The 56622-nt window shown below is 68.6% G+C and carries 51 protein-coding genes, 1 tRNA gene and 1 pseudogene (1 of these 53 only partly in view); 24 read left to right on the top strand and 29 right to left on the bottom strand.

Features of this window, described 5'->3' with window-relative positions; all coding sequences use genetic code 11:
• The 3 genes from nasA to rio1 all read left to right on the top strand — a co-directional run.
• A protein-coding gene (nasA, locus tag F3H13_RS10980) for an assimilatory nitrate reductase NasA (protein WP_149799070.1) crosses the window boundary here: on the top strand, positions 1-581 show its 3' end. The gene continues 1504 nt to the left of window position 1, outside the view; the window shows 581 of its 2085 coding nt (coding positions 1505-2085); its start codon lies off the left edge, out of view; it ends in the stop codon at positions 579-581.
• A 476-nt stretch (positions 582-1057) separates the two neighbouring features.
• The gene (locus tag F3H13_RS10975; protein ID WP_149799161.1) at positions 1058-2356 is read left to right on the top strand and encodes an MFS transporter; all 1299 of its coding nucleotides are present in this window, start codon (positions 1058-1060) and stop codon (positions 2354-2356) included.
• A 78-nt stretch (positions 2357-2434) separates the two neighbouring features.
• Positions 2435-3436 (top strand): serine/threonine-protein kinase Rio1, encoded by a 1002-nt coding sequence (gene rio1 / locus F3H13_RS10970; RefSeq protein ID WP_149799069.1) that lies wholly within the window; start codon positions 2435-2437, stop codon positions 3434-3436.
• 30 nt (positions 3437-3466) lie between these two features.
• Here rio1 and F3H13_RS10965 read toward each other — a convergent pair whose 3' ends face one another.
• From F3H13_RS10965 to F3H13_RS10945, 5 genes are all read right to left on the bottom strand, one after another.
• The gene (locus tag F3H13_RS10965; RefSeq protein ID WP_149799068.1) at positions 3467-3985 is read right to left on the bottom strand and encodes a GNAT family N-acetyltransferase; all 519 of its coding nucleotides are present in this window, start codon (positions 3983-3985) and stop codon (positions 3467-3469) included.
• A gap of 203 nt (positions 3986-4188) precedes the next feature.
• The gene (locus F3H13_RS10960; RefSeq protein WP_149799067.1) at positions 4189-4728 is read right to left on the bottom strand and encodes a metal-dependent hydrolase; all 540 of its coding nucleotides are present in this window, start codon (positions 4726-4728) and stop codon (positions 4189-4191) included.
• Between the two features lie 109 nt (positions 4729-4837).
• Positions 4838-5425, bottom strand: a complete 588-nt coding sequence (locus F3H13_RS10955) for an Ntn hydrolase family protein (protein ID WP_149799066.1) — start codon at positions 5423-5425, stop codon at positions 4838-4840.
• A gap of 195 nt (positions 5426-5620) precedes the next feature.
• The gene (locus F3H13_RS10950) at positions 5621-6433 is read right to left on the bottom strand and encodes a manganese catalase family protein (protein ID WP_149799065.1); all 813 of its coding nucleotides are present in this window, start codon (positions 6431-6433) and stop codon (positions 5621-5623) included.
• A 129-nt stretch (positions 6434-6562) separates the two neighbouring features.
• The gene (locus F3H13_RS10945) at positions 6563-7891 is read right to left on the bottom strand and encodes an AI-2E family transporter (RefSeq protein WP_149799064.1); all 1329 of its coding nucleotides are present in this window, start codon (positions 7889-7891) and stop codon (positions 6563-6565) included.
• Positions 7892-8378: 487 nt separating this feature from the next.
• Between F3H13_RS10945 and F3H13_RS10940 the strand changes: the two genes are divergently transcribed.
• The gene (locus F3H13_RS10940) at positions 8379-8621 is read left to right on the top strand and encodes a PRC-barrel domain containing protein (RefSeq protein ID WP_149799063.1); all 243 of its coding nucleotides are present in this window, start codon (positions 8379-8381) and stop codon (positions 8619-8621) included.
• Between the two features lie 67 nt (positions 8622-8688).
• Positions 8689-9285, top strand: coding sequence for a hypothetical protein (locus tag F3H13_RS10935; RefSeq protein ID WP_223174412.1), 597 nt, complete (start codon positions 8689-8691; stop codon positions 9283-9285).
• A gap of 47 nt (positions 9286-9332) precedes the next feature.
• Here the strand turns inward: F3H13_RS10935 and F3H13_RS10930 are convergent, their stop codons facing one another.
• From F3H13_RS10930 to F3H13_RS10920, 3 genes are all read right to left on the bottom strand, one after another.
• Entirely contained in the window at positions 9333-10607 is a 1275-nt protein-coding gene (locus F3H13_RS10930) for an RNA-guided endonuclease InsQ/TnpB family protein (protein ID WP_149799159.1), read from the bottom strand.
• 235 nt (positions 10608-10842) lie between these two features.
• Positions 10843-11490 (bottom strand): PHP domain-containing protein, encoded by a 648-nt coding sequence (locus F3H13_RS10925; RefSeq protein ID WP_149799062.1) that lies wholly within the window; start codon positions 11488-11490, stop codon positions 10843-10845.
• Between the two features lie 55 nt (positions 11491-11545).
• Positions 11546-12454, bottom strand: a complete 909-nt coding sequence (locus F3H13_RS10920; protein ID WP_149799061.1) for a diacylglycerol/lipid kinase family protein — start codon at positions 12452-12454, stop codon at positions 11546-11548.
• Positions 12455-12761: 307 nt separating this feature from the next.
• On the opposite strand from F3H13_RS10920, the gene F3H13_RS10915 reads away from it, so the two are divergent.
• The 5 genes from F3H13_RS10915 to F3H13_RS10895 all read left to right on the top strand — a co-directional run bounded on the left by F3H13_RS10915 (position 12762) and on the right by F3H13_RS10895 (position 18046).
• Positions 12762-13106 carry a DUF5789 family protein gene (locus F3H13_RS10915; protein WP_223174411.1) on the top strand — a complete coding sequence of 115 codons (345 nt, stop codon included), beginning with the start codon at positions 12762-12764 and terminating at the stop codon, positions 13104-13106.
• 172 nt (positions 13107-13278) lie between these two features.
• Positions 13279-13821, top strand: a complete 543-nt coding sequence (locus F3H13_RS10910; RefSeq protein WP_017343573.1) for a KH domain-containing protein — start codon at positions 13279-13281, stop codon at positions 13819-13821.
• A gap of 632 nt (positions 13822-14453) precedes the next feature.
• Positions 14454-16103: a thermosome subunit alpha gene (thsA, locus tag F3H13_RS10905; RefSeq protein ID WP_149799157.1), complete on the top strand. Its 1650-nt coding sequence runs from the start codon at positions 14454-14456 to the stop codon at positions 16101-16103.
• Positions 16104-16414: 311 nt separating this feature from the next.
• Complete coding sequence (locus F3H13_RS10900) at positions 16415-17071, top strand: lactate utilization protein (protein ID WP_149799060.1); 657 nt, start codon at positions 16415-16417, stop codon at positions 17069-17071.
• Positions 17072-17224: 153 nt separating this feature from the next.
• A complete protein-coding gene (locus F3H13_RS10895) occupies positions 17225-18046 on the top strand; it encodes an alpha/beta fold hydrolase (RefSeq protein ID WP_149799059.1) in 822 nt (273 codons plus the stop codon).
• Between the two features lie 379 nt (positions 18047-18425).
• On the opposite strand, the gene F3H13_RS10890 is transcribed toward F3H13_RS10895, so the two are convergent.
• A tRNA-Lys gene (locus tag F3H13_RS10890) sits at positions 18426-18499 on the bottom strand.
• A gap of 105 nt (positions 18500-18604) precedes the next feature.
• Here F3H13_RS10890 and F3H13_RS10885 point away from each other — a divergent pair.
• The gene (locus F3H13_RS10885; protein WP_149799058.1) at positions 18605-19987 is read left to right on the top strand and encodes a M20/M25/M40 family metallo-hydrolase; all 1383 of its coding nucleotides are present in this window, start codon (positions 18605-18607) and stop codon (positions 19985-19987) included.
• Between the two features lie 34 nt (positions 19988-20021).
• Here F3H13_RS10885 and F3H13_RS10880 read toward each other — a convergent pair whose 3' ends face one another.
• Positions 20022-20687: a DUF7119 family protein gene (locus F3H13_RS10880; protein ID WP_149799057.1), complete on the bottom strand. Its 666-nt coding sequence runs from the start codon at positions 20685-20687 to the stop codon at positions 20022-20024.
• A 95-nt stretch (positions 20688-20782) separates the two neighbouring features.
• Positions 20783-21496, bottom strand: a complete 714-nt coding sequence (locus F3H13_RS10875; protein WP_149799056.1) for an SdpI family protein — start codon at positions 21494-21496, stop codon at positions 20783-20785.
• A gap of 110 nt (positions 21497-21606) precedes the next feature.
• On the opposite strand from F3H13_RS10875, the gene F3H13_RS10870 reads away from it, so the two are divergent.
• From F3H13_RS10870 to F3H13_RS10860, 3 genes are all read left to right on the top strand, one after another.
• Entirely contained in the window at positions 21607-22563 is a 957-nt protein-coding gene (locus tag F3H13_RS10870) for a tetratricopeptide repeat protein (RefSeq protein ID WP_149799055.1), read from the top strand.
• Positions 22564-22863, top strand: coding sequence for a DUF424 domain-containing protein (locus F3H13_RS10865; RefSeq protein ID WP_149799054.1), 300 nt, complete (start codon positions 22564-22566; stop codon positions 22861-22863).
• 73 nt (positions 22864-22936) lie between these two features.
• Positions 22937-23242, top strand: a complete 306-nt coding sequence (locus F3H13_RS10860; protein ID WP_149799053.1) for a hypothetical protein — start codon at positions 22937-22939, stop codon at positions 23240-23242.
• Between the two features lie 37 nt (positions 23243-23279).
• On the opposite strand, the gene F3H13_RS10855 is transcribed toward F3H13_RS10860, so the two are convergent.
• On the bottom strand, positions 23280-24389 hold the full coding sequence (locus F3H13_RS10855; protein ID WP_149799052.1) for a pyridoxal-phosphate-dependent aminotransferase family protein: 1110 nt from the start codon (positions 24387-24389) through the stop codon (positions 23280-23282).
• A 287-nt stretch (positions 24390-24676) separates the two neighbouring features.
• On the opposite strand from F3H13_RS10855, the gene F3H13_RS10850 reads away from it, so the two are divergent.
• Entirely contained in the window at positions 24677-27052 is a 2376-nt protein-coding gene (locus F3H13_RS10850; protein WP_149799051.1) for an amino acid permease, read from the top strand.
• A gap of 49 nt (positions 27053-27101) precedes the next feature.
• Here F3H13_RS10850 and F3H13_RS10845 read toward each other — a convergent pair whose 3' ends face one another.
• The 4 genes from F3H13_RS10845 to F3H13_RS10830 all read right to left on the bottom strand — a co-directional run bounded on the left by F3H13_RS10845 (position 27102) and on the right by F3H13_RS10830 (position 32013).
• A complete protein-coding gene (locus F3H13_RS10845) occupies positions 27102-27359 on the bottom strand; it encodes a DUF7561 family protein (protein ID WP_149799050.1) in 258 nt (85 codons plus the stop codon).
• 411 nt (positions 27360-27770) lie between these two features.
• The gene (locus F3H13_RS10840; protein WP_149799049.1) at positions 27771-28946 is read right to left on the bottom strand and encodes an ABC transporter ATP-binding protein; all 1176 of its coding nucleotides are present in this window, start codon (positions 28944-28946) and stop codon (positions 27771-27773) included.
• Complete coding sequence (locus F3H13_RS10835; RefSeq protein WP_149799048.1) at positions 28936-30765, bottom strand: ABC transporter permease; 1830 nt, start codon at positions 30763-30765, stop codon at positions 28936-28938. The genes F3H13_RS10840 and F3H13_RS10835 overlap by 11 nt, the downstream gene beginning before the upstream one ends.
• A gap of 27 nt (positions 30766-30792) precedes the next feature.
• Positions 30793-32013: a thiamine ABC transporter substrate-binding protein gene (locus tag F3H13_RS10830; RefSeq protein ID WP_149799047.1), complete on the bottom strand. Its 1221-nt coding sequence runs from the start codon at positions 32011-32013 to the stop codon at positions 30793-30795.
• A gap of 133 nt (positions 32014-32146) precedes the next feature.
• On the opposite strand from F3H13_RS10830, the gene F3H13_RS10825 reads away from it, so the two are divergent.
• From F3H13_RS10825 to F3H13_RS10795, 6 genes are all read left to right on the top strand, one after another.
• On the top strand, positions 32147-32965 hold the full coding sequence (locus F3H13_RS10825; RefSeq protein WP_149799046.1) for a hypothetical protein: 819 nt from the start codon (positions 32147-32149) through the stop codon (positions 32963-32965).
• A 549-nt stretch (positions 32966-33514) separates the two neighbouring features.
• Positions 33515-34255 carry a 1-(5-phosphoribosyl)-5-[(5-phosphoribosylamino)methylideneamino]imidazole-4-carboxamide isomerase gene (gene hisA / locus F3H13_RS10815; protein WP_149799044.1) on the top strand — a complete coding sequence of 247 codons (741 nt, stop codon included), beginning with the start codon at positions 33515-33517 and terminating at the stop codon, positions 34253-34255.
• Between the two features lie 205 nt (positions 34256-34460).
• Entirely contained in the window at positions 34461-35078 is a 618-nt protein-coding gene (locus tag F3H13_RS16655; RefSeq protein ID WP_149799043.1) for an HU family DNA-binding protein, read from the top strand.
• Positions 35079-35199: 121 nt separating this feature from the next.
• Positions 35200-35796 (top strand): imidazoleglycerol-phosphate dehydratase HisB, encoded by a 597-nt coding sequence (gene hisB / locus F3H13_RS10805; RefSeq protein WP_149799042.1) that lies wholly within the window; start codon positions 35200-35202, stop codon positions 35794-35796.
• Between the two features lie 115 nt (positions 35797-35911).
• Positions 35912-36799 carry a YkgJ family cysteine cluster protein gene (locus tag F3H13_RS10800; protein WP_149799041.1) on the top strand — a complete coding sequence of 296 codons (888 nt, stop codon included), beginning with the start codon at positions 35912-35914 and terminating at the stop codon, positions 36797-36799.
• An 89-nt stretch (positions 36800-36888) separates the two neighbouring features.
• The gene (locus F3H13_RS10795; RefSeq protein WP_149799040.1) at positions 36889-38676 is read left to right on the top strand and encodes an L-aspartate oxidase; all 1788 of its coding nucleotides are present in this window, start codon (positions 36889-36891) and stop codon (positions 38674-38676) included.
• 18 nt (positions 38677-38694) lie between these two features.
• Here the strand turns inward: F3H13_RS10795 and F3H13_RS10790 are convergent, their stop codons facing one another.
• The 7 genes from F3H13_RS10790 to larE all read right to left on the bottom strand — a co-directional run bounded on the left by F3H13_RS10790 (position 38695) and on the right by larE (position 43929).
• Complete coding sequence (locus F3H13_RS10790) at positions 38695-38979, bottom strand: DUF7861 family protein (protein ID WP_149799039.1); 285 nt, start codon at positions 38977-38979, stop codon at positions 38695-38697.
• On the bottom strand, positions 38976-39677 hold the full coding sequence (locus F3H13_RS10785; protein WP_149799038.1) for a GNAT family N-acetyltransferase: 702 nt from the start codon (positions 39675-39677) through the stop codon (positions 38976-38978). Before F3H13_RS10785 ends, F3H13_RS10790 begins: the two co-directional genes overlap by 4 nt.
• 67 nt (positions 39678-39744) lie before the next feature.
• Positions 39745-40896 carry a Brp/Blh family beta-carotene 15,15'-dioxygenase gene (locus F3H13_RS10780; RefSeq protein WP_149799037.1) on the bottom strand — a complete coding sequence of 384 codons (1152 nt, stop codon included), beginning with the start codon at positions 40894-40896 and terminating at the stop codon, positions 39745-39747.
• Positions 40889-41719, bottom strand: a complete 831-nt coding sequence (locus tag F3H13_RS10775) for a lycopene cyclase domain-containing protein (protein WP_149799036.1) — start codon at positions 41717-41719, stop codon at positions 40889-40891. Before F3H13_RS10775 ends, F3H13_RS10780 begins: the two co-directional genes overlap by 8 nt.
• 166 nt (positions 41720-41885) lie before the next feature.
• Positions 41886-42536, bottom strand: coding sequence for a phosphoserine phosphatase SerB (gene serB, locus F3H13_RS10770; RefSeq protein WP_149799035.1), 651 nt, complete (start codon positions 42534-42536; stop codon positions 41886-41888).
• Positions 42537-42596: 60 nt separating this feature from the next.
• Positions 42597-42800: a hypothetical protein gene (locus F3H13_RS10765; protein WP_149799034.1), complete on the bottom strand. Its 204-nt coding sequence runs from the start codon at positions 42798-42800 to the stop codon at positions 42597-42599.
• 91 nt (positions 42801-42891) lie between these two features.
• Positions 42892-43929 carry an ATP-dependent sacrificial sulfur transferase LarE gene (gene larE, locus F3H13_RS10760; protein WP_149799033.1) on the bottom strand — a complete coding sequence of 346 codons (1038 nt, stop codon included), beginning with the start codon at positions 43927-43929 and terminating at the stop codon, positions 42892-42894.
• 129 nt (positions 43930-44058) lie between these two features.
• Here larE and F3H13_RS10755 point away from each other — a divergent pair, with 129 nt between their 5' ends.
• Positions 44059-46080: a MutS-related protein gene (locus tag F3H13_RS10755; RefSeq protein WP_149799032.1), complete on the top strand. Its 2022-nt coding sequence runs from the start codon at positions 44059-44061 to the stop codon at positions 46078-46080.
• A gap of 23 nt (positions 46081-46103) precedes the next feature.
• Here F3H13_RS10755 and F3H13_RS10750 read toward each other — a convergent pair whose 3' ends face one another.
• The 4 genes from F3H13_RS10750 to F3H13_RS10735 form a co-directional block, all read right to left on the bottom strand.
• Positions 46104-46427, bottom strand: a complete 324-nt coding sequence (locus F3H13_RS10750) for a PIN domain-containing protein (RefSeq protein WP_149799031.1) — start codon at positions 46425-46427, stop codon at positions 46104-46106.
• 41 nt (positions 46428-46468) lie between these two features.
• A complete protein-coding gene (locus tag F3H13_RS10745; protein ID WP_149799030.1) occupies positions 46469-47698 on the bottom strand; it encodes an RNA-guided endonuclease InsQ/TnpB family protein in 1230 nt (409 codons plus the stop codon).
• Positions 47699-47842, bottom strand: a complete 144-nt coding sequence (locus F3H13_RS10740; RefSeq protein ID WP_149799029.1) for a DUF2080 family transposase-associated protein — start codon at positions 47840-47842, stop codon at positions 47699-47701. It lies immediately after the preceding gene.
• Positions 47843-48082: 240 nt separating this feature from the next.
• Positions 48083-48328, bottom strand: coding sequence for an antitoxin VapB family protein (locus F3H13_RS10735; protein WP_149799028.1), 246 nt, complete (start codon positions 48326-48328; stop codon positions 48083-48085).
• Positions 48329-48527: 199 nt separating this feature from the next.
• Between F3H13_RS10735 and F3H13_RS10730 the strand changes: the two genes are divergently transcribed.
• Entirely contained in the window at positions 48528-49577 is a 1050-nt protein-coding gene (locus F3H13_RS10730) for an RNA-guided endonuclease TnpB family protein (protein ID WP_149799027.1), read from the top strand.
• A gap of 1325 nt (positions 49578-50902) precedes the next feature.
• Here F3H13_RS10730 and uvrA read toward each other — a convergent pair.
• Both uvrA and tatC read right to left on the bottom strand, forming a co-directional pair.
• Positions 50903-53854: an excinuclease ABC subunit UvrA gene (gene uvrA, locus F3H13_RS10725; RefSeq protein ID WP_149799026.1), complete on the bottom strand. Its 2952-nt coding sequence runs from the start codon at positions 53852-53854 to the stop codon at positions 50903-50905.
• Positions 53855-53970: 116 nt separating this feature from the next.
• Complete coding sequence (tatC, locus tag F3H13_RS10720; protein ID WP_149799025.1) at positions 53971-56208, bottom strand: twin-arginine translocase subunit TatC; 2238 nt, start codon at positions 56206-56208, stop codon at positions 53971-53973.
• 176 nt (positions 56209-56384) lie between these two features.
• Between tatC and F3H13_RS10715 the strand changes: the two are divergent.
• Positions 56385-56622: pseudogene (locus F3H13_RS10715) on the top strand (MFS transporter); the annotation flags it as partial.

Genomic DNA, 56622 nt, shown 5'->3' with positions numbered 1-56622 from the left:
TCACCGCCGGCACGACGGCTGACCTGTCCGGGATCTCGTACGAGCGGCTGGCGGACGAACTGGCGGTCCGCTGGCCCGCGCCGACCGCCGACGCGGAGGGCGGCTACCGGTACTACGACGACGGTGAATGGTCGTTCCGGACGCCCTCCGGCCGCGCCCGGTTCTCGACCGGAACGCACTGCGAGGTGCCCGAACCGGTCGACGGGGAGTACCCGCTCACGCTGACGACGGGGCGCGCGGACGGCGTCTACAACACGGGCGTCCGGACGGGAGACGACGGGGGAGCGCTTCCGACGGCGCGGATCCACCCGGAGACGATCGCCCGGCACCTGGCGGCGTTCGACCGGGGAGAGACGGTGATCGGGTCCCGCCGGTCCGAGGTGCGAGTCGCGGTCAGCCCGAACGACGACGTCCCGCCCGGGATGGTGTGGCTGCCGATCCACTACGGGGCGATCAACGAGCTCACGCTGTCCGCGGTCGACCCGGACTCCACCGAACCGAACCTCAAGCAGTGCGCGGTGCGGATCTCGGCGCCGGACCGGCCGGAGCGACGCGACTACGAGCCGGTCGCCTCCGAGTGACTCGCGGGCGACGTTTTCCGGAAATTTTCGGCCTCCTCGACGCGATTCACGGCCGCTCGACCCCATCCTTAGAACATATAATGAACAATGATCTGGTATATTATTTCAATTTATGAATTACGACGTAGATTCATCTCTTAGAAATAAACTTCTTGTCTGGAGAAGGGCAATAAAGTGGGCTCGGAGAATCGATCGCGCTATTACTCATTTCACCGGCTATTAGCAGACATATGTTCATCAGTTATCTTATTAACCCCGCGTTCATGGTCTCGAAACGTGAATAAACACACGTTCGGAAGTATCAGGGCGATCTTGGGTGAAAAAGCAACGTTCGGCGCGGAATACTCGCACGCGTGGGCGGCGATCGCGTCGACGGCCGCGACTCGGTCCACCTCGTCGACTTCACAGACGAGCGGAGCGGATCGCCGCGTTGCGGACGGCGCCGCGGGGTGGTGCGCGTGAACAGTCCGATCCGGATGACGAAGTACCGGACGCTGCTGCTCGCGACGGTCGGGTTCAACTTCTCGTTTCTAATCTGGTTCTCGTTCGCGCCCTTCACCGGGCCGATGGCCGAGGAGTTCGAGCTGTCGCTGGCCGAGATCGGGGTCCTCGCGAGCGCGGCGATCTGGCTGGCGCCGTTCGGGCGCATCCTCACGGGGTGGCTCTCGGACCGGTTCGGGGCGCCGACGATATTCGCCATCGTGTTGGCGTACGTCGGCGTCTTCTCGATCTGGAGCGCGTTCGCCGAGTCGTACGCGACGTTCTTCGCCACGCGGCTGATCGTGGCCACGGCCGGGATCACCTTCGTGATCGGGATCCAGCACGTCTCCGAATGGTTCGAGGCGGGCGAACTCGGGACCGCTGAGGGGATCTACGCCGGGATCGGCAACGCTGGCGCTGCCGGCGGGGCGCTCGTACTCCCGCGGGTGTTCTCCTCGGGGTGGAGCGGACCGATCTTCGACACGAACTGGCGCGCCGCGTTCTTCTACACCGGCGTGGTGTCGATCCTGCTGGCGGGCGTCTACTACGCGTTCGGCGAGGCCGCAAAGAGCAGCGAGAAGCGCGCGGCGACGAAGGAGAAGGCCGGGCTGCGGGAGTGGATCTTCACCGCGACCAGGTACGGCACCGTGGTCCTGGCGCTCGCGTACGTGATGACGTTCGGGCTGGAGCTGTCGATGAACGGCTGGCTGGCCACCTACTACCGCGAGGGGTTCGACACGCAGAACCTCGTGCTGGCGTCGACGTTTGCCGCGACGTTCTCGGTCGCCGCCGGGCTGCTGCGGCCGATCGGCGGCTACGTCAGCGACCGGCTGGCGCGGGCTGAACGGAACATCATTCCGCTGTTCACGGGCCGCTACCGCGAGCAGTGGACGTTCGTCTCGCTGTGTTTCGTCGTCCTCGCGATGTTCGGGATGACGCTCGCGGGGCTCTCCGGCCGGGTGCTCGTCGCCGTGGGCGCCGGGTTCCTCGTCGGCATGGGCTGTGCGTTCTCCGAGGGGGCCATCTTCGCGCAGGTGCCCGCGATGTTCCCGGACAGCTCCGGTGCCGTGGCCGGCGTCGTCGGCGGCGTCGGGACGGTCGGCGGGATCGTCTACCCGCTGGTGTACGCCGCCCCGTTCCTCCCGAACCTCCACACCGGGTACGCGATCGTCGGGGCCTCGATGATCCCGATCGTGTTGCTGGCCGCGTGGGTGTTCCAACCGAGGATCGCCGAACGCGCGACCGACGACGGCTTCGTGGGCGAGAGCGACGGAGCGCCCGTCGCGGACGACTGACTGCGGGATCCCAAGGAGGACTCCGTCGCCGTCGCCGACCCCCTCGCTTATCCCTCGCGGCGCCGAACCCTGCCACGAATGAGCGAGGACTTCGGCCTGCTCGAACCCGCGGACCAGCCCGGCGACGAGTGGGAGCAGCTCGACGTCTCCGACACCGAGGCCGACCGGATCGCCCGGCGGCAGGACCGCGAGTTCGACGAGTTCCGCAAGCGGATCAAAGACACCGAGCAGTTCAAGCTGCAGGAGTCGGTGTTCGACGACGCGACGCTGGCAGCCGTCTACAAGCTGGTCCAAGACGGCTACGTCGACGCGTTCGGCGGGCCGGTGTCGACCGGGAAGGAGGCGAGCGTCTTCGAGGCGCTCGGCGGGCAGGCGGGCGAGCGGCCGGAGCCGGGGTCGGAGGCCGCGGGCGGCGGCCCCGAGGGCGTCACGCCGGAGCGCGAGGTCGCGGTGAAGGTGTACCGGATCAACTCCTCGAACTTCCGGCAGATGCGCGACTACCTGGAGGGCGACCCGCGCTTCGAGGGGATCGCGAGCGACAAGAAGGCGGTCGTGCTGGCGTGGACCCGGAAGGAGTTCGCGAACCTCGAACGCGCGCGGAAGGCCGGCGTTCGGGTGCCCGAACCGATCGCGGTCCAGCGCAACGTCCTCGTGATGGAGCTGGTCGGTCACGCCGAAGAGCGCGCTCGGCGGCTGAGCGAGGTCGACGTGGAGAACCCGGAGACCGCCTACGAGGTCGTCCGCGAGTACATGCGCCGGCTGTACGGCGCCGGGCTGATCCACGGCGACCTCTCGGAGTACAACATGATCATCCACGAGGGCGAGCTGGTGATCATCGACCTCGGGCAGGCGGTGACGGTTCATCACCCCAACGCCGGGGAGTTCTTAGCGCGTGACTGCGAGAACGTGGCGACCTTTTTCACGCGACAGGGGATCGACGTCGACCCCGACGACCTCCGCGCGTACGTGACGGAGCCCGAGCCCGACCCGAGCGGGGAGCCGGAGCCGAGCGAAGAGCCGGAGTCGGGCGGGGAGCCAGGCGCGGGGGCGAACGAGGGGTCGGGAGCGGACGGAGTATAACACGGTCTGCGCTCCGGCCACGCGTTCGGGTCAGACCTCGCGGGCGTAGATCGCGGTCGGATACGTCTCGCCCGCGATCTCGGTCTCGTCCGTCTCCACCCGTTCGAACCCTCGCGCCTCGTAGAAGCCGGCGCCGACGTCGTTGTCGGCGAACGCTTCGAGTCGGACCGCCTCCACGCGGTCCGGGAGCGCGTCGAGGCCGCGGTCGAGCAGCGCCGTCCCGACTCCCTCGCCCCACCAGTCGGGATGGACGTAGATCGCCTTCACGTCGGCCTCGTCAGGGCCGACGAACGACTTCGTGTTCTCCTCACCCCAGCGGACGTCGACGAACCCCCTGACCGTTCCGTCGACGACGGCGACGAAGACGGCGCTGTCGTCGTCACCGAATCCCTCCGCCCATCCCTCGACCTCCTCCGGCGTTGGGTCGACCGTCATCGCGTCGAGCACCGGCTCGGGCAGGATATTGTCGTACGCCTCGCGCCACGACAGGCCGTGCGCCCGGATCAGTTCCCGTATCTCCGGGTCGGTCTCGGGAGGGCGGATCTCCATACCCGGGGATCGGCGAACGATTACAAAAATCCCCCGCGGGTGTGACAGCGTGTGTTGAACCGACGTAATCCCCTAAATCGGCGGCGAAAACCGGTATACCGGCACACGCCGCCCGCGGCGAAACACGCCGTCACCGCGACCGCGGCCGTCACCCCAGGCGCCTCGCCCGAGCCCCTTGCCCGAGCGATACGCCGTCGGTCCGCTCAGTCCGACGCGGGTCGCCGACCGAGATACAGGAACAGCCCGACGTTGACGAGGACGCCGGCGACGAGGAGTCCCCAGTTGACCACGGGGTTGTTGTACCAGACCAGGTCGACGCCGATAGACCCGCCGTAGAGCGGCCAGATCGGTTCGATGGAGTCGGCGATGTCCGGCGCCGAGAGCATGTCCGCGAAGACGTGCGCGAGTCCGGGGACCCAGACCGCCAGGAAGCCGAACCGGAGGCTGCGGGCCGCCGCCTCCGGGGACAGCCACTCCGTGTCACCGGCAACCGCCTCGACCGCCTTCCCGACGAGCGGCCCGAGGACCGCGGCGAAGATCGTCACCGCGAGGACGGTGTGGAACACCCCGTGGTGTTTGACGGTCGGAATAAGCCCCTCGAGGACGAGGTCGACGTCCGGCAGCATTCCGAAGAGGACGCCCGACGCGACGAACGTCGCGGCCGTTTTCCGATGGTCGAGGAGGAACCAAGCCGGCGCGAGCCAGAGCAGCGCCATCCCCAAGTGGCCGCTCACGTCTACCATCCGAGCGACACCCCCGAGGCGACTGACTCGCCCTGCGCGGAGCGTCCTCTCGGTGGCACGTCGAGGCGTGCCGGGGAGACATTCCCCCGGCTCGCGGCACAGCCGTCGGTCACTCCTCCGCCTCCTCCTCGTTCTCGAGGTCGCGGCCGTCTCGCTCGATCCGGGCCGCGCTCCCGAGCGTCCAGACGTCGACGTCGCCACCGGTGTCGACGTCCTTCGCTATCACCGTCTCCAGCACGTCCCGAACCGCCCGCTCGGGGTCGCTCGCCGCCTCCTCCTCGTCGAGCGCCTCCAGCAGTCCGAGCGCGACTCGGCTTCCGGTGCCAAGCGCGACCGCGTCGGCCTCGAGGACGCGCCCGTCGCCCGAGACCCGCCGGAGGCTCGCGGCCCCGTCGGCGTCCAGCGCGCCGACCACGGCGTCGACGCCCGCGTTCTCCGTCTCTCGGGCCGTCATGCGAGCCACGGCGTCGACGCCGGGGGCGTCGCCGCTCTCCAGCCCGCGATCCCGGAGGGCGATCTCGAACGATCGCCAGAACTCCCGAACCGCCGCCGACTCACCGGCGACGCCGACGCCGACGCCGCTGAGATCGAACACCCGTTGGAACTGGTCCGACGACACCGCCCCGCCGTCGATGACTCTGGTGTCCCCGGCGATGGCTACTCCTGTCGGCGTCTCGATCGCGACGACGGTGCTCATGGTTGCGTACGAACGACGACCAGCCGGGTAACGCCGCTGCCTGCGTGTGCGGGGGAAGGTGGAGATCGGTACGCCGGTGAGATCGAAGGTGGAGACCGGTACGCCGGTGAGATCGAAGGTGGAAACCTGTACGCCGCGGGGTCGGCGGGCGAGAAATGGGGTCGCGACGGGATACCGTCTCCGCCCCCGACTCGTTCACTGTACCTCGTTGTACATCTCGTCGATCGTCTCTTTGAGATCGGGAGCTCCCCCACCGGGCTGCTGGGGCGTATAACTGAACTCGCCCTTTCCGTCGGGCGCTTCGCCCTGCGTCCACGGCCGTTTCGGATCCGCCCGTTCCTCGCGGGCGGTCGACATGAACGAGTAGTTGTACTCCTGGTTCTCCTGTTCCTGGTCGAAGCTCGCCGGGACGGGCCGGTGTTCGCCGAGGTCCTCCAGCGCGGCGTGCCACTGGTTCTGGTGCATCGTGTCGCGGGCGATGAGGTACTCCAGCATGTCCTTCATGCCGGGGTCGTCGGTGAACTCGTACAGTCGGGTCGCGAGCACGCGTCCCGTGGACTCGGCCATGACGTTCGCGTACATGTCGGCGGCCAGGTTCCCCGACGCGACCACGTAGTTGCCGGTGAACGGGGCGCCGTTGCTGTCGACGGGCATGGCGTGTAGCCCCGCCGAGAGCGCCTGTCGGGGCTGGCCGGTGCGCATCATCTCGTCGATGATGGGGTCCTCGCGCGCTGACTCGCGGGCCTCTTCGGACGCCCCTTCGAGGTTCTTCGAGACCGCGGTCGCGAGCATCTCGATGTGGCCGAGCTCCTCCGTCGCGGTCTCCATGAGGAACCGCCTGATCTCGTCTTTCTCGGCCGGAACCGCGAAGGCCTGGAACATGTACTGGAGCGCGACGCGCATCTCTCCTTCGGCGCCGCCGATGGCCTGCTGGAGCAGCTTCGCGAAGCGCGGGTCTGGCTCTTCGACTTCGACCTCGAACTGAAGTTCGTCGTCGTGGTAGAACACGGCACCATCCAAGCCGCCAGAGATGACAAAAAGCGTCCTGCCTGCGCCTGCCGGGTGATTTTACCGTCTCTTCGGGTGACAATGGCCCGACGCGACAAACACGCGGGCCGTGAAACCGACCTCGCGGTCTCAGCTCTCGTCTGAATTCGGACCGCGATCGGAGTCAGGACCGCGATCGGATCCGGAATCGGACTCGGAGTCGGCCGCGGAATCGGATTCGGCACTGGGATCGGATTCGGCCGCGGGATCGACTCCGGACTCCGGCTCGGAATCACCGTTCTGGAACTCCTCCTCCTCCGCGTGAGCGTCTTTCGGGTCCGTCCCGACGCCCCCCGCGACGGTCGCCTCGGGGCGGATCGGCTCTCCGCTGAGCAGTTCGGGGAGGACGATCCGGATCGCCTCGAGGACGACCACGAACAGGATCGGCATGAGGAAGATGCCGTACCACCCGAACAGGATCGGTCCGATCAGGTAGGCGAAAAGCAGGAGGATCGGATCGATCCGTCGCCCGGAGAGGTACGGCTGGAGGAACGACTGCGGCAGGATGTCCAAGAGGAGCACGTAAGCAACGAGCACGGCGCCGACGAACACGAGGCTCCCGTCGCCCCCGTCGCCGCTGACGGCCTGAAACCCGAGCGACGCGACGATGGGAATGTAGACGATCTTGCCGACGACGACGGGGATCAGGCTCGCGATCCCGGTCAGGAACCCGGCCACGAGAACCATGGGCACCTGGAGTCCGGGCGGCGCCACGAGGTTCGTCCCCGCGTACGCCGCCGTCGCCAGGATCGACGAGGCGACGACGAACAGCAGGTTGCCGAAGAACACGGACTCCAAGTCGCTGTCGACCGCGCTCGCGTAGGCGTACGCGGTCGAGTCGCGCCCCCCGATCAGCTCGATCAGTCCCGTCGAGATGTCGTCGTCGTTGGCGAGCAGGAAGTACGCCAGCGTCGTGGCGAGCCCCAGCAGGAACAGCCCGCCGACGACGCCCTGTAGCGTGGTCACGACCGTCCCCAGGTTCGACCAGAGCGATCCGCCGGCGTCGAGGACCGAGGTGGGGTTCGACAGCAGCGTGATCAACTGCTCGCGCTGGTCCGGCGTGAGCGCGTCGACGCCGGTGATCCGGGCGATGAGCGTCCCGACGACGTTTCCGTCCCCGAACTGGCTCCGGACGGCCTGGAACAGCCGGAGCCCGACAATGCCGAACAGCAGCAGGATCGGTACGATGACGGACAGCGCCGTCAACGTCGCCGCGAGCGATCGCGAGCCGGTCACCGACCGGAGGCGGACGCAGATCGGCCGGGTGGCGTAGTAGCCGAACAGCCCCAACACGACGAGTCCGATAAAGGAGCCGACGACGTACGCGACTACCGCGCCGAGGAAGAGGACGAACGCCCACCAGGCGGCTCGACTGCGGGTCGGTAGTCGGCCTTCGAGTCCGCTCGTGGATCGGTCCATCTCACTGCCTCTGTGACGGGTGCCGCGCCGGCGAGGCGACCGCCGGTTTCGGCCCGATCGCCGTCTCGGGGGCGGCCGGGAACCCGGATGACGGTTTCGCGCCGCCACCCCGGACTGCCACCCGCGTTGAGGACGGTCCGTTCCTGCGGCGGCTATCCAGCCGGGCGGTCACTCGGCGGCAATCGCCGATCGGATCGATCGAACAGCGAAATGATACATCAAACATATTTAATATTTGGGTACCAATCTTCTTGAATCTTGTGTGAAAGCGGGTTTTGAGGGTCCTATGGGCTAACCTGACATAGAATATTATCGCCTTGCGATAGCAAGCTGGTAGTACTAACATATATCTTATATTTCTTGTGCTGGGTACGTTCGTGACTACAAGCGCTTTCGATGTCGGACCGCTCGGTGGCTACGTTCAGATATACCCCCAGCAAGGGCAGGCAGAACGGTTAGTGGCTGAAACGCCGTGTATCCGCTACCCATGCGAAGCGACGTAACACTGACCGAAGACGACGAGGGCAAGAACGTTGTCAACGCCGACGGCGACACGGTCGGTCGCGTCACCAGCGTGGAACACGGAAAAGCGCACGTCGATCCCGACCCGGGACTGGCGGACACGATCCGATCCAAACTCGGCTGGGGCGACGCCGACGAAGACAACTATCAGCTCGATGCCTCCAGCATCGAGTCCGTTTCTGACAACGAAATCCGCCTGCGCAGATAACGCTACGTCGTCCCCGCCCGTGCCCCTGTCGAATCTGTGTCCTCCGTTCGAAACTCACCCGGTTACTATGGATCCAACAGAAAACGGTGGTTCAACGGAGTCAGATCGGCGGAACGGTCGTCCGACGGAGTCCGTCGATCGAGACGCCGCCACAGACGCGAGCGACCGACGGATCGGCGTCCGGAACGTGCCGATCTCCGGCTCCGGATCCCGCATCCTCCGCGGACTGATTCGGGGCGTCGTCGGTGGGGTGGTCGGCACCGTGCTCATGACGCTGTACCGGTTCCCCGTCTTCCGCGCGCTGCCGCCGACCGCCGACTTCTGGGCGACGTACGTTGGGGGCGGCGACGCGGAGACGTACCCCGCCGTCGGACTCCTCCTCCACTTCCTGTACGGCGGCGTCGCTGGCGGCCTGTTCGGCGTCGGGATCGGCCTGCTGAGCTTCCGGAGCGAACGCGAACGCAGGCTCGGCGGGATCGGACTCGCCCTCGCCTACGGTCTCGGGCTCTCCGCGTTCGGGACGCGGTTCGTGTTCCGGTTCCTCCTCGACGAGGAGCTCGACCCGGACGAAGCGGTGATATTCCACGTCGGACACGCGATCTACGGACTGGCCCTCGGCACGTGGATCAGCAGTCGGGAACGAACGGGAGACGTCTACGATTGACATCCTCCCCGCCCTGAAGGGCGAGGATTCCCGACCGCGTTGGGATATTACGGTTCGCGGTTCACGACCTGTTCTCGTGGGGCGAAAACGCCCTCACTACGGTCGAACAGGTGAACCGCTGGCTGTGCCAACCAGCCGTTATCCCTATCGCCGCCATCCGTGGCGAGACTCGGGAGTACCTTTTGCCGAATGTTCTCAGCGCCATTCACATCTGCGTTCGCAACCGTGTCGCACTCCTCACACGCGTATAGTCCGCGTTCCACACGCTGGTTCTCGTCTGTGTGGCCACACGTTAAACACGACTTCGACGTATCATGTTCCGACACCAGCTCCACGCCGATGCCTTCGGCTTCCGCCTTGTAGTCCAGAAGCGTCGTGAAGCGGTCGAACGCCCACCCGTGCAAGTCGAGGTTGCCGTGATCGCCCCAATTCCGAGAGTCACCGTTCTCGTCGTCTTCTCGGATGCCGCCGAGGTCGCCAACGACAAGCGTTCCAACACCCCGTTCGACACACTCCTCCACGATTGCTTTCGAGAGTGCGTGCAAAAAGTGCGTTCGACGCCCCGTCCGCTTGCGGTCGAGACGTGTAGCCTCTCGGGATGAGGAATCGTCGCACTTGGCTTTCTTTTTCGTGAAGTAGTATTCGTCCTCTTTGAGTGCGCCACCGGGATACAACACCGACTCATCGCCGAAGGAGACGGCGGCGAAGTTGCAGATCCCGAGGTCAACACCAGCCACGTTGTCGCCCGGCGGTTCCGGGTCGATAGTGGTGCGACAGACGAATTGGAGTCGCCACTCGTCGCGCCTGTAGACGGATCGAACCTGTTGGATGTCCCACTCGGTCAGGTCAACATCCGGGCGAGTCTGGTACTCGCACAGGATGAAGTCCGAACGGTGTTCTTTGAGGTTTCGTCCTTTTGAGAGGCGAACACGGGTGAATTGTGCGTCGTGCTTGAAGCCAGCCGCTTTGAAGGACACAGTTGAACGCGGGTGGGAGTCTCCGTTCTTCCGGTAGCCAGGCGGTCGGGCACGGTCGTCGCCGTTCCGACGCTTCCCGAACCAGCCGTTAAACGCCTCAGCGAGTTCTTCGAGAACGCGCTGACTGGATTGAGAATGTAAGTCCGTGTAGCGTTCGTGGCGTTTGAGTTCGGCTTTGAGTTCCCCGTCACCGGGAATCTCGCCCGTTTCGTCCCACTGTTGTTGTGCGTAGTAGCGACCGACGTTCCAGAGTTTTGAGGCGGCCCACCCGAGTTGGTCGAGGTCGTCACGAACCTGTTGCTGGTTCGTAATCGTTGCCTCGAAGGTTCGGACGGTTCGACTCATTTCTGGCTTCATAACTGGTTATGAACAGTGTTTTGTTAATAGTGTCGGTTAGCGTGGAATATCCGACCTTGCTATCGCGGTGGATTGTATAGGGATTGTCGGCTGTATCCCCGCCCTGAAGGGCGGGGTTTTAGCCTTGTAAATTCCATAACGACCGATATCGGGACCTTCGGACGTGCTCGCGGTCCGATACGTCGGTGGCGGTGACGCGTCCAGTCGTCGCGCTCCGGTCGCCTCACAGGTACCGATGCGTGTACTCGTAGCCGGTTCGCGCGAGTTCGTCGAGCGGCGAGCGGCGGACCGCCACCTCGACCGCACCCTCCTGAATCGCCGTGACCACGGATTCGGGTGTGAGTTCCGTCGCCTCAATCCGGGTCACCGTCCGCCCCACCTCGAAGGGGAAGTGGGCGTCGCTCCCGCCCACGACCGGGACGCCGAGCGACTCGGCGAGCTCCCGCACGCGTTCGGCGTTTTCGGGGTGTTTCCCGTTTATCTCGACGGCGTCGAACGCCGCCTCGCTCTCGCGGACGCGGCTCCGTCGGTACGGGTGCGCGACGATCGCGGCACATCCGTTGTCGTGCGCCTGCGAGACGACCGCCTCCGGGGTCCGCTCGCCGGGGACCGTCCGACGCGGCGGGTCCGGTCCGACGACCAGGAGGTGGCCGGCGGTCGTCGTCACTTCGATGCCCGGGACGAACTGCGGTCTCCCGGGCACGCCGTGGAACGGGCGGTAGTAGTCGTGATTGGTCAGCGCGACGCCGTCCAGCCCGGAGCGCCGCCCCCACAGCGCCAGCAGCCGCGCTCCGACCGGATCGTAGCGGGTCGGCTCCGCTCCGAAGCCGTGGAAGAACCGCGTGTGGGCGTGAAGGTCTACGGTGAACATTGGACTCTCGGGCGCTGCGTAGCCGTTTTACGGTCGTTTTCGGCACCGTTTCGTCTCATGGGTCCATCGGCTCGGGATCGTACCCCTCCCCGACCACGAGTCGCAGCGTTCGCGGTCGAACGCTGAGCGCGATGTCGCGTCGCTCGATGATCTCTCCGTCTAGGGTGAATCTGACGGGGTCCCCCGAGCCGCTTTCGATGTCCACCGATTCGGCTCGGAATCGGTCGATGTGCGGCGAATCCCGTCCGAACAGCCGCTCGAACACCGCATCGCTCATCAGGTCGAACTTGGGCACGTCCTTGACGATCGCCACCTCGAAGCGGCCGTCCTCCATGTTGGCCTGCGTCGTCCCGTCCGCCGCGAACTGACGACCGTTCCCGACCATCACGCAGAGCGCCTCGCCGCGCCAAGTTGGCGTGTCGCCGCCGCTCGCGTCGTCGACGGTCAGCCGTAGCGGCTCGAACTCCGTCACGGTCCGCAGCGTCGTGAGCACGTACGCCGCCCCGCCGATACGAGACTTCAACGCGCTGGACGTCTCGCTGACCGACGCAGCGGTCAGCCCTGCGACACAGGAGTTCACGAAGGGCCGATCGGTCGCCATCCCGATGTCGACGGTCCGTCTGGTCCCGTCGTCGAGGGCGGCGAACGCGGTCTCGAGATCGGTGATCCCGATCTGCTTCGCGAAGTTGTTGCCGGTCCCGAGGGGAAGGATACCGAACGTCACGTCGTCGAACGCGTCGGCGCGGTCGAGCCCCTGTACGACCTCGTTGACCGTCCCGTCGCCGCCGGCGGCCACGATCGTCTCGTATCCCGCCTCTATCGCCTCCCGCGTCAGGAGGACCGCTTCGCCTGCTCGTTCGGACCGCTCGACCGCATACCCGCTCAGGTCCGCCCTGTCCTCGACCTTGTCGGCGTGGGAGCCGCCTCCGCTCTGCGGGTTGTAAATGATCACCGTTCCCGCCATCTTACACACCGTCGGACGTGGCGGAAGCCCCGGCGATATCACTCCGAACGCCTCCCCGTTCGGTGTTCGATCGCGGAGCCCGACGTTCTCTGACAGTTCCGTTCGGAGCGGCTATCGGCGTTCGAGACACGATCTCCCCCTCGCACTGCTGTCGAATTGTTAGGCGGTCGCTATCCTCTGAGCGGCTGCTGTAATTTATAAGCCCAACGCGGCAGCTCGCGGTTCGGTCGGGCGCGAACCGCTCAGGATCCCTCCCGAGTCACTGACCCCAACGACTTGACCCGGCAAGTGCCGGCACAGGGAGTAAATGGCTTCGGCGCGGCTCTTCGAGGCGATGACCGACCAGAACGAGGACAGCCGGGAGCAGGGCGTGGAGTTCGGTCCGCTCGCGGACGAGCTCGAAGACGAGGAGTACCCGTTCGACAAGGAGGCGCTACTGGAGCGGTACGGCGACCGCGAACTGGAGCTGGAAGGCGACACGACGACGCTCCAGAAAGTGTTAGAAGCGCAGGGCGAGACCACCTACGAGTCCGTCGACGACGTGCGCCGGAGCGTCATCGGGATGGTCAGCGACGAGGCGATCGGCCGAGATCACTACTCGGACCGCGGCAGTAGCACGGACACCGAGGAAGACACCGAACAGTCGGTGTAAGTGAGTGGCCGCCACTTCGACGCTCGTCCCGCGAGATGATCCCCGTCCCGGCGCGGGCACCGCGGCCGGCGGTGTTCGGACCGAGAGACAGATCGGCGGCGAGAACCGGTATAGCGGCACACACCGCCCGCGGCGGAACACGCTTAAAAGGCTTCGCCGGGTATCCTGTGGTATGCAACACGTGACGGTTCCGCAGGACCGGATCGGCGTCGTCATCGGCGCCGGCGGCGAGACCATGCGGGAGATCGAAGAACGGGCGAACGTGCGGCTCGACATCGACTCGGAGTCGGGGAGCGTCGCCATCGAGGAGCGCGACGACCCCGTGGCAGCGATGGTCGCTCCCGACATTATCAAGGCGATCGGGCGCGGCTTCAAGCCGGAGACGGCGCTGTCGATCCTCGACCACGACCTCCGGACGCTCGATCTGATCGACCTGTCGGAGCACACCCGCAACGACAACGACCTCCAGCGCAAGAAGGGCCGGATCATCGGCGAGAACGGCCGGACTCGGGAGCTCATCGAGGAGCTGTCGGGCGCGAACGTCGTCGTCTACGGGTCGACCGTGGGCGCCGTTGGGCAGCCCGAGGAGCTGGAAGTGGTTCGGCGGGCGGTCGGGATGCTGCTCGACGGGGCGCCGCACGGCGCGGTGTACTCCTACCTAGAGCGCATGTCGAACGAGCTCGACGACGACGTGAGCTTCAACGCGCCGCAGTAAGCAGGATCTGCTATCACTGTCGGCGTCGCCGTTTATTTATAAATTGTTGTCACCAGCGGTGTCGTGACTACTGCCAACGCCCCAGTCGTTTGTTTATAAGTGACTGTCGACGGATCGACGGCGAACACCGCCAAAGCCCCAGTCGGGAGGCGGGCGCACGCTCGCTGCGCGCCTCGCTCAGTCGCTACCGCTCCTTCGCTGCGGTGCTTGCGTCGTCATCAGAACGCTCCGCGTTCTGATTGGCTCACGAGAGCTTTGCTCTCGTGAACGCCTGCGCCCGCCTCCCGACTGCCCCTTTGAGTCCCACCCCACCCGCACAGCAACCGCAGCCTCACGCCTCCCCAGCCTCGTCGATGGTCCTCCGCTTCGCTCCGGACCACCGACTCCCTCGCGCGTGCGACTCACGCCCTGCGGGCGTTCGTCGGCACGCGCCACCGCGGTTCTTTTATAAACAATCAACGTCCGGCAGTTGATCTAGCGTTCTATATAAAGGCCCGTGTGAACGCACCGCATACCGGCTGATACTCCCCCACCGTGTTGCGTTTTCGCACGACACGAGCAAAGGGTTTATATAGAATCACAATCAATCAATGGCTGTAATGTCACAGCGCCAGCGGATGGGCAATCAGCCCATGATCGTACTTTCTGAGGAGTCGCAGCGAACTTCCGGAAAGGACGCCCAAAACATGAACATCACGGCCGGCAAGGCGGTCGCGGAGTCCGTCCGCACCACGCTCGGCCCGAAAGGGATGGACAAGATGCTCGTCGACAACGGCGGGTCCGTCGTCGTCACGAACGACGGCGTCACCATCCTGAAAGAGATGGACATCGACCACCCGGCGGCCAACATGATCGTCGAGGTCTCCGAGACGCAGGAGGAGGAGGTCGGCGACGGCACCACCTCCGCGGTCGTGGTCGCCGGTGAGCTCCTCGACCAGGCCGAGGAGCTCCTCGATCAGGACATCCACGCGACGACCCTCGCGCAGGGGTACCGCCAGGCCGCCGAGAAGGCCAAGGAGATCCTCGACGAGGAAGCCATCGACGTCTCCGCGGACGACCGCGACACGCTCGTCGAGATCGCCGAGACGGCGATGACGGGCAAGGGCGCGGAGAACTCCAAGGACCTCCTCGCCGAGCTCGTCGTCGACGCCGTCCTCGCGGTCCAGGACGACGACGGCATCGACACGGAGAACGTCTCCGTCGAGAAGGTCGTCGGCAGCTCCATCGACGAGTCCGAGCTCGTCGAGGGCGTCATCGTCGACAAGGAGCGCGTCGACGAGAACATGCCCTTCGCGGTCGAGGACGCCGACGTCGCGCTGTTCGACGGCGCCATCGAAGTGAAGGAGACGGAGATCGACGCCGAGGTCAACGTCACGGACCCCGACCAGCTCCAGCAGTTCCTCGACCAGGAGGAAGAGCAGCTCCGCGAGATGGTCGACCACCTCGTCGACATCGGCGCCGACGTCGTCTTCGTCGGTGACGGCATCGACGACATGGCCCAGCACTACCTCGCGCAGGAGGGCATCCTCGCCGTCCGCCGCGCGAAGTCCGACGACCTCAAGCGCCTCGCCCGCGCGACCGGCGGCCGCGTCGTCTCCAACCTCGACGACATCGAGTCAGACGACCTCGGCTTCGCCGGCTCCGTCGCCCAGAAGGACATCGGCGGCGACGAGCGCATCTTCGTCGAGGACGTCGAAGAGGCGAAGTCCGTCACCCTCATCCTCCGCGGCGGCACCGAGCACGTCGTCGACGAGGTCGAGCGCGCCATCGACGACTCGCTCGGCGTCGTCCGCACGACGCTGCTCGACGGGAAGGTGCTGCCCGGCGGCGGCGCCCCCGAGGCCGAGCTGGCGCTGCAGCTCCGCGACTTCGCCGACTCCGTCGGCGGCCGCGAGCAGCTCGCCGTCGAGGCGTTCGCCGACGCCTTAGAAGTCGTCCCGCGCACCCTCGCCGAGAACGCGGGTCTCGACCCCATCGACTCGCTGGTCGACCTCCGCTCCCGCCACGACGGCGGCGAGTTCGGCGCCGGTCTCGACGCCTACACGGGCGACGTGATCGACATGGAGGCCGAGGGCGTCGTGGAGCCGCTCCGCGTCAAGACCCAGGCCATCGAGTCCGCCACCGAGGCGGCCGTCATGATCCTCCGCATCGACGACGTCATCGCGGCCGGCGACCTCAAGGGCGGCGGCACCGACGACGGCGGCGACGAGGGCGGCGCGCCCGGCGGCGCCGGCGGCATGGGCGGCATGGGCGGTATGGGCGGTATGGGCGGTGCGATGTGAGCTTCGCGTAGGCCACACCACACACCCACGCCGACCGCAGTCGCTTCACCGAACCGTCCGCAGACCGACCGTCGCGCGCCCCATCGGGCCCCGACGACACGCGATTTTATCGACGGCGCGACCGCGTAGCGTCCCGCTCGTCTCTCGATCGCGGTTCTCGCTCTCACCCGACCGAGTAGCACGCTACCGATACCCACATTCGCCTCTCACGACACGAGGGTAACACCGGCGTAACCACCGGACGGCGGTGTCCGCGAGCGGTTAAGTGACTCCCGGCCCTCTGACCTCTCGACGAGGTTTTCACGTTCACTATGCCACAGCAGAAGACCGACTACGCAGACGACACCGAGATCGACGCGGAACTGGACAAACTCCCGGACGACGAGACCGTCGAGGAGGCGGTCGCCAATCTCGAGGAGCGCGGCTTCGACGTGATCGTCGTCGACGACGCCGACGAGGCGCTGGAGACGGTGACGTCGCAGATCCCCGCGGGGGTCTCGGTGATGAACGGGCACTCGACGACGCTCGAAGAGATCGGGTTCGACGAGTTCCTGAGCGAAGGCGATCACGAGTGGGAGAGTCTCCCCGACCAGATTTGGGGCATCGACGACGACGCGGAGCGGCAGGCCGCGCGACGAGAGTCGCAGACGGCGGACTACTTCCTCGGCGGGATCAACGCGGTCGCGCAGACGGGCGAACTCGTCGCCGCCGATCTCTCCGGCAGCCGGATCGGCGCGTACCCGTTCGCCGCGGGCAACGTCGTCATCGTCACCGGGATCAACAAGATCGTCCCGACGCTCGATGACGCCCTCGACCGGCTGGAGTCGGTCGCGTACCCGCTGGAGAACGAGCGCGCACAGGAGGCGTACGGCGTCGAGTCCGCGATCGCCAAGCAGCTGATCTACCGGCGCGAGACCGAGGAGGGCCGGACGACGGTCGTCCTCGTGCGCGAGCAGCTCGGCTACTGAGCGGGTCGCACGACGCGAAGACACGTCACACGCTGACGCGACACACGCTTTCTTCCCCCTTTCGTCGACCGCGAGCGGCGCCGCTCGCGATCTCGGGATCCCGAACCGAAATCCGTTTTCCCCTTCTTTGAGAACCGGCCCGTAGGTCCCACTATGGCGCCCTATCCAGCGGATCTCTCGACGGACGCGTGTACCCTCCCCGACGGACGCACCCTCTCGTACGCGACCGGCGGCGACCCCGACGGTCGCCCGGTCGTCGTCCACCACGGCACGCCCGGATCGCGGCTGTTCGGGGCGTTGCTGTCCGACCCCGCGGCCGAGACCGGCGTTCGGCTCCTCGTCCCCGACCGCCCGGGATACGGCCGTTCCTCGGCGCCGCCGGCCGAGTGGTCGTGGGAGGAGTGGCCAGCCGACCTCGCCGAACTCCTCGACGCGGAGTCGGTCGACCGGGCGGGCGCGCTCGGCTTCTCCGGCGGCGGCCCGTTCGCGCTCGCCGCCGCGAGCGACGACCGCGTCGCTCGGGTCGGGCTGGTGAGCAGCGTCGTCCCCCCGGCCGAGAACGCCCTCGCGACGCTCGCGTCGGTCCCGTTCGCGCTGCGCGCGATGTTCCGGCTCTCGAAGTCGGTCGCGTCGCTCTCCGGGCCGAACGCGGTCGTCTCGCAGTACACGGACCGGTCCGTCTCCGACGCGGTCGGCGAGGCGGTCGCCGCCGACTTCCACGAAGCGCTCGATCGCGGTGCGAGAGCGGTCGAACGCGAGAACCGGGCGTTCGCGAGCGCGTCGCTCGACCCGGGCCGACTCGATGTCCCGGTCCGCGCGTGGCACGGGACGACCGACGAGAACACGCCGATTTCTCCCGTCCAGACGCTCGTCGACGCGGTCGACGGGACGCTGGAGACCGCCGAGGCCGATCACCTCGGCACGCTGCTCGACCGGCGGCGGGCGGCGCTGGAGTGGGTCGGCGGCGCGGAGTGACCGCTTTTTAAATTCCCTCCGCACAGCACCGCCGCTCGCGATATTGCTCGCGGCGGTACAGCGGGCCGGGAGGGATCCACGCGAGCGAAGCGAGCGTGGGTCAGTCGCGCCCGTGACCGAACGAAGTGAGGGGAACGGGCGCGACGGGATTCAAACTACGCCCGGACGTGCTCGCTCACTCCGTTCGCTGCGCGCGACCGGTCTCTTCGAATCCCTCTGGCGTTTTCACTGCTCCCGTTGGTCGCAGGAAAACGGGCCGGGAGGGATTCGAACCACGGTCACACGATCGCCTCGCTTCGCTCGGCGCTGCGTGTTCCCTGATTCGAATCCCTCCCTCAGCACAGCGCCGCCGCTCGCGATATTGCTCGCGGCGGTACAGCGGGCCGGGAGGGATTCGAACCCCCGACCGTCCGGTTAAAAGCCGGACGCTCTCCCTAACTGAGCTACCGGCCCAGGTGAATCGCTGTAAGGTCAGCCGACGGATAAACGTTTAGAACCGCGGGAGGGGTCGGCGTCGGCACCCGAAACGGTTTGCCGCCCCCCGCCGTCGCCGCGAGCATGGAATTCGACATGCGCGCGTTCGCGGCCGCCCTCTGCCGCTACCGCTCGACCGCCGGCGAGGAGGCGGCCGCGGCCGCGTTCGTCGCGGAGCGGCTCGCAGACCTCGGCTTCGAGACGTACGCCTGGGACGCCGACCCCGCGGTCCTCGCCGACCACCCTTCCTTCCCGGACAACCTCGACGCGGCGGCCGTCGCGGGACGGCGCAGCGTCGCGGGCGTCCTCGAACTGGGCGGCGCCGGCGACGCTGCCGACGCGGCCGACGCCGGTGACGCGGTCGGCGAGAACGGCGGCGGCGATCCGGTCCCCACGCTCGTCTTGAACGGCCACCTCGACGTCGCCCCCGCCGAGCCGACCGAGTGGTCGAGCGACCCCTTCGAGCCGGTCTGGTGCGACGCTGGGGACGGAGGGGCGGACGGGGACGCGGGAGCCGACGCCGGCGGCGACGGGATCGGCGAGAGTCTCACCGCCCGCGGCGCGGCCGACATGAAGTCCGGGCTCGCGGCCTGCGTCGGCGCCGCGGTGGACGTCCGCGAGGGCGTCGCGGACGGGTCGATCGACCTCCCGCCGTCCGGCTTGCGGCTCGTGGTCGAGGCCGTCGCCGGCGAGGAGGACGGCGGCTACGGCGCGGCGACCGCCGCCCTCGCGAGCCCCTATCCGTTCGAGCGCGACGCAGCGATCGTCGCCGAGCCGACCGAACTGCGGCCGGTCGTCGCCTGCGAGGGGTCGCTCATGGCCCGGCTGGAGATCGACGGCCGGAGCGCGCACGCGGCCACCCGGTGGCGCGGCGAGGACGTGCTCCCGCGGTTCGAGGCGATCCGGGAGGCGTTCTCGGCGTTGGAGGCGGAGCGCGGCGAGTCGGTCCAACACCCTTTATACGGGGCGTTCCCGGTGCCGTGGCCGGTCGTCTGCGGCCGGGTCGAGGCCGGCTCGTGGGCGTCGACGGTCCCGGCGACGCTCGAGGCGGAGTTCCGGATCGGCGTGGCGCCAGGCGAGACCGTCGCCGAGGTGGAGACGGCGTTCCGCGAGCGGTTGGACGCGGTCGCCGCGGACGATCCTTGGCTGCGCGAGCACCTGCCTCGGTTCGAGCGGTTCTCGGTCCAGTTCGAGCCCGCGGAGATCGCCGTCGACGAGCCGGTCGTCGAGGCGGTCCGCGCCGGCCTCGTCGCGACCGGCCTCCCGGACGCCGAGCCGCGGGGCGCGACGTACGGCGCCGATTCGAGACACCTCGTCGCGGCCGGGATCCCGGCGGTGCTGTTCGGTCCCGGCACCATCGACGAGGCGCACTACCCGGACGAGACGATCGCGTGGGAACAGGTCGTTCGGGCGCGGGACGCGATCGCGGCCGCCGCGGCGCGGTTCGCGACCGACCACGCGGCGTGACCGGTCGTCGAGGCGCTCTGCCCCGCCGCTGCCGTCACTCCCGGTCGTCAGCGAGGTACTCGTCGACCGCGTCGGCGACGAGCGCGCCGGGGGCGGCGTTCTCCATCGAGGCGCGGCGGCGCAGCTCGACGTACGTCTCGGCCGGGAGCCGGACCTGAAGCCGGCCGAGTTCGACGCCCGCCTCGCGGACGGCGGCCTCGATATCGGCGCCGTCGTTGACCGCGGACGCGATGGCGCGCACCTCCCGCACCGTGAGGTCGCCGTCGATCGCCGCCCACGCGAGCAGGTACCGGTCCCGCCCGCCGAGCCGCGCGACGTGTTTCGCGGCGCTCGGCGCGATCCGCCCGTTGGCGACCTGCCGGCGGATCGCCTGCGGGAGGTCGTGGACCCGCGCCCACTTGCGGATGAACGCGACGGAGACGTCCTCGCCCGCCCGCTCGGCGGCTTCCTTGTACGAGCCGACGCCCCGGACGAGCGCCGCGCAGGCGGCGGCGCCGCGCAACATGAGGACGTTGTCGTCGTCGCCGACGTCGCCGGCTGCGAAGCGGGCCACCGTCTCCCCCGCCTCGGCGACGCTGTCAGGTTCGTTCGGGTCGAACCCCACCGCGTCCGCGGCCCGGTCGCCCGTCACCGTCGGGTCCGACCGGACCACCGGCTCGCCGACGGGAGACCGCCGGTCAGCGCGTGACTCCTCGGTCATACCAACGTCTTCGGGGCCGTAGGTATAAACGCCGGGCACCGGGGCGGAATTCGCCCGAGCGACGGACGGTCCCCGCCGGCCGTCGGCGCCCCGTCCTACTTCGCGGTCTGGGTCGTCCGGTCGCCGTCGGCTCTCTCGCTGTCGTCCCCCTCACCCGCTCCCCGCGCGTACAGGACGTACGAGTACGCGACGGTGATCGCGGCGGTCGCGAGCGCCGGGCCGACGAGGAAGTACGCCGCGTACTCGCCGGCGAAGAGGCCGGCGACCGCGAGCGCGGCCGAGAGCTTGAACAGCCGGGCGCCGAGCGCGTGGGTCCGCTCCCAGACGGTCTCGTCGCTGAGCGTCCACGGCGTCCGAATCCCGACGAACCAGTTCGGCTCGACGTGGGGCAACAGCGTTCCGAGGTAGTAGAACAGCGCGGCCCCGCCGGCGACCGCGACCGTCGTCACGTCGACTGCGTAGCCGAGGTTGACGGCGAGCACGGCGAGGTGGACGGCGACGAGGAACGCCGTGAGCACGACGACGAACCGGTCGTAGTGGACTCGGAACGCGGCGACGTTCTCACGGAGCGGGTCGATCCGCGGGAGCAGCGCGAACAGGCCGATCAGCCCGGCCGCGACCCCGGGCACGAACCACATCCCGGCCGTCCGAGAGAGCGTCCCGGTCGGCTCGCCGGCGGCGTTCCACCGCGTCACCATCTGCTCGGGGAGGTCCGGTGCGACCGCGAGGCTGGCGGCGGCGCCGACGGCGACGAGGAGCGCGGCGACGCCGAACCGGAGCCGCGTGGAGAGTCTAGACTGGGAGGGCATGCGGGCGGAGACACGCTCCGTAGTGGTAAAAGATGTCCTCCCGTGTGAAGGTCACCCGTGGGACCCGGTGCGACGCAACCCTTACGCGTCGTGACCGCCAATCCGGGCGTATGACCGACGAACGCGACGACGACGGCCACGAGTTCTCCTCGGGGCAGGGCGTCGACGCCGACTACGACGCGTTCACGCTGGACCCGCCCGAGCTGGGCGAGGACCCGAGCCGCGTCGACCCCGTCGACTCCCGCGTGCTGACCGAGGAGCTCGACCGCCGGAACATCGGCAGCGAGGACGTCGACGTCGAACAGCTGATCGACGTCGGCCTCTCGTACATGGGGATCAACCGCTTCGAGGAGGCGACGGAGACGTTCGAGCGCGCCGCCACCTTCGCCGAGGAGGACTCGCTGGAGGCCCAGGAGGCGTGGGTGAACAAGGGGGCCGCCCACGCCCAGCTGGAGGAGTTCGACCAGGCGATCGGCGCCTATCAGGAGGCACTGCGTATCGACGAGGAGTCCGAGCACGCCGCGACCGCGGAGACGAACCTCGCGTACGCGCTCTGGGAGTCCGGCCGCAGCGAGCAGGCGCTCGAACACGCCGAGCGCGCCGTCGAGACCGACCCGCGCTTCGCGGAAGCGTGGTACAACCGCGGGTTCCTGCTGGTCGAGCGCGGCCTCGCCGAGGACGCGGTCACGTGCTTCGACAACGCGATCCGCCTCGGCTACCGCGACGCCGGCGTCTTAGAGGAGAAGGCCCGTGCGCTCGAAGAGGCGGGCGAACACGAGCAGGCCGAGGAGGTCGCCGATCAGGCCGAGGAGCTCCGCCGCGAGACGGAAGAACAGCTGATCGAAGAGCAGACCGGGCAGGCGCCCGGCCCCGGCGGCCAGGGCGGTCGCGGCGGACAGGGCGGACGCGGCGGGCGAGGCGCTCCCGGCGGACAGGACGGTCGCGGCGCCCCCGGCGGGCAGGGCGGTGCCGGCGGCCGCGGCGGGCAGGGGGGCCGAACCGGGCAGGACGGCGAGCCGGAGGGTCCGGAGCGCGAGCTTCAGGGCGAGGGACCCGAGGGCTTCTGAATGCTGCTGCGCGAGCGCGAGACCGCCGAGGGGCGGCTCGTCTCCGTCTGCGACCCCGACTGTCTCGGCGAGACGTACGAGAACGGCTCGATGACGCTCACCGTGACCGAGGAGTTCTACGGCGGTGACGACGCCGTCGAGGCGACCGCCGAGGAGGTTATCGCGGGCCTCCAGCGCGCGCAGGTCGCGAACATCGTCGGCGCCGAGGCGGTCGGCGTCGCGGTCGAGGCGGGGCTCGTCGACGAGGAGACGGTTCTGGAGTTCGAGGGAACGCGGCACGCGCAGCTGCTCTGGCTGTGAGAGCGGTGCGGCGCCCGCTCCGATTTCGCCGGATTCCGAACCGGCTAAGGGCGCGCGCGACGAGGCGAACTCGATGAGACGACTCACGCGGAGCGAACTGGCGTCGCGGGTGGGGCCGCGGCCGCCCTCGGACGCCTTCTGGCGGCGCGCGATCGACCGGGGAGAGGCCGCGCTCGGCGTCGGCGCGGAGGCCGTCGGCGGCGAGGCGGAGAGCGAACCGGGCGCGGCCGACGCGGCCGACGAACCGGTCGAACCGCTCGACACGGGCGACATCGTCGACGTCGGCGACCGCGCGTTCGTCGTCGTCGACGCCGAGCGGACCGACGCCGGCGGCCGGATCTACCGGATCGAGCTGGTCGCCGACCGCGACGAGGGCTGAGCGGGCGGACCGGCCGGTTCGCGGGGAGAATCTCCCCTTAGAGTCCGGCGACGTCCTCGATGGCGTCGGTGAGCTCCTTCACGCTCTCGACGGTGTGTTCGCCCATGTGGCCGATCCGGAACGTCTCCTCGCCGAGGTCGCCGTAGCCGTTCGAGAAGGCCATGTCGTACTCCTCGTTCACTTCCTCGATGGTCGCGGCCACGTCGATCCCCTGCGTGTTCTCGATGCAGGCGACCGTCTGGGACTCGTACCCTTCCTCGGGGAACATCGCGAAGTGCTCGGCGGCCCAGTCGTGGACGTACTCTGTCATCTCGCGGTGGCGCTCGTCGCGGGCGCGGTGGCCCTCGTCGAGCATGTGTTTCATCTGCTTGCGGTACGCCAACATGATCGGGATCGCGGGCGTCGAGTGGGTCTGTCCCTTCCGGTCGTAGTAGTCGATCGTGCGGCGGAAGCCGCCGTACCACGAGGAGTCGCCCTTCTCGACCTCGCGGTCGTAGGCGTCGTCGCTCACGACGCAGACGGCGAGTCCGGGGGGCATCGCGAACGCCTTCTGGGTGGACGCGAAGATGACGTCGATGCCGTGGTCGTCGATGTCGACGTAGTCGCCGCCGAGCGAGGAGACGGCGTCGACGGCGAAGTAGGTGTCCGGGTACTCCTTGAGTACGTCGCCGATCTCCTCGATCGGGTTCCGGACCCCGGTCGAGGACTCGTTCATCACGCCGGCGACCATGTCGTACCCCGCGTCCGCGGCCTCGATCGCCTCGCGGACGTCCTCGGGCTTGACCGCCTCGCCCCACTCGTACTCCAGTCGGTCGACGTCCTTGCCGAGGCGCTCGGCGACGTTGGCGTAGCGCTCGCTGAACGCGCCGCAGGTCGGGACGAGGACGCGCTCGTCGACGAGGTTGAGCGTCGTCGCCTCCCAGAACTCCGTGCCGGAGCCGGTTAAGATTACGACCTCGTGGTCGGTGCCGAGGAACTCCTTCGTGTCCTCGACGATGGTGGTGTAGAGGTCGGTCATCCGGTCCATCCGGTGGCCGAACATCGGCTCCGCCATCGCCTCGATGACGTCGTCGCGGACCTCGGTCGGCCCGGGGATGTACAGCGTCTTCTCGTCGTAGTCGTCGCGGTATTCGCGTTTCTTCGTCACGGGATCCACCTTTGATTTGTACCGGGACGCGCGGGGGTATGGTCCTTGTGTTCCGTTCAAAAGGCGCGACGCGGACCGGTCCGAATTCCGCCCCCTCGCGCCGCGACCCGGTCCGCCCCCGCCGTGTCGCCCTCGCACCGACGGCCGCCGGATCGCGCGCCTGCGGGTCACGCGCTCGCTTCCGGAAACGGCGCCGTCGCCCGGATCAACCGGGTTTATAACAACGGGGGAGCGAAAGCGCGTATGACAGACGCCCGGAGAGTTACAACCGAACGAGGTGAGCCGCTGTGAGCGGCGACGAGGAACTCGCGAAGGACCTCGGGCTCGTCTCGGCGATGACGATCGGTATCGGGACGATGATCGGCGCGGGGATCTTCGTGCTCCCCGGCCTCGCGGCCCGCGAGGCGGGTCCCATCGTCGTCGTCTCGTTCGTCGTCGGCGGGATCATCGCGATGGTGAACGCGTTCTCCGTCTCGGAGTTGGGGACCGCCATGCCGCGGGCCGGCGGCGGCTACTACTACGTTAACCGGGCGCTCGGCCCGCTGTTCGGGTCGATCGCCGGGATGGGCGACTGGATGGGGCTCGCATTCGCCTCCGCGTTCTACTCCATCGGGTTCGGTCAGTACCTCGCGACGCTCGCGCCGATCCCCGGATTCTTATTCCTCACCGACATCCAAATCGGCGCGCTGATCGCCGGCAGCCTCTTCGTCTTCGTGAACTACGTCGGCGCCAAGGAGACCGGCGGCGTTCAGACGGTCATCGTCACGGGACTGTTGGTTATCCTCGGGCTGTTCGCGATACAGGGCTGGCTCTCGTTCGACTACGCGACGCTCGCCGGGACCGACGGGCTCGCGCCGAAGGGATACGGCGCGATCCTCCCCGGCACGGCGCTGGTGTTCGTCTCTTTCCTCGGGTACGCGAAGATCGCGACCGTCGCCGAGGAGCTGAAGAACCCCGGCAAGAACCTCCCGCGGGCGGTCATCGGGAGCGTCGCGATCGTCACGGTGATCTACGCGATCCTCGTGTCGATCATGCTCGGCGTGGTTCCGTGGCCGGAGCTGAGCACGGACGCGCCGCTGACGCAGGCGACGGACGTCGCCTTCTCGGGTGCCTACTCCCCCGCGATCACCGCGGCCGCGGTGACGATCGTGACGGGCGGTGCCCTGCTCGCGACCGCCTCCAGCGCGAACGCGTCGATCCTCGCGTCGGCGCGGATCAACTTCGCGATGGGCCGGGACAAGATCGTCACGAACTGGCTCAACCAGATCCACCCGCAGTTCGCGACGCCGTACCGGTCGATCCTCGTGACCGGGATCATGATCATCGTCTTCATCGCGGCGCTCGGCCAGGACGTCGAGATCCTCTCGAAGGCCGCGAGCGTGCTCCACCTCGTCGTGTACGCGCTGATGAACGTCGCGCTCATCGTCTTCCGCGAGGCGGACATCGCCGAGTACGACCCCGACTTCGAGGTCCCGCTCTACCCGCTGACCCCGATCGCGGGGATCGTCTTCTCGCTCGGGCTCCTCCCGTTCGTCGGCGCCGTCGAGGTCGCCCTCGCCGGGGCGTTCATCGTCGCCGCGGTGCTGTGGTACTTCCTGTACGCCCGCCGGAAGGTCGAGCGCACCGGCCTCCTCGGGCGGTGGATCCTCGACCGTTCCGAGGACCTGCCCGAGCAGGCCGTCTCGGCGGCGACCGCCGTCCAGCCGAGCGGCGACGACTACCGGGTGATGGTGCCGCTCGCGAACCCGAAGACCGAAGAGCACCTGATCACGCTCGCCTCGGCCATCGCCAAGCAGCGGAACGGGACGGTCGTCGCGGTCAACATCGCGAACGTCCCCGACCAGACCTCCCTCGAGGCCGCGCGCGACCGCGGCGCCCACGAGGCGGCCCACGGCCTGCTGGACCAGGCCCGCGAGGACGCGGAGACGTTCGACGTCGACGTGGAGACCCACGTCGTGCTCTCGCACCGCGTGTTCGAGGAGGTGTTCGACGCCGCGCGCACCTACGGCGCCGACATGACCGTGATGGGCTGGGGCGAGGACTCCCACGGGGCGCCCGGGCGCGCCGAGTCCGCCGTCGACGAGCTGGCGTACTCGCTCCCCTCCGACTTCCTCGTCTTCCGCGACCGCGGCTTCGACCCCTCGCGCATCCTCGTGCCGACCGCCGGCGGTCCGGCCTCGGACCTCTCCGGCGCCGTCGCGAAGATGCTCCAGACCGAGTTCGACGGCGAGGTGACGCTGCTCCACGTCGCCGAGGGCGGCGAGGAGGAGGAGGGCCGCGCGTTCCTCTCCGAGTGGGCCGACGACCACGACCTCTCGGACGCGACGCTCCGGATCGAGACCGGCGACGTCGAGGACAGCATCGAGCGCGCCGCCCGCGACGCGACGATGCTCATCATCGGCGCGACCCAGAAGGGGCTGCTCTCGCGGCTGGTCCGCGGCTCGCTCGTCTTGGACGTGCTCAACGACGTGGAGTGCTCCGTGCTGCTCGCGGAGAAGCGCAGCGACCGCGGCCTCTTCGACCGGCTGTTCGGGAGCGGCGCGCGAGACAACGACGTCACCGACGCGACCGCGACGCCCGCCGGCACCGGTGTCGAGCCCGAGCCGTCGACGCCCGAACTCGATGAGGAGTCGGACGCGGGCGAGGAAGGGAAGGCGGACTGACGCGACGGCTTCTTTTTAAATAGCCGAAGAAGTCCCCGAACTGCTCCCCTCAGCCCCAGTGCCAGAAGTGGTTGCCGTCCTCCTCGACCGGGTCGGTGCGCTCCCGGAGGTCGGCGACGTCCTCGGCGGTCGGCTCGTGGTCGTCGGGGAGCCGCTCCATGCACTCGAAACAGAGGAAAAACTCCGAGCCGTCGGTGAGTTCGAGCGTGAGTCCCTGCGTCGACTCGAACGCGAAGTTCCACAGGTCGCCGATCCCGCCGGCGATCCGCACGGACCGCTCGCAGACGTCGCACGCCTCGGAGGCCATATACGTGTTTTACTGTGTCCGTGGGGTAAGGCGTGTCGCCTCGATACGCGTCCGACTTTGACGGGTTCGGCGGAGTGACTCGGTCGTTCGTCGTCGCGGACTGGTCGGTGAACGCCTTTTAAAATCTAGTCGTTCACTTATAAATGACTGCTAGCAAACTGACGGACGACACCTCCAAAGCCCCAGCCAGCGAGGCGGGCGCAGGCTCGCTGCGCGCCTCACTCGGTCGCTATCGCTCCCTCGTTCGGTGCTTACGTCGCCTGCGCCCGCCTCGACGGCTGCCCCTTTGAGTCCCGCCCCACACAGCACCGCAGCCTCACACCTCCCCAACCTCGCGGCTCACGGCTCGCGGCCTGTCGGCCGCTCGTCGGCACGCGCCACCGCTCCGCATTTATAAATAAACGTCGTCGCTCACTGCGTTTCGACCTCGATCACATGCGCATCGCTTGGGTCGAACCCGACCGTGACCGCGCCGTCGAGGGGGTCGACGGCCCGGACGAGCAGTTCGCGGCCGCCCCAGTCGAGTGTCACGCGCGTCGTCTCGCCGAGGAACTCCGCGCTGGCGACGGTCGCTCGGAGGGCGTTCTCGCCGGCTGGAGCGTCGGCTTCGGGGCCGGGTTCTCCGTCTGCGCTCGCGACGCGGAGGTGTTCCGGGCGGACACAGAAGTGGATCCGGTCGCCGACCTCGGCGGATCGCGTCGCAGTCGCGTCCCGCTCGGTTCCGTTCTCTTCGTCGCCCCCGACCGCGACGCGGAGCGTCTCGTCGCCGCCGTCGACGTCGACCGCGATCGCTCCCTCGGCGGGCGCGTCGACCACTCTTCCGGCGAAGGTGTTGTTGTCGCCGACGAACTCCGCGACGAACCGAGTCGCGGGCTCGCGGTAGACCGTTCTGGGGGGTGCCACCTGCTCAGGAGTCCCGTCGTTCATCACCGCGACGCGGTCGGAGACGGCCAGCGCCTCCTCCTGGTCGTGGGTGACGTAGATGGTGGTAATCCCCAGCTCGGACTGAATCTGTTTCACCTGCGCGCGGAGTCGCTCGCGGAGGCGCGCGTCGAGCGCGCTCATCGGCTCGTCCAAGAGGAGCACGTCGGGCCCGGGCGCGAGCGCCCGCGCCATCGCGATCCGTTGCTGTTGCCCGCCCGACAGGTTCTCGGGGTCGCGGTCGGCCGCGTCTGGGAGGTCGACCAGTTCGAGCAGGTCCGCGACGCGCTCGTCGCGCGTGGTCCCCTCGGGCGGATCGGCGAAGTTGAGCCCGTACGCGACGTTCTCCCCGACGGTCATGTGCGGGAACAGCGCGTAGCTCTGGAAGACGACGCCAACGTCGCGGTCCTCGGGGGGAACGCCCGCCATCGACTCGCCGCCGAACCTGACCGTCCCGCTCGTCGGCTCTTCGAACCCCGCGATCAGCCGGAGCGTGGTCGTCTTCCCGCAGCCGGAGGGGCCGACGAGCGTGAAGAACTCGCCCTCGCGCACCCGGAGGGTCACGTCGTCGACGGCGGCCGTCTTGCCGTAGCGCTTCGTCACGCCGTCGAGTTCGACGGCGACCGGGGGGTCGTTCGCAGAACCCGTTGGCGGCTCAGAGCCCACGGTGCTCACCTCCGAGCCGCTCGATGACGACGAAGCTGAGGCCGGTGACGACCAGCAGGACGACGCCCATGGCGGTCGCCGGTCCGAGCCGCCGCCCGATGAAGCGTTCGATCGCGACGGGCATCGTGTACGCGTCGGCACCGGTCGCTAACACGACCGTCGAGGTGAACTCCCCGATCGAGATGGCGAACGCGAACGCCGCGCCCGCGACGACCGCGGGCCAGACGAGGGGGAGCTCGACGTCCCGGATCACCCGCGCACGGGAGGCGCCGAGCGCCCGCGCCGACTCGACGAGCGAGCGGTCTAACCCGGCGAGCCCGGGCGAGACGGTGCGCACGACGAACGGGTACCCCGACACCGCGTGCGCGACGACGATCGCGACCGCGCCGCTCGCGGCGATCCGCCACCCCGCGATCTCGATGCCGAAGACGAGCCCCCGGAGGAGCCCGAGCCCGACGATGATCCCCGACACCGCCAGCGGCGCCATCGCGGCCGCGTCCACCAGCGTTCGCCCGCGGTACCGCCGCGTGGTCAGCACCGCGACGACGACACCCATCGGAAGCGCGAGCAGGGTCGCGGCCGCCGCGAACGCGAGCGAGTTCCGGATCGCGGGCCACGGCCGCACCTGAAACGCCGCCCCGGTCTGCTGGCGCTCGGCGAGAAACCGGTAGTGGTCGAGCGTGAGCGCGCCGTCGCCCCCCGTGAGGCTCGCGAGGATCATCGACGCGATCGGCGCGAGGAAGACGATCCCGGCGACGGCGACGTAGGCGGCCAGCCCCGCCCGCGGCAGCAGTTCGCGGAGGGTCGGCGCGGGCGGGACCAGCGAGCGCCGCGGGAGCGGTCGCGCCCCGCGGGTGCTGGTCGAGTTGCGGGCCTCGTACCGGAGGTACGCCAGCAGGACGCCGAGCGTGATCACGAGCTCGACGATCGCCAGGGCGGCGGCCTCGGCGTAGCTCAGGTCGCGCACCAGCCGGTAGACGAACACCTCGACGGTCGCCAGCTGGAACCCGCCGAGCGCTAAGACGATGGGGAAAGTGCCGAAGGTGAACACGAAGGTGAGCGCCGCGCCCGTCAGCACGGCGGGGTACACCTGCGGCGCCACCACGTCGACGAACGCCCGGAGCGGACCGGCGCCGAGGCTCCGGGCGGTCTCGACCGCGCTCGCGTCCACCGACTCCCACGCCGCGGTCGTCACCCGCGCCACGAGCGGCGCGTTGTAGAACGCGTGGGCGATCACCACCGCTTCGAGGGTGAAGAGGAGGTCGACCGGCGGCAGCCCGAGCGCGCCCAGCGCGGCGTTCAGAGTGCCGTTCTCGCCGAACGTGGCGACGAACCCCACCGCGACCATGATCGACGGGAGGACGAACGGGACGATGGTGAGCGAGCGCAGCGTCCGCCGCCCGGGGAACTCGAAGCGCGCGAGCAGGTAGGCGGCCGGGAGCCCGAGGGCGACGCTCGCGATAGTCGAGAGGACCGCCTGGTACGCGGTGAACCCGACGATCCCCAGCCGGCGGTCCGGCGAGGCGAGCGACCGCGCGACCGCGGCCGGCGACTCGCCGGACAGCAGCCGCGCGAACTCCCCGAAGTAGAATGGGTCGGTGAGGACCTCCGCGAAGACGCCGAGGGTGACGGCGCCGTCGACGACGACCGCCTCGACCAGGACGGTCGCGGTCGGATAATAGAAGGCGACGACGAGCGCGGCGCTGGTGAGGACCGCGAGCGCCGTCAGGGCGTGCGACTCGACGCCCTCGCGGAGGCGGGCCAACCGGTCGGCGCGGTCGCCGCGGTCAGCTGCCCGCTCGCCGTCGGTTCGCGTCACGCGCTCGGTCCCTCGTCGGGCACGCGCTTAGTTCCCGGCGAACTGCCGCTCCCAGGCCTCGACCCACGCGTCGACCGAGCCCTGAAGCTCGTCGTAGGTGAACGTCACCGGGTCGGCCGGCTCCTGTGCCAGCTCGGCGTAGTCGCTCGGCAGCTCGGCGCCGTCGGTGGCCGGGAACGCGACGTTGCGCTGGGCGATCTGCCCTTGAACGTCGGGCTCCAGCATGAACGACATGAACTCGCGGGCGAGGTCGGGCTCGTCGGCGTCGGCGAAGACGGCCATCCCCTCGGGGTTCGCGTACGCTTGGTCGTTCAGGAACCGGATCTGGTGTTTCTCGAGGTCCTGGTCCTCCATATCCGCGAACACCTGGTCGGTGGAGTAGGAGACGACCATCGGCGCCTCCCCCTCGCTCCAGGCCGCGTACGCGTCGTCCCAGCTCCCCAGCACGCGCACGTCGTTGTCTTGGAGGTCCGTCCAGTAGTCGAGGTAGTCGTAGTCGGGGTCGCCGTCCGCGCCCTCGATCGCCTCCCCGTCGCCGTCGCTCGCGACGCCGCCGTCCCCGAAGCGGCTGATCGTGTGGAGAAGGAACGCGCGTCCGGTGGAGGAGGCGCCGGGGTTCTGCGCGATGAGCGCGCCCGCGTGCTCGTCGTCGAGGAGACCGTCGAACGTCTCGGGCGCCTCCGCCGTCGTGCTGTCGTACACGAGGCTCACGTATCCGGTGTCGAACGGCACCGCCCGGTCGAACGGGTCGAACCGGAGACCCTCCTTGACCGCGTCGCGCCCGTCGACCTCGCCCGCCTCGGCGAAGAGGTCGTCGTCGAGCCGCTCGTCGACGCGTACGAGGTCCTCCGTGGTGAGACCGACGTAGAGGTCGGCGTCGATACCCGCGCCGGAGGCCGCGCGCTCGACGTAGTAGTTCACCTCGTTGTCGGGGGTCGCCCACTCCAGCTCGGCGTCGTACCGGCTCTCGAACTCCTCTTTGAGCCACTCGCCGGGGCTCACGGAGGGCGCGTCGATGAAGTTCGTGTAGGTCGCCACCGTCAGCGTCGGGGTCTCGTCGTCGCCGCCGTCTCCCTCCCCGTCGCCGTCATCGGTGTCGTTTCCGTCGCTCCCGGCGCCGTCGCCGGTCCGCTCGGCGCTACAGCCGGCGAGCGCGACGGCGCCCGCCGTCCCGGCCGCCGTCAGGAACCGTCGTCGGGTGCGTGGCCGGGCGCGTCGCCGCCGCGTCTCGCTCTCGTCGGTAGTCATCACTCGGTTGTTGTACTCGGTGGTTACATAAGGGATCCGTCCGCGTCCCGACATCGTCGCCGACTGGCGGCCCCCTTCACCGCCCTCGTCCGGCCGCCGACACCCATTTACACCGCGACGACCACCCGGACTCATGGACGAGCACTCCCGAGCGCGGTCGACGCGGACGACTCGGCGGCGGCTGCTAGCCGGCGGCGCGGCGGTCGGGGTCGTCGGCCTCGCCGGCTGTCTCGGCGGCCGCGACGGGCCGGTCCCGGCCCCCGAGGTGACGAGCGACCGGATCGAGGACTGGCGACAGACCGACGAGTCCGAGAGTACGGTGTTCGAGCAGGCGTACGGTCCCGTCACGGTTCGGGCGCTCGAACGCACGCGGATCTTCGAGTACGCGCCCGTCGCGGACGCGCTCGCCGAGACGATCGACGCGTCGGGGTCGCCGGTCATCTTCTTCGCGACGCGGATCGACCTCCGGCCCGCGATCGATCAGCTCCCGGCCGGCGTCGGACGGGATCGGGTGATGAGCGAGGTCGAGACGGCCGCGACCGACGCATTCCGCGCGCAGCTCCGGAACGCCGGCATCGAGAACGTCGAGGTCGTCGAGGAGGGGAGTACGACCGTCCGGTCCGGCAACACCGCGACCGCGTGGCGGCTGTCCGGCGAGTACCCGATCGACGGGGGGATCCCGCTTCCGACCGGGTCCACTGCGGAGATCGACCGCCCCCTCGAGATCGAGGCCCGGCTCGGCGTCTGGCACGACGGGACCGACGTGATCGTCGCCGGCGGCGCGTACCCGACCGACCCGCTCATCGAGGTCTTCGACGACGCGCTGCCCGACTCGGTCGACGCCGAGAGCGTCATAACGCTGCTCACGGACGCCGAGACCGCCGAGGCGCTCGCGACCGATCCCGCGGCCTTCGACGAGGACGTCTCGCAGCTGCTCATCTCGGTGGAGTGAGCGAGTAGGGGATTGGGAATCTCTGGCTCTGCTATTTATAACTGGAATGCGGTGGCGCGTGCCGATGAGCGGCCGCAGGCCGCGAGTCGCACGCGCGAGGGACGCGGCGACCGGAGCGAAGCGGAGGGAGCCGCGAGGCTGGGGAGGCGTGAGGCGCGGTTGCGGTGCTGTGCGGGGCGGGACTCAAAGGGGCAGTCGCGAGGGCGAAGGCGCGCGACGCAAGGACCGCAGGCGCGAACGGAGTGAGCGCCGAGGACCGTGGTTCGAGACGCCTTCGGCGTCTCGTCATCACGAAAGGCGCTGCGCGCCTTTCGAACGACAGCGAGCGCACCGAGCCGTCGCGACTGGGGCTTTGGAGGTGTTTCCCGTCGATCTACAGTCGGATATTTATAACCGAGCGACTGGGGCTTTGGCGGTGTTCGTCGGTAATCCAGTCTCAGTCATTTATAACTAAGCAACTGTAGATTTGGAGACGTTCAGTTCACCGGGCAACCCTCCGTTTCATCTCGAACCGACCGGTTTAATCGCCGGCCGCGACTCCCTTCCCGTATGAGCGACTTCCCCGAGTTCGAGGTGATCCCCGCCGTCGACGTGCAGGACGGCGAGGTCGTCCAGTTGGTCGGCGGCGAGCGCGGGACGGGCAAGCGCTACGGCGACCCCGTCGCGGCCGCCGAGCGCTGGATCGAGGCGGGCGCCGGCACGCTCCACCTCGTCGACCTCGACGGCGCGTTCGAGGGCGAGCGCGTCAACGCGGCGGCGATCGAGTCGGTCGTCGAGAGCGTCTCTGACGACACCGGCCTCCAACTGGGCGGCGGCATCCGCACGGCCGAGGGCGCGCGTGACCTCCTCGATCTGGGTCTCGACCGCGTAATCTTAGGCACCGCAGCGGTCGAGACGCCCGAGATCGTCGCCGAGATCGACGAGACGCACCCCGGGAGCGTCGTCGTCAGCCTCGACGCGAAGGACGGCGAGGTCGTGGTGTCGGGGTGGACCGAGGGAACCGGCCTCGACCCTGCCGAGGCCGCGGCGCGCTACGAGGAGCTGGGCGCGGGCGCAATCTTATTCACGAACGTCGACGTGGAGGGACAGCTGGCGGGGATCGACCGCGAGGCGGTCGCGAGCGTCGTCGAGGCCGTGGATATCCCCGTGATCGCCTCCGGTGGGGTGGCGACCGTCGAGGACGTCGTTGAGTTAAAAAAGGCCGGCGCGGCCGCGGTCGTCGTCGGCACCGCGCTGTACGAGGGCGAGTTCACGCTGCGAGAGGCGCAGGACGCGGCCGACGGAGTTTAGCAGGGTTGAGACAAACGGAAGACACAAAATAACACAGAAGTGAAATTATAAATATATTTATATTCTCACGGCGCCTCAGATGACTGTGAGTAAAGGTATCATGTCTCAAAACGATCTCGCGCGGCGAACCGTATTCCGGAGGGGTGCTATCCTCTCGACAGCCCTCGGACTCGGCATGTTAACGATGACCGGTCAGGCCGCGGCGATGAACAAAGCGGAACTGATCGAGGCGATGGCGAGTAACTCCGGACTGAGCAAGGCGGACGCGAAGAAGGCGCTCGACGGGTTCACCGACGCGACGACGAAAGCCTTGGAGAAGGGCGACAGCGCCGTACTGGTCGGATTCGGGTCGTTCAGTATCTCGAAGCGCTCCGCCCGGACGGGTCGAAATCCGCGGTCCCGAAACGCCCCAGTAGACGACTCGCCGGTGACGTTCGACGTCTGCCCGGAGTTCGCGGCCGCCCTCGATCTCAATCCCGGCAAGGGCGACGAGGCCAGCGCCAAGTGCCGAGACGCCGACGTGGTGATCGACGCGGAGTACATCGCGAGTGCAACGGGAGGCTCCCATGAGGGGCTATCGGAGGAGGACGCGAAGCGGGCGCTCGAAGCGTTCATCAACACGACGACGGAGGCCCTGAAAAAAGGAGATCGGATCTCGGTGGGTCGCGAAGAGGACGAGGATGAGGGGTTCGGCACGTTCAGCATCTCGAAGCGGTCCGCTCGGACCGGACGGAACCCGCAAACCGGAAAGGAGATCCAGATCGCGGCGAAGAACGTGGTCAAGTTCAAGGCGGGTGCCGAGCTCTCGAAGGCCGTCAACTGAAATCCAGGCGCGTGTGACGGTTGATAAGCAAACTCTCGACTCCCGTACAACGTCCGCTCCTCTCGGACTCGAATCCCGCCACACCCGCAACCGACTTACGAATCCCCCGCGACGAGCCGGTATGAGCGACCACGACCGGACGGCCGCGGTCACCCGCGAGACGAGCGAGACGACGATCGAACTCACCCTCGCGGTCGACGGCGACGGCGACAGCGAGGTCGACACGGGGATCGGCTTCTACGACCACATGCTCGAGTCGTTCGCCAAACACGGCCTCTTCGACCTCACGGTCCGCTGTGACGGCGACCTCGACATCGACGACCACCACACCGTCGAGGACGTGGCGATCTGCCTCGGCGAGGCGTTCGACGAGGCGCTCGGCGACAAGCGCGGCATTCGGCGGTACGCCGACCGCCGGGTCCCCCTCGACGAGGCGGTCGCGAGCGTCGTCGTCGACGTCGCGGGCCGCCCGTACTACGAGTTCTCCGGCGCGTTCTCCCAGGACTCGGTCGGGGAGTTCACCAGCGTCATGGCCGACCACTTCGCGCTCTCGCTCGCGCACAACGCCGGCCTGACGCTCCACGCGACGGTCGAGACGGGCGACAACGCCCACCACGAGGTCGAGGCGCTGTTCAAGACGTTGGCGCGCGCGCTCGACGACGCCACCCGCCTCGACGAGCGCCGCAGCGACACGCCCAGCACGAAGGGCGAACTCTGAGCGGGCGACCGGCGACGCCTCCGGCTCTCGCTCCGCCCCTGCGCCGCTTCTCTCCCTGTATCTCTCCCCATCCCCGCCGATCGCTTATGCCCGCGCGAACCGTTAGCACGGGCGTATGGAACTCGACTGCGAGGGCTGTGCCGGCTGCTGTATCGACTGGCGCCCGCTCGACCCCGCCGCGGCGGGCTCCGACCGCACCGGCCCCCGCCCCCCGCTCGACGACGCCTACGACCTCGTCCCGCTCACCCGCGACGAGGTCGCCCGGTTCGTCGACGACGGCCTCGGCGACGCCCTGATCCCCCGACTGTTCAGGCCGGCCGAGCGCGACGACAGCGTCCGGATCGACGGGGTCGACCTCGCCGCCGTCGACGACCGGCCCGTCTTCGTCGTCGGTCTCCGGAAACCCCCGAAGCCGGTCGCGCCGATCGGGACCGACGAGCCGCGCTGGCTCGACGCCTGCGCGTTCCTCGACCCGACGACGCTCCAGTGCCGGATCCACGACACCGACCGCTACCCGCGCACCTGTTCGAGCTACCCAGGCCACAACCTCGAACTCGGTGCCGAGACGGAGTGCGAGCGCGTCGAGGCCGCTGGCGGCGGCGACCGCCTCCTCGACGACGAGCCGCCCGACGACCTCTCGGCGCCGCCGTTCGGCCCACAGGCGCTCGGCGCGACGGTGTTCGCCTACCCCGACCCGGCCGAGCTCGACGGCGCCGTCGCCCGACTCCGCGACGGCGAGGCCACCGCCGACGATCGCGCCCGCTTCGCCGGCGCCGCGGTCGGATCTCGGCCGGGGTCGCTGTCGGTGAACCGCGACCGCATGGCCGAAGCGTGGGACAGCGCCCGCGAGGCCGACTCGTGGCTCGGGACGTCGATCCGCGAGTGGACCGAGCGTGCCGACGCCGACGGCGACCGTGTCGCGCTCGGCGCCGACGCCCGCGACCGGCTCGTTCGCGAGGTGGAAGACGACGCGGGCGCGCCCGGCACGCCGGGCTGGGACTGAGCGACCGCGGGAGCCGCGGCGCACCCGTGTTTTCGCCTCTCGCGCGCACGCGCGTGAGGCTTACCCGTGTGCGGTCCCTTCGGATTCGTATGGTCGAACAGCGGACGGACGACGGTCAGGCCGCAGCGTATCAGCGCGAGGACGTCTCGGTTCTCGTCGTCGGCGCGGGCGCGGCGGGAGCGCGAACCGCGATCGAACTGGCGGAGCGCGGAGTCGACGACGTGCTCGTGCTCGGCAAGCGAGGTCACGGCGACGCCCACACCACGTGGGCCCGCGGCGGGATCAACGGCGCCCTCGGCACGCACGACCCGGAGGACTCCCCGGCGATCCACGCGGCGGACACCCTCAACGAGGGCCACCTGATCAACGACCCGGCGAAGGTCGAGACCGTGACCGAGCAGATGCCGGAACGCCTCCGCGAGCTCGACGAGTGGGGGATGGAGTACTCCCGCACCGAAGACGGCGAGATAGACCAGCGCTTCTTCGGCGCGCAGTCGTTCCGCCGGACCGCCTTCGCCGGCGACCACACGGGCGAGTCGCTTTTGAACACCCTCGTGGACCGCGCACAGGAGCTGTCGGTCCCCTACCGCGAGAACGTGATGATCACGAAGCTGGTCTCCGACGGCGAGGCGGTGTACGGCGCCGTCGGGTTCGACATGGACGACGGCGAGTTCGTCCTGTTTAACGCCGGCACCGTCGTCCTCGCCGCCGGCGGCCACGCCGCCATCTACGACCGGCACACCTCCAGAGACGACGAGAACAACGGCGACGGGGCGGCGCTGGCGTCCGACGCCGGCGCGTCGCTGATGGACATGGAGTTCATGCAGTTCCACCCGACCGGGATGGCCGTCGACGAGAGCGACCCCGACTGGGCGCCGTGGAGCGGCCGCCTCGTGACCGAGGCGGTCCGCGGCGAGGGCGGCCGGCTGTTCAACAGTGAGGGCGAGCGCTTCATGGAGCGGTACTCCCCGGACCAGATGGAGCTGGACGCTCGCGACGTGGTCGCTCGGGCGATCGCACAGGAGGTCGCCGAGGGGCGCGGCACGGAGAACGGCGGCGTCTACCTCGACATCTCTCACCGCGACGCCGACTTCATCCGCGAGCGGCTCCCCCGGATGTACGAGCGCTTCGACGACCTCGGCGTGGACATGGCCGAAGAGCCCGTCGAGGTGGCGCCGACCTCTCACTACGGGATGGGCGGCGTCGCCGTCGACGACGGCGGCGAGACCGACGTGGACGGGCTCTTCGCCATCGGGGAGACGATGGCCGGCGTCCACGGTGCGAACCGGCTCGGCGGCAACTCGCTGGCCGAGACCGTCGCGTACGGCGTCGTCGCCGGCGAGCGGATCGCCGACCGCGTCGACGGCCCGGGCGAGGTGCCCGACTCGCTCCGCGAGGACCTCGTCGAGCCGCACTTCGGCGACCTACGCGCCATGGCGAACAACGACGGCGCCCACGACGTCGACGCGGTGCTCGCCGACCTCCGCGAGCTGATGTGGGACCACGCGGGCATCCTCCGCGACGAGCCGTCGCTCAGGGAGGGCCTCGACCGGCTCGCCGCCGTCCGCGACCGCGCCGCGGACATGCGCGTCGGCCCGGTCACGAGCGAGTCGTTCGAGTTCGCGGTCGACGTCGGCTTCACCCTCGTCGCCGCCGAGGCGGTGCTCCGCGGTGCGCTCGAACGCGAGGAGTCGCGCGGCGCTCACTACCGCACCGATCACCCCGACACGGACCCCGACTGGCGGCGGAACGTCTACTTCGACGCGGCCGACGTGGGCGGCATGACGGTCCGGACCGAACCGGTCGACGACCCGAGCGAGGCCGTCCAGGCCGCGCTCGACGAGGGTCACGAGCTGGACTACCACCAGCTGGAGTAGCCCGCCGACCGCCCCGACTCACCCGCCTCGCTTCCGATACCAGACCCGTTCGCCGACCGGCGACTCGCCCTCGTCGATCGGCAGTCGGCTCACGAACAGGTCGCGGACGGCGAAGGTGATCGTGAGTTCGACGGACTCGCTGCCGTCCGATCCCTCGTTTTCGCCTTCAGTTTCATCCGGTTCGCCCGGCCGAACCGTCACGACGCAGTGGCCGTCGCGCTCGTCGATCGACTCGATCACGCCGACCGACCAGCGGTCGACGTGATGCGACGGCGCTCGGGCGTGGACGCGGTCGTGGTTCACGGCCGACTCGCCCCCGCGTCGCTCTCCTTGCCCGCGACGTCCGCGACGCGTCGCACCGCGAGCGCGCCCTCGCAAGTGCACTCCGCCTCGCACTTCGGGCACTCCGCGACGGGTCGCTCGATCGGGTCGCGGTGAACCGTCTCGTACCCGTGCGCGTCGAACAGCTTCTCCGGCGAGTCCTCTCCGCCGTGGTACCACGAGTCCGCGAGGAACAGGTCGACGCCCCGCTCGGTGCCGACCGCGTGGAGCCGTTCGAGCAGTCGGCTCCCGATCCCTCGGCCGGTCGCGTCGTCCCGGACGTACCCCATCTCTAAGTGGCCGTACAGCCCCGCCGCGGGGAGCAGGTCGGAGTCGTCGAAGAAGTACATCTCGTCGGCGACGGCGGCCGGGTCGTCGAACTCGCGGAGCGCCATCACACCGAGAATCGCATCGTCGGGGTCGCTCCCGTCGCCGTCCTCCCCCATATCTTCGCCGTCGCTCCCGTCACCGTCCTCCCCCATATCTTCGCCGTCGCTCCCGTCGCCGTCTTCCCCCGCGTCCGCAGCGTCGCCCTCGACCGCGACCAGCACGTGGTACGTCGGGTCGTCGAGCCCGAGGTCGACGCCGTAGGAGCTCCCCTCGCTGAAGTGCGAGGTGATGAGCGCCTCCAGCGGCTCGGCGTCGCCCGGCCGCGGGTCGCGGATCGCGATCTCGTCCATTGTCGGAGGGACGCGGCCGCCGACAAAGAGCGGTGCGGTGTCGGAACCGACCGCGCTGCCGGGCCCCTCAGCCGCCGACGCCCGGCCGCCAGACGCCCTGCCGCCGGTCGAGCCACGCGACGACGACGACGTGCGGGAGCGTCATGGCGGCGATGGCGACCAGCGACACGGCCAACAGGTCGCCGGGCGCCGCCACGCCGGCGGGGACCGAGATCCCGACGGCGCCCACGACGAGGAAGCCGCCGAGGGTGAGCGGCGCGGCGTCGCGGCCGAAGCGGGCGAGCGCGCCGACCGCGTCGCCGGCGGACGCCACGCTCGCGGCCTCGGGGTCGACGAGGACGAGGCGGCCGACGTGGCGAAGCGCGTGCCAGACGGCGAAGTACACCCCGATCGCGAACACCGGCGCCGCGAGCAGGAACCACGCCCACAGCACCGCGAGTTCGCCGACGTCGCGGCGCCAGCCGCCCGGGTCGCGCCCGTCTCGGACCCGGCGGTAGCCGAGGGCGACCGACGCCAGCGTCGCGGCCGCCATCCCGACGCCGACCCCGATTCGGACCGCGGGCGCGAACAGCGGGTCGACCGCGGTCGCGGCCGCGCCCGCGTCGACGAGGAACAGCCCGACGATCCACTCGGCCACCAGCCGGTACTCCTCGGGGTGCGAGAGGAGCGGCACGCCCATCGGGAGCCCGCCGCGGACGACGAGCGCCAGCCACCGCTCCGCCGACGAGGGCAGGTGGTCGACGCCCGCGATCGCGAGCGTCGCCACGTCGCCCTGCCCCCAGTGGAGCCAGGTGAGCGCGATGAACCCGACGAACGCGGCCACGGGCGCGGCGAAGAACGCGGCGACGACCGCGGCGCCGAGGACCGCGTAGACGACCGAGACGACCGCTATCGACCGGCCGAGCGACACGTCGGGCGCGGCCCGGAGGGGGACGAGGTGGTCGACCGCGCCGTGGGCCATCCCGACGACGAGGGTGCCGAGCGCGAACGTCGCGACGCCGACTTCGACCGGAAACAGGGGGGTAACGGCGCCGATCGGCAACAGCGCGGCCAGCGCCAGCGCCGGGCGCCGCGCGAACCAGCGGTCGACCCGTTCGCTCGCGGCGTCGAATTCGGCCCCACTCCCGCCCTCCTCCGCCGGCGGCGTCACCCCGCGCTCGCGGGCCTCGGCGGAACCGGGTTCGGCCGCGCTCGTCGACGCCGAGGACGCCTCAGTCATCGACCACGTCGGGGTCCGGGTCGGTCGGTGGCTCGGGGGACGGGACGTCGCGCTCGGCCTCGGCCGACGGCGACGGCTCGGCGACCGCGCCCCGGCGGTCGTTCCAGTCGAGCACCCACTCGAAGAGGACGAGGCCGTTGACGGTCATCACGCCGGCCGCGGCGAAGAACAGCATCTCCTCGATCGGGAGCCCCAACACGGCGATTCCGGTGGTGTACTCGGTCGAGAGCTGCCACGTCCCCATCGCGATCGCGATCCGGTCGGCGACCCAGAAGTACGCGGCCGGGAGCAGCGTCGCCGCGAGCCACATCTTGGGCGTCCGGACGAGGTACCCCCCGCCGACCGCCCACTGGAGCGCGACGACGGGGCCGACCCACGCGATCAGCCCGCCGAGGTAGAGGTACGAGGGGTCGAGGGTCGTGAGCCAGAGCCCGCCGCCGACCATCGCGACGCCCGCGACGACCCCGGCGATCCGGGGGGCGCGGTCGAAGTCGCCCTCGCGGAACGTCGGGTCGAACCCGATCAGGTGGAGCGCGAACGCGGTGACGACCGTCTGAATGGTGAAGAAGAGGTACTCGCCGAGGGGGATCGACAGCGCCCGGACGAGCACCGCGCCGTCGGCGTACCACCACGCCCCCTGCCGGATCATGTAGCTGATCCACGGCGTCGTGTAGAGGTACGCGATGGCGACGAGGATCGCGATGCCGACCGTCGCGCGCCGCTGCCGGACGGCGTCGTACCGGGGCGCGAGGTACCACAGAAGCCCCAACACGGGGAGGCTGAAGACGAGGTGGAACTGGAGATACGTCAGCGTCGGTAGCATCGGATCACCCCGGCGGAGACGCTCATACGATAGTGTTCGGTTCGTCGTTGATTAACCCTTGAGCCCAACGTGGTCAGGTATCGGGCGCTCGCCGTGAGCGCCTCGGACTGCCCGCGGCCGCCTCGGCCTGCCCGCGCCCGCCTCGCGCTCCGCCTCGCGCTCCGCCTCACTCTCCGTCCGCGAGCACGCCGTGCGCCTCCAGCACCTTCCCGAGCCGGTACATGGAGGCGACGACCGAATCGCAAACGGGCCGCACCGCGTTCTTCGGCACGAAGCCGACGGCGAGCCCCGCGACCTCCAGCATCGGGAGGTCGTTCGCGCCGTCGCCGACCGCCACCGTCTCGCGCAGCGGCACGCCGACCTCGGCCGCGAGGGCTTCGAGCGCGTCGTCTTTCGTCCCCTCGATGAGCGGCCCCTCGGCCTCGCCGGTGAGCGCGCCGTCCGGCCCGGTCGGGAGCCGGTTGGCGACGATCGTGTCGACCGCGACGCCCTCGCGGGCGAGCGCCGCCTCGACGCCGCGCTCGAACCCCCCGGTGAGCACCGCGACGTGGTGCCCCGCTTCCCGGAGGCGCTCGATGAGTCGCGCGGCGCCGGGGCGGATCCGGACCGCGCCGAACGCGTCGTCGACGTCCGCCGCCGAGAGGCCCTCTAAGAGCGCCGCGCGCCGGTAGAGGCTCTCGGCGTAGCTGAGCTCGTCGTTCATCGCCCGCTCCGTGATCTCGGCGACCTCGTCGGCGACGCCCGCCCGCTCGGCGAGTAAGACCGTCATCTCGGAGTCGGAGAGCGTCCCGTCGAAGTCGAACGCGATGAGACTCATGGCACTCGCTCGTCGCGGCGGGGCCTTGAAGCGCGCGGTCGGCCGCGAGTGCTACCGGCGTCACTCGCCGTCCGCGTCGGCGAGGAACTCCACGTCGCCGGCGATGACCGCGCTCGCAATGACCCCGACGCCGACGACGGTCGCGACGCCGAGCGTCGTCAGGGTCACCGAGAGCGCGGATCCGCCGACTGCGACGCCGACGAACGCCCCGACGGCACCGCCGACGCCGCCGGCGATCACCGCCAGCGTCTGCGCGTCACGCATAGGTGTCGATTTAATAACACGGGTTATAAGCGTTCCTGCCGGGTTCTCTCGGGTGATAACGCCGAGAGGTTCGAGTCCGTCCGACCCGGCTTCAGCGCGGGTAGCTCCGGCCGAGGTCGACACCGCTGGTACCGTCGGCATCAGAGCCGTCGGCGTCGCCGGAATCGTCGCCGTCCGCATCGGTGTCGTCGTCGGAATCGTCGGCGTCCGCGTCGGTGTCGTCGCCGGAATCGTCGCCGTCTGCGTCGGCGTCGCACGTGTCGCTCGGCTCGCCGTCACCCTCGCCGCCCGGGCTCACGCTCCCGGTCCGGTAGCCGGCCATGTCGAGGGTGACGTACTCGAAGCCGACGTCGGTGAGGTGTTCGTGGACGGCGTCGGCGAAGGCGGGGTCGAGCGCGCGCTCCAACTCGTCGGGCGCGATCTCGACGCGCGCGAGGCCGTCGTGGTCGCGCACGCGGAACCCCTCGAAGCCCCACTCGCGGAGCACCCGCTCGGCCTTCTCGACGCGGGTCAGCCGCTCCTCGGTCACTTCGAGGCCGGTCGGGATCCGCGAGGAGAGACACGCCATCGACGGCTTGTCGGCCACGGAGAGGTCGTAGGACTCCGCGATCGCGCGGACCTCGGCCTTCGCGATCCCGGCGTCGAGCAGCGGCGAGAACACGTCGAGCTCTTCGACAGCCCGCAGGCCGGGGCGGTGCCCCTCGCCCGGGTCGTCCGCGTTCGTCCCGTCGCAGACGGTGTCTATCCCCAGCTCCGTGGCCGTCTCGTACATCCGGCCGAGTCGCATCGTGCGGCAGTGGTAACAGCGATCGCCGTCGTTGACGACGAAGTTGGGGTCGTCCAGCTCGGAGAAGGTGACCGTCTCGTGGCGGATCCCGATCTCCGACGCGACCCGCCTCGCGTCGTCGAGTTCGGCCGCCGGGAGCGTCTCGCTGCGGGCGGTACACGCCACGGCGTCGTCGCCGAGCGCGTCCGCCGCGAGGGCAGCCACCACCGCGGAGTCGACGCCGCCCGAGAACGCCACGAGGACCCCGTCGCGCTCGGCGAGCGCGTCGCGGGCGCTCGCCGCCTTCGCCGCCGTTCCGGGGTCGAGCGACCCGTCGCCGACGGCTCGCGCGTTCTGGCTCATGGCCGGCGTTGGCGACGGGCGCGAAAAAGGGCGTCGCACGCGGCACGGGGCTCCCCGTTCGGCCCCGAACCGCCGCTCCGCGCCATCGACCCGCACGCTTTACATCGTTGCCGCGATACCGGCGGGTAGATGCAGCTGGAGGCGATCCCCGGCGTCGGCGCCAAGACGGCCGCGGCCTTGCGCGAGCTCGACGATCCGGCCGCGACCGTCGAGTCCGGCGACGTGGCCGCCATCGCCCGCGCGCCGGGCGTCAACGAGGCCCGCGCGGCTCGCATCGCCCGCGGGGCGATCCGCCGCCGCCACGACGACGACGGGCGCGTGCTGGCCACCGACCGCGCCCGCGAGCTGTACCGGGCGGCGATCGACCTGCTGCGCGAGCGCACCGTCACCGACTACGCGGCGAAGCGGCTGGAGACGTTCTACCCGAGCGCGTCCGCCTCGCGGATCGCGGAGGCGCAGGCGTTCGCGACCGACGCGATTGCGAGAGAGCCCGATCCGGCGGTCCGCGAGGCGCTCGCCGACTGCGCGCCCCTCTCTGACCCCCCGACCGTCCGCGTCCGCGACCGCTGCCTCGCGACCGCCGACGCCGAGACGCTCGCGCGCGCCGAGGCCGAGGTGCCCGAGCTCTCCGTGGAAACCGTCGAGGACGCGCGCGACGTCTCCGAGCTCGGCCGATCGTACGCGTCCGTCATCGTCTTAGACGAGTCGTTTGCCGGACTCGACGTGGAGGGCGACGTGAGCGTGCGGCCGGACGCCCTCGACACGCCGGCGGAGACCGTCCCCGAGCGGCTGCTCGCCTTCTTCGCGGAGAACCGCGAGCGGCTGGAGGCGGCTGCGGCGGTCCACGAGGCGGCCGCGGCGGCGGGCGATCCGGTCTCGGGCGGCGACGGCGACGCCGACCCCCCGGTCGACCTCGACCGCCTGCGCGACGCGCTCTCGCGGCTCGACGACGACGGGACCATCGCGGGCGACGCCGAGTTAGATCGGCTGACGGCCGCCGTCGACGACCTCGACGCCGCGGTGTCGACGGCGGCCTCGGTGGCGGACGACCGCCTGCGCGAGGCGATCCGCGAGCGCGACGTCACCATCGAGGGGACCGACTTCCTCTCCTTAGTCGAGCAGGGTGCCCGCGTCGACTCCCTGCTCGACCGCGAGCTGGCCGACGAGTACGACGCGGCGGTCGACGCCGCCCGCGAGCACCTCGCCGATGCGCTCCGCCTGGAGCCGGAGGAGGCGGAGCTGGCCGAGCGCGTCTTCGGCGGCGACCCCTCGTTCCCGGTCGATCACGACGAGAGCGCCGTCTCGCGGCTCCGGACAGAGCTCTCCGCGGCCCGCGACCGCCGCGCGGCGAAGCTGAAGGCCGACCTCGCGAGCGACCTCGGCGACCTCCGCGAGCCGGTCGAACGGTTGGTGCGCGACGCGCTCGAACTCGACGTGGAGCTCGCGATCGCGCGGTTCGCCCGCGACTTCGACTGCGCGATGCCCGAGGTGGTCGACCCCGAATCGTCCGATCGGGGGTTCCGCATCGAGGGCGGGCGCTCCCCGCTGCTCGACGTGGACTTCGCGGCGGTCGAGCCGGTCGACTACGCCGTTTCGGGGGCGACGCTGCTCTCCGGGGTCAACTCCGGCGGGAAGACCTCCACGCTCGATCTGGTCGCCCTCGTCGTCGTCCTCGCGCAGATGGGGATGCCGGTGCCCGCCGAGTCGGCCACCGTCGAGCGCTTCGAGGAGATCCACTACTACGCGAAGTCGCAGGGGACCCTCGACGCGGGCGCGTTCGAGGCGACGCTCCGCGACTTCGGCGACCTCGTCGACGGCGCGGACGGCCGGCTCGTCTTAGTCGACGAGCTGGAGTCGATCACCGAGCCCGGCGCTTCTGCGAAGATCATCGCGGGCATCTTGGAGGCGCTCGACGATCAAGATGCCACCGCCGTCTTCGTCTCGCACCTCGCCCGCGAGATCCGCGACGCCGCCGACTTCGACGTCGCGGTCGACGGCATCGAGGCCGCGGGGCTCGTCGACGGCGAGCTCCGGGTGAACCGCTCACCAAAGAAGGGACACCTCGCGCGGTCGACGCCGGAGCTCATCGTCGAGAAGCTCGCCGACGACCGCGGCGGCGAGTTCTACGGCGACCTGTTAGAGAAGTTCTGAGAGGCGGCGGTCCGCCGACAATTCTACTCGCCGTCGTCGGCAGTTCGGTAGTTCTCGACCTCGACCACTCGCCGCGTCTCGGCGTGCGTGAGGTCGCCGTCGGCGGACACCACCGGCGCGTCGAGTTCGAGCCCGACGGCGGCGACCGTCGCGTCCACGCCGTCGAGGAACGGCCCCTCGGAACCGACCGCTTCCGCGACGTACCCCGCCTCCTCGGACACTGCTTCGTCGACCGCGTACACCTCGGTCCAGGCGAGCGCGTCGATCGCTTCCTCGACGGACGCATCGGGGAGGTTTCCCACGCCGACCAGCGTCTCCGCGTACGCTGGAGCCGGAACGATCCACACCTCGCGATCGCCGCCTTTCGCCTCGTGACTTCCTCCCCACCCTACTCGCTCACGGGTGACGCGGTTCGCTCCTTGAGGGTGGGGCTTCCTGCTTCCATGACGCGCTTTGTAGACACCGAATCGGTGTCCGTAGGGAGCGCAGTCTCCACAGGCGGTGATTCGGGACAGCCCGTCCCTACTTGTTCGAGACCGCGAGAAAGAATGTTCCACGCCGCATTCGCGTCTCTGTCCGCCTCGAACCCACACGACGGACACGAATGCTCGCGTACCCACAACGGCTTGTCCGTCTCGACACCACATGACGCACACTCTTTCGTCGTTCCTCGGGGGTCCACGGCGACAAAGTGCGTCCCTTCCCGTTCGCACTTGTATTCGAGCATCCGCAGGAACGTTCCCCACGAGGCTCCGGCCCGATTCCGAGAGTTGCCCGGTAGTTCGACCAGTCCCTCCGTGTCCAAGTCCTCGACCGCTACAAGGTCGTATTCGCTGGCGTAGTACCCCGAGAGTTTGTGCAAGAAGTCACGCCGCTTGCGTTTCAAGTCGGCGTGGCGTCGAGCGACCGTCTTGCGTTGTTCCTCCCAATTGTTCGAGCCGTGTTTCTTCCGCGAGAGGTTACGTTGAGCGCGTTCCAATCGCTCGCGTTCATCGGAAAGGTCCGGCGACTCGACGGCGGTTCCGTCGCTGTCGTGGACGTATTTCAGGATACCCACGTCGATCCCAACTGCGGCAGTCACTTCCTCGGGCTTCTCGGGAGGGTCGTCAGGGGTTTCGACGCCGAGGATGGCGTACCACTTGCCGGTGGGTTCGCGTTTGATCGTGACGGTCTTGATAGTGGCGTCGTCAGGCAGATCGCGGTGGAATGTGATGGGAATGTCACCAATCTTCGAGAGCCACAGTCGCGTCCGACCACTCGTGTTTTTGAGTTTGAAGCCGGATTGACTGTAGGTGAACGATTGGTACTCTCCTGGTGCTTTCCACTTCAACTCTCCGACGTTGTAGCCGTTTTTCTTCCGGGCTTTGAGCGTCGAGAGGTTGTCGTACAACCGCTGGACGACTTTCTGTAACGCCTTCGAGTGAACGTCTCGTAGGTCGGTCCACCAGTCTTTCAACTCCGGCAGACGCTTCTGCTCGGAGTACGAGGATGTATCGTCGTGTCGGTTGAGTCGGTGGAGGAAATGGTTGTAGACCTGCCTACAGGTATCGACAGTCCTCGCTAACCGTTCGCGGAGGTCGTCGGATGGGTTCAGTCGATACCTGTAGTTGTAGTTCATCTATTCGTCGGTAGGGTCGGATATGCGGACGATTTTCACGTCCGCGCCACGCCATCGTTTCGGGACGTAGACGTGAGCGCCGTTGCCGGTGGCTTTCACGTCGCCGTCCACGACTTCGTGGCCGTTGATTGTGAACTGTCCCATGTACGGTGTAGATACATTGTAGGGACGTATAAACACTTTGGTGGGCCTGTGGACCGGTCGTTGTAGAGTGTCTGTGAGACGATGACGGCGCTGTATCCCCGCCCTACTGCGCTACTCGGTCGCTGCGCTCCCTGCGTTGCTCCTTGAGGACGGGGCATTAGCGCCTGAATTTTAGGTAAAAGCGCTTGGCGGTCGGTTCCCCGTTCAAATAGTCGACGAGAAAATTCGCGTCGAGGACTCTCATGCGTCCTCGCCGAGCCGCCGCATCCGATCCTTTCGCTCCGCCTTGGCCCGCCGTCGTTCCTCTCGAATCCTTTCGGCCTGATCGTCCGATAACAGCCCGAATCCGGCGTCGAAGTCGCCCTCGCTCCGCTCGGAAAGCAGCCGTTCGAGTACGTCGTTGTAACTCTCCCCACCGCTTCGATACCGGTCGAGGAGCCGTTTCACCCGACCGCTCACTCGAATCTGCTCGTCTGCCGTCGCCATCTCGTGTCAACGTTGACGTTGACGCGTCTTGAGCGTTGGGCACGAGAACCCGTTCTGCTATCTTTTACGGAAGTACAAGGAGAAAGCCCCGCCCTTCAGGGCGGGGATGAATCCGACAGTCGATAACACGAACCACCGACCATAGCGCGCCCGATATTCCACCAGATACATAATGATGGCATGTCTAATTACAAACGTAATGGTCACGGTGGCTGTCACCGCGAAGTTCCACAACCCATCCCTCTCGCGGCGAAGAGAGTGGCAACGCGCCTCTCGTCTCTACCGCGGTACCAAACAGTTCTGTATTGACGGATGGGAGAACGGCGACTTCAACAAATCCGTGACCACCGCCAGCATCGACAACGACCTCTACTCGGCCATCCAGAACCAAGCCATTCGAGAGGCGAAATCCGACCACAACAAGGACGGGGAGGTTCGCTACCGAGAGAGTCAACCGTTCGCCATCAACAACCAGAACTGGGAGATCGACACGACCGACAACGGCACAGTCGTCGTCGGCTTCCCGTGTGTCTCCCAATGGTGGTACACCCCGATAGAGGTGTACGACGACATTGCCGACCCCGTAGACCGACTGGTGGAGGGTGACGCTGACAAGACCCGCCTACAGATCTACCGTCGCGGCGACAACTGGTACTGTACGTTCAATATCGAGTACGACGCCGACACGTCGGGTGAGACGCCGATCGGTGTCGATATTGGCGAACGGCATATCCTCGCTGTGACAGCCTACGGCGAGGACGAGTCGATGCTCGTGTCGGGTGGTGAGGCGAAATATGTTCGACGCAAATATCGTTCCCTACGCGACTCGCTCTCGGAAGCGGGTGCGCTTCGCGCACGTAACCGCGTGGGTGACAAAGAACAGCGTCGAATCAAAGACCTGAATCACAAACTCTCCCATCGCCTCATCACGTTCGCGGAACAGTTCGAGAACCCCGTCATCCGGATGGAAGACCTCGAAGGTATCCGCGAGAACAGCTCATGGTCGGGTGTCCACTCGTGGCATTTCCACCAACTCCAACAGTTCATCACGTACAAAGCCGAACGCGCTGGGATACGCGTCGAGAAAGTTGACGCGTACCACACCAGCCAGCGGTGTTCGGAGTGTGGTTCGATGGGAACCCGTGATGGCGACCACTTTTCGTGTTCGGAGTGCGGTCGAGGACGCCACGCCGACCTGAACGCTTCAGAGAATATCGCACAACGGGAGGGAGAACCATGTACGGCGTAACAGTTCGGCTGACGCGAACCGTACTACCTCGCTGGTTGAATAGCCAGCCGTCTTCGACGCTCGCTGTATGCGGGGAGGAAGGCCCCATTGACAGGGCTACACGCGCTGGAAAGCACACCGTTGGTCACAACTGGGTGGCGACCGTTGACGGCCCACGCGAAAGCGTACTTGAGGCCCGAGGAAACGCGCAACCTGAATATCCACTTTGTGGAATCCTCGCGCTTTAGCGCGGGGAGGATGTCAACGGATCCAGTAATCGTGGTTGTCTCATTACGGAGAATCAAGGCGAAAGCCCCGTGCTTTAGCGCGCGGACGAATTCGACAATCAACTCCGCAATCCATCGTCGATAGCCGTCTGCGTTTGGAATCCTCGATTTTATGTGGGGTTCGACTATATCACACGGTGATGGTGTTCCCCACGCACGGCACGATGGTTTCACCGTCTACTGGTCTTCGACCAGCGACCGTGATGGGTAAGAAAACCAGACCCAGCCCGCCACGTCCTTCTCATGGAGACGCGAATGGCGGTGCCCAGCAGGCTGAAAACCCTGTCGTGGAGGGAAACGGTATTCCCCGTGAAACGTCCAGCGCGTCTGGATGGGAAGGCCCTGTTGATAGGGCTGTACCCGTTGTAATGTCCGTCCCCGGTCACAATCGGACGGCTACCGTCGAAGGGTCACGCGAAAGCGTACTTGAACCCAGAGGAAACACGGAACCTCAAACTCCACTTCGTGGAATCCTCGCGCTTTAGCGCGGGGAGGATGTCAAGCGATAGCGGGGATCGATGGCAGGAGTGCGTGTAGTACGTTGCTCAGTGTGGTGGCGTGGTTGTTTATAAAGAGGATTGCGGTGTCGTTGTCGACTACTTATAAGTAATCGACGCTGCTGCGGTGAGGGCATCCAAAGCCCCAGTCGTTGAGGGCGGTGTAGCCTCGCTGCGCTCCTCATTCGGTCGCTTCGCTCCCTCATTCCGGTGCTTACGTCGGCTACACCGCCCTCAACGACTGCCCCTTTGAGTCCCACCCGCACCGCACAGCACCCGCACCTCACACCTCCCCAGCCTCGCCGCTCGCTTCGCTCGCGGCGTCCCTCGCGGGCTGGCTCGCGGCCGCCGGTGGCGGCCGCTCGCAGGCGCGCCACCGCACTCTCTTTTTTAAAACTCGTCGCCGCCGCTCACGGTTCTTTAAATACTATGTCGTGGCTGCCGATCTGCGATATCCACTCCCGTTCTCACTCGACAAGCGGCCTTCGGCGACCGGACGTTTCGGTCTGGCTGCCGTTCGGTCAAAACGCGGAATTTGGACGGATCGCGTCCCTCTCTTGCCTCAGTCGTCGTCGGCCACGGCGGGCTTCCGGCGGTCGTCGCGGGGCCCGTCGAGGTCGACCTTCGGGAGCATGTCCCGGAGGTAGCGACCCGTGTGCGAGGCGTCCTCGCGGGCGATCTCCTCGGGCGTGCCGCCCGCGACGAGCTCGCCGCCGCCGTCGCCACCCTCGGGACCGAGGTCGATCACGTGGTCGGCGTTCTTCACGAGGTCGAGCTCGTGTTCGATGACGACCACGGTGTTGCCGGCGTCGACGAGCCGGTGGAGCACGTCGATCAGCTTGCGCTCGTCCTCCTTGTGGAGCCCCGTCGTCGGCTCGTCGAGGAGGTAGAGCGTGTCGCCGGTCGCGCGCTTGCCCAGCTCCTCGGCGAGCTTGACGCGCTGTGCCTCGCCCCCCGAGAGCGTGGTCGAGGGCTGGCCGAGCTCCATGTAGCCGAGGCCGACGTCCTTCAGCAGCTTCAGGCGGCGTTCGAGCCCGCGGTGGCTCTCGAAGAACTCGTGGGCCTCCGCGACGCTCATGTCGAGCACGTCGGCGATGGTCTTCCCCTTGTACTCGACGTCGAGCGTCTCGTCGTTGTAGCGGGCGCCGCCGCACTCCTCGCAGGGGACGTACACGTCAGAGAGGAAGTTCATCTCGATCTTCACGGTGCCCTGCCCGCCGCACTCCTCGCAGCGCCCGCCCTTCACGTTGAACGAGAACCGGCCCTTCTCGTAGCCGCGGCGCTTCGAGAGCTTCGTCTCCGCGAACAGCTCGCGGACGTGGTCGAACACGTCCGTGTACGTGGCGGGGTTCGAGCGCGGCGTCCGCCCGATCGGCGACTGGTCGATGAGCCGCACCGTCTCCACCTCGTCGAGCCCCTCGATCGCGTCGTGTGCGCCGGGGTCGACGGAGGTGTTGTCGTTCATCTCGCGGGCGAGTCCCTTATAAAGAATATCGTTGACGAGCGTCGACTTCCCGGAGCCGGAGACGCCCGTCACAGTCGTCAGCGTGCCGAGCGGGATCGGCACGTCGAGGTCCTTCAGGTTGTGCTGGCGGGCCCCCCGAACCACGAGCTCGCCGTCCGGCTCGCGGCGCTCGCCGGGCACCGGAATCTCCTTGCGGCCCGCGAGGTAGTCGGCGGTCACCGACTCGTCGGTCGCGACCACCTCGTCGAAGTCGCCCTGTGCGACGACCTCGCCGCCGCGCTTGCCGGGGCCGGGGCCCATGTCGATGATTTCGTCGGCGCGCCGCATCGTCTCCTCGTCGTGCTCGACGACGATGAGCGTGTTTCCGAGGTCGCGGAGCCCCTCTAGCGTGTCGAGCAGGCGGTCGTTGTCGCGCTGGTGAAGCCCGATGGAGGGCTCGTCTAGGACGTACAGCACGCCGACCAGCCCGGAGCCGACCTGGGTCGCGAGCCGGATGCGCTGGCTCTCGCCGCCGGAGAGGGTCGACGCCTCGCGGTCGAGCGTGAGGTACTCTAAGCCGACCTCCTCCATGAAGCCGAGCCGCGCGCGGATCTCCTTTAATATCTCCTCGGCGATCGTCGTCTCACGCTCGTTCAGCTCGTCTTCCATCCCCTCGAAGTGCTCGCGCGCCTCGGCGATCGACAGCTCGTTCACCTCGGTGATCGAGGTCCCGGCGACGAGCACGTGCCGCGACTGCTCCTTGAGGCGCGTCCCCTCGCACTCGGGGCAGGTCGTCACGGCCATGTACTCCTCGATGTGGTCGCGGGCGCGCTCGGAGTCGGTCTCGACGTGGCGGCGCTCCAAGTTGGGGATCACGCCCTCGAACCGCTCGGTCTTCTCGCGGGTACCGTTCTTCGTGGTCCACTCGAAGTGGACGAGGTCGTCGGTGCCGTAGAGGAACTGCCGCTGAATCGACTCCTCGAGCTCTTCGAAGGCGGTGTCGAGGTCGACGCCGAAGTGGTCAGCGACGTTGTCGAGCTGCCGGGAGTAGTAGGTGCGGTCGTAGCTCCACGGCTCGAACACGTGCTTCAGCGGCTTCGAGGGGTCCTCGACGACGAGGTCCTCGTCGACCTCCTTCGTCGAGCCGATCCCCTCGCACTCGGGACAGGCCCCGTACGGGCTGTTAAAGGAGAACGAGCGCGTCTCGAGCGCCGAGAACTGTACGTCGGAGTTGGGGTTACCGAGCTCCTCGGAGAACTCGACGACGAGCCGGTCGTCGCCGTCGGCGTCCGCCGCGAGCGACCCCGTCGAGCGCGCGTTCGACGCGAAGGGGACGTCCTCGGGCGGGTCGGGGACGATCAGCTTGAGGACGCCGCCGGCCTCCTCGAGGGCGGTCTCGACGGAGTCCGTGATCCGCGAGCGCGCGTCCGGCGAGACCCGGACGCGGTCGACGATCACGTCGATCGTGTGGTCGTAGTTCTCGTCGAGGTCGGGGGAATCGAGGGTCAGGTCGACCGGCTCGCCGTCGACCTCGACGCGGGCGTACCCGTCGCTCACTAGCTCCTCGAATAAGTCCTCGAAGGCGCCCTTCTGGTCGCGGACGACCGGCGCCGCGACCTTCGCGCGGGTCCCCTCCGGAAGCTCGAGGACCTGGTTCACCATGTCCTGGGCGGACTGCTCGCCGACCTCCTCGCCGGTGACGGGGTCGTACTGCGTGCCGATCCGGGCGTACAGCAGGCGGAGGTAGTCGTGGAGCTCCGTGACGGTCCCCACCGTCGACCGGGGGTTGTTCGCGGCGTTCTTCTGGTCGATGGAGATCGCCGGGGAGAGCCCCTCGACGGACTCCACCTGCGGTTTGTCCATCTGCCCGAGGAAGTTGCGGGCGTACGCCGACAGCGACTCGATGTAGCGGCGCTGCCCCTCGGCGTAGACGGTGTCGAACGCGAGCGACGACTTCCCCGACCCGGAGAGGCCGGTGACGACGGTGAACTCCTCGCGCGGGATCCGGACGTCGAGGTCCTTGAGGTTGTGTTCCTCGGCGCCGCGGACCTCGATGTAGTCCTTGCTCATTTCTGTTCTTCCGTTGCGGGCGCGCGCGGGAATACTCGTCGGTCTCGCGGGTGGCTACCAAGGCCCGCGCCGCGCCCCGGACGGCTCAGCGTCCGCCGGACCACGCGCCGGACGGCTCAACGCGTCACGAACTCCGCGGGCGGCGAGAGGTCCCGCCGGCCGCCGAGGGTGACGACGAAGAGGACCCCGACTCCGAGCCCGTACGCCGCCATCAGCGGGATCGTCGCGAGGAACATCGTGATCACGTCGGCGGGGGTGAACACGGCCGCGACGAGCAGGATCCCGATCGTCACCTCCCGCCAGCGCTCCCGGAACACGCGGTACGGGACGCCGGCGTTGTTCATGAGGACCATCGCGATCGGGATGTCAGCGAGGAAGCCGATCCCGATAGTGGTGTAGATGACGAGCCAGAGGAAGTCGCTCACCTGGTAGGTGATGACCATGTCGGCGAGGCGCGCGTCGGTGACGAGCCAGCCGATGAGGCCGGGCGCGATGGTCGTGTAGCCGAGCACGAAGCCGCCGACCATGCCGGCACTGAGCGCGCCCGCCCAGAGGTACACCTGCGATATCCGCCCGGCGACGAAGCCGCGCTCGCGGAGCGCGGGCCACGCGTAGTAGAGGACCACGGGGAACGCGGCGACGATTCCGAGCAGCACCGAGAACTTCACCATGAAGATGAGCGCCTCGACCGGGTGGAGCGTGATGATGTTGATCCCGCCCTCTATCTCCGCCGGGACGCGCCGCTCGAGGTCGCCGCGGACGGTGCCGAGGCCGCCGAGGTACAGCCACGTGAACGCGGCCGCCATCACGACGCCGAAGACGGCGACGATCCGGAACGACCGCGAGCGCAGCGAGTCGAAGATGAACTTGAGGTCCTTGTAGTAGCCGCCGATGTCGTCTTCGGCCGACTCCTCGTCGCCGTCCGTGAGCTCGGCGAGGAACGTCGACCCCGCGCGGGAGGTCCGGTTCTGGACGGAGCCGACCAGACCGCCCTCGCCGCCGCTGCCCCCGCCCCCGCTGTCCGCGCTCGCGCCGTCCGCGCCGCTCGCGTCGGAGTCGCCGTCGCCGTCCCCGTCGCTCCCCTCGTTCACCTCGTCGTAGCGGTCGAGGATCGCCTGCGCCTTCTCCGGGTCGTCGTCGTCGATCGCGGCCTGCGCGAGCGCGAGCGACTCCCCCTCCTCCATCTGAGCGAACGCGTCCGGGGGGGCCGCCCGCACGCCCGCGGCGTCGAGTTCGTCCACGTCGATGGCGGTCGGGTCGCCGTACTGGTAGCCCGCGCTCGTTGTGTCGAGGTCGGTGTACACCGCCCACAGCGTCGCGACGGCGGCGAACGCGAGCGCCCACGCGGCGGCGTAGACCCCGAGCGCGGTCGTCGGGTCGACGCCGAGCCCGGCGCCCGGTTCGAGGAAGCGCCGGGTGCTCCCCGCGAGCCGCAGGAGGTCGTTGACCGCGGTCCGGCCGCCGTACTCGTAGAAGCCGTACACGAGCGCGCCGCCGAGGACGGTCGCCCCCCCGACGACGTTCCAGTGGTTCCGGACCGCGCCGGGGACGTCGATCCGGTCGGAGCTCCGCTTGGCCGTGACGACGAGCTTCGCGAGGTAGAGGCTGAAGCCGTACAGCGCGACCAGCGGGAACGCCCACAGCAGCTGCGTGAACGGGTCCGGCGGGGAGAAGACGGCGCCGAACACGAAGATGGCGACGACCGCGTAGCGCCACTTGTCGCGGAACGTCTCGTACGGGACGATCTCGGCGTACGACAGGCCGGTGATGACCATCGGCATCTGTCCGGCGAGGCCGAACGAAAGCGAGAGGAAGACGATGAACTCCGTCCACATCACGATCCCGTAGGTTGGCTGGATGTCGGCCTCCAGGCCGAATTCCGCGAGGAAGCCGAACATCAGCGGGAAGAAGGCGAAGACGCCGTAGGCGACGCCGGCGGCGAACAGCCCGGCGGCGAGCAGCCCGAGGAGCGCGAGCTTCCACCGGGCGATCGGCGACTGCGGCCACATGCCGCGGGCGCGGAGCTCGTCGCGGGTGACGTAGATAAGCGGCGGGATCGCGACGATCGCGCCCACGATCAGCCCGATCTTCGCCTGGAGGAGGATCACCTCGAACGGGGTCGTCGCGATGACGTCCGCCTCCGCGGCGACCTCGGGGCTCATGTTGGACTCGGTGACCTCCCTGAGCCGGTCCCAGATGTACGTGCGCAGCGCCCAGAACGTCGCGAGGAAGCCGATGAGGAAGACGACGAACACCTTCTGAAGGTCCTTCTGGATCGACCGAAGGAACGCCTTCGCCGTCTCCTGGCCCTCTGCGATCGACCGTTGGGTGTCCTCGTCGAGGGCGCTCGCCATACGGAGGGCGAAGGCCGTCGCCGTTATCAACCTTTTCGACCGCGGGCGCTCCCGCCCGCGACGCTCCCGCTTGCGACGCTCCCGCCCGCGACGCTCCGGGAGGCTCCGGCGATCGGCCCCGCGCGTCGCCGCTATCCGAAAAGGTTGATAACCGCCCGGTTGCGTACAGCAACTGAATGGACGACTCGGACCGGTCGCGCGACGACGACTCGGCCGCCGCCGATGGGTCGACCGACGAGGCCGACACCGACGGCGCCGTCGACGAGGGGTCCGAGCCCGGCGCGTCCGACGAGGGAGCCCCCGATGCCGCCGATCCGGGCCCGGACGGCGACGAGTCCGACGGGGATACCGAACCGAGCTCGGACCCCCACGCGAGCCTCGACCCGGACGAGGTCGTGGCCGCCGAGGACGCCG

Source organism: Halorubrum xinjiangense (assembly GCF_900102375.1).
Lineage (GTDB): Archaea > Halobacteriota > Halobacteria > Halobacteriales > Haloferacaceae > Halorubrum > Halorubrum xinjiangense.
Note: the sequence above shows the minus strand (reverse complement) of the source record. Positions and strands in the feature narration are given on the sequence as shown.

Bases quoted from the DNA above. Each gene is read 5' to 3' on its own strand.
- F3H13_RS10880 (WP_149799057.1), bottom strand. From the start codon at position 20,687: ATGACCGAGGAGTCACGCGCTGACCGGCGGTCTCCCGTCGGCGAGCCG.
- F3H13_RS10775 (WP_149799036.1), bottom strand. From the start codon at position 41,719: ATGCTACCGACGCTGACGTATCTCCAGTTCCACCTCGTCTTCAGCCTC.
- F3H13_RS10795 (WP_149799040.1), top strand. From the start codon at position 36,889: ATGGTCGAACAGCGGACGGACGACGGTCAGGCCGCAGCGTATCAGCGC.
- F3H13_RS10745 (WP_149799030.1), bottom strand. From the start codon at position 47,698: ATGAACTACAACTACAGGTATCGACTGAACCCATCCGACGACCTCCGC.
- F3H13_RS10740 (WP_149799029.1), bottom strand. From the start codon at position 47,842: ATGGGACAGTTCACAATCAACGGCCACGAAGTCGTGGACGGCGACGTG.
- F3H13_RS10780 (WP_149799037.1), bottom strand. From the start codon at position 40,896: ATGACTGAGGCGTCCTCGGCGTCGACGAGCGCGGCCGAACCCGGTTCC.
- F3H13_RS10860 (WP_149799053.1), top strand. From the start codon at position 22,937: ATGAGACGACTCACGCGGAGCGAACTGGCGTCGCGGGTGGGGCCGCGG.
- F3H13_RS10920 (WP_149799061.1), bottom strand. From the start codon at position 12,454: ATGGCGGGAACGGTGATCATTTACAACCCGCAGAGCGGAGGCGGCTCC.
- F3H13_RS10875 (WP_149799056.1), bottom strand. From the start codon at position 21,496: ATGCCCTCCCAGTCTAGACTCTCCACGCGGCTCCGGTTCGGCGTCGCC.
- F3H13_RS10910 (WP_017343573.1), top strand. From the start codon at position 13,279: ATGCAACACGTGACGGTTCCGCAGGACCGGATCGGCGTCGTCATCGGC.
- F3H13_RS10800 (WP_149799041.1), top strand. From the start codon at position 35,912: ATGGAACTCGACTGCGAGGGCTGTGCCGGCTGCTGTATCGACTGGCGC.
- F3H13_RS10975 (WP_149799161.1), top strand. From the start codon at position 1,058: ATGACGAAGTACCGGACGCTGCTGCTCGCGACGGTCGGGTTCAACTTC.
- F3H13_RS10730 (WP_149799027.1), top strand. From the start codon at position 48,528: ATGGTCACGGTGGCTGTCACCGCGAAGTTCCACAACCCATCCCTCTCG.
- hisB (WP_149799042.1), top strand. From the start codon at position 35,200: ATGAGCGACCACGACCGGACGGCCGCGGTCACCCGCGAGACGAGCGAG.
- serB (WP_149799035.1), bottom strand. From the start codon at position 42,536: ATGAGTCTCATCGCGTTCGACTTCGACGGGACGCTCTCCGACTCCGAG.
- rio1 (WP_149799069.1), top strand. From the start codon at position 2,435: ATGAGCGAGGACTTCGGCCTGCTCGAACCCGCGGACCAGCCCGGCGAC.
- larE (WP_149799033.1), bottom strand. From the start codon at position 43,929: ATGAGCCAGAACGCGCGAGCCGTCGGCGACGGGTCGCTCGACCCCGGA.
- F3H13_RS10755 (WP_149799032.1), top strand. From the start codon at position 44,059: ATGCAGCTGGAGGCGATCCCCGGCGTCGGCGCCAAGACGGCCGCGGCC.
- F3H13_RS16655 (WP_149799043.1), top strand. From the start codon at position 34,461: ATGAACAAAGCGGAACTGATCGAGGCGATGGCGAGTAACTCCGGACTG.
- F3H13_RS10925 (WP_149799062.1), bottom strand. From the start codon at position 11,490: ATGTTCACCGTAGACCTTCACGCCCACACGCGGTTCTTCCACGGCTTC.
- F3H13_RS10735 (WP_149799028.1), bottom strand. From the start codon at position 48,328: ATGGCGACGGCAGACGAGCAGATTCGAGTGAGCGGTCGGGTGAAACGG.
- F3H13_RS10965 (WP_149799068.1), bottom strand. From the start codon at position 3,985: ATGGAGATCCGCCCTCCCGAGACCGACCCGGAGATACGGGAACTGATC.
- F3H13_RS10865 (WP_149799054.1), top strand. From the start codon at position 22,564: ATGCTGCTGCGCGAGCGCGAGACCGCCGAGGGGCGGCTCGTCTCCGTC.
- F3H13_RS10900 (WP_149799060.1), top strand. From the start codon at position 16,415: ATGCCACAGCAGAAGACCGACTACGCAGACGACACCGAGATCGACGCG.
- F3H13_RS10935 (WP_223174412.1), top strand. From the start codon at position 8,689: ATGGATCCAACAGAAAACGGTGGTTCAACGGAGTCAGATCGGCGGAAC.
- F3H13_RS10955 (WP_149799066.1), bottom strand. From the start codon at position 5,425: ATGAGCACCGTCGTCGCGATCGAGACGCCGACAGGAGTAGCCATCGCC.
- F3H13_RS10885 (WP_149799058.1), top strand. From the start codon at position 18,605: ATGGAATTCGACATGCGCGCGTTCGCGGCCGCCCTCTGCCGCTACCGC.
- F3H13_RS10825 (WP_149799046.1), top strand. From the start codon at position 32,147: ATGGACGAGCACTCCCGAGCGCGGTCGACGCGGACGACTCGGCGGCGG.
- F3H13_RS10940 (WP_149799063.1), top strand. From the start codon at position 8,379: ATGCGAAGCGACGTAACACTGACCGAAGACGACGAGGGCAAGAACGTT.
- uvrA (WP_149799026.1), bottom strand. From the start codon at position 53,854: ATGAGCAAGGACTACATCGAGGTCCGCGGCGCCGAGGAACACAACCTC.
- F3H13_RS10930 (WP_149799159.1), bottom strand. From the start codon at position 10,607: ATGAGTCGAACCGTCCGAACCTTCGAGGCAACGATTACGAACCAGCAA.
- F3H13_RS10945 (WP_149799064.1), bottom strand. From the start codon at position 7,891: ATGGACCGATCCACGAGCGGACTCGAAGGCCGACTACCGACCCGCAGT.
- tatC (WP_149799025.1), bottom strand. From the start codon at position 56,208: ATGGCGAGCGCCCTCGACGAGGACACCCAACGGTCGATCGCAGAGGGC.
- hisA (WP_149799044.1), top strand. From the start codon at position 33,515: ATGAGCGACTTCCCCGAGTTCGAGGTGATCCCCGCCGTCGACGTGCAG.
- thsA (WP_149799157.1), top strand. From the start codon at position 14,454: ATGATCGTACTTTCTGAGGAGTCGCAGCGAACTTCCGGAAAGGACGCC.
- F3H13_RS10960 (WP_149799067.1), bottom strand. From the start codon at position 4,728: ATGGTAGACGTGAGCGGCCACTTGGGGATGGCGCTGCTCTGGCTCGCG.
- F3H13_RS10895 (WP_149799059.1), top strand. From the start codon at position 17,225: ATGGCGCCCTATCCAGCGGATCTCTCGACGGACGCGTGTACCCTCCCC.
- F3H13_RS10870 (WP_149799055.1), top strand. From the start codon at position 21,607: ATGACCGACGAACGCGACGACGACGGCCACGAGTTCTCCTCGGGGCAG.
- F3H13_RS10845 (WP_149799050.1), bottom strand. From the start codon at position 27,359: ATGGCCTCCGAGGCGTGCGACGTCTGCGAGCGGTCCGTGCGGATCGCC.
- F3H13_RS10785 (WP_149799038.1), bottom strand. From the start codon at position 39,677: ATGGACGAGATCGCGATCCGCGACCCGCGGCCGGGCGACGCCGAGCCG.
- F3H13_RS10915 (WP_223174411.1), top strand. From the start codon at position 12,762: ATGGCTTCGGCGCGGCTCTTCGAGGCGATGACCGACCAGAACGAGGAC.
- F3H13_RS10765 (WP_149799034.1), bottom strand. From the start codon at position 42,800: ATGCGTGACGCGCAGACGCTGGCGGTGATCGCCGGCGGCGTCGGCGGT.
- F3H13_RS10830 (WP_149799047.1), bottom strand. From the start codon at position 32,013: ATGACTACCGACGAGAGCGAGACGCGGCGGCGACGCGCCCGGCCACGC.